General features: G+C 49.3%; 46 protein-coding genes (1 of these 46 only partly in view). 19 read left to right on the top strand and 27 right to left on the bottom strand.

The features are described 5' to 3' along the window. From A5320_RS21580 to ubiK, 8 genes are all read right to left on the bottom strand, one after another. Positions 1–1,708 (bottom strand): hypothetical protein (locus A5320_RS21580; protein WP_197490253.1); only part of this gene is annotated, 1,708 nt, incomplete at its 3' end. A 31-nt stretch (positions 1,709–1,739) separates the two neighbouring features. Continuing rightward, positions 1,740–3,437, bottom strand: a complete 1,698-nt coding sequence (locus tag A5320_RS21575) for a chitobiase/beta-hexosaminidase C-terminal domain-containing protein (RefSeq protein ID WP_068070079.1) — start codon at positions 3,435–3,437, stop codon at positions 1,740–1,742. 72 nt (positions 3,438–3,509) lie between these two features. Next, complete coding sequence (locus tag A5320_RS21570; RefSeq protein WP_068070077.1) at positions 3,510–5,774, bottom strand: tandem-95 repeat protein; 2,265 nt, start codon at positions 5,772–5,774, stop codon at positions 3,510–3,512. A gap of 16 nt (positions 5,775–5,790) precedes the next feature. Beyond that, positions 5,791–6,306, bottom strand: coding sequence for a hypothetical protein (locus tag A5320_RS21565; protein WP_068070075.1), 516 nt, complete (start codon positions 6,304–6,306; stop codon positions 5,791–5,793). A gap of 261 nt (positions 6,307–6,567) precedes the next feature. After that, positions 6,568–7,227: an ankyrin repeat domain-containing protein gene (locus A5320_RS21560; RefSeq protein ID WP_231916810.1), complete on the bottom strand. Its 660-nt coding sequence runs from the start codon at positions 7,225–7,227 to the stop codon at positions 6,568–6,570. A gap of 104 nt (positions 7,228–7,331) precedes the next feature. Next, positions 7,332–8,840 carry a catalase gene (locus A5320_RS21555; protein WP_068070073.1) on the bottom strand — a complete coding sequence of 503 codons (1,509 nt, stop codon included), beginning with the start codon at positions 8,838–8,840 and terminating at the stop codon, positions 7,332–7,334. Positions 8,841–8,992: 152 nt separating this feature from the next. Then, on the bottom strand, positions 8,993–9,145 hold the full coding sequence (locus A5320_RS22190) for a hypothetical protein (RefSeq protein ID WP_197490251.1): 153 nt from the start codon (positions 9,143–9,145) through the stop codon (positions 8,993–8,995). Between the two features lie 63 nt (positions 9,146–9,208). Next, on the bottom strand, positions 9,209–9,469 hold the full coding sequence (gene ubiK, locus A5320_RS21550) for a ubiquinone biosynthesis accessory factor UbiK (protein WP_068070071.1): 261 nt from the start codon (positions 9,467–9,469) through the stop codon (positions 9,209–9,211). A 199-nt stretch (positions 9,470–9,668) separates the two neighbouring features. Here ubiK and rep point away from each other — a divergent pair, with 199 nt between their 5' ends. Continuing rightward, positions 9,669–11,684 carry a DNA helicase Rep gene (gene rep / locus A5320_RS21545; RefSeq protein ID WP_068070069.1) on the top strand — a complete coding sequence of 672 codons (2,016 nt, stop codon included), beginning with the start codon at positions 9,669–9,671 and terminating at the stop codon, positions 11,682–11,684. On the opposite strand, the gene A5320_RS21540 is transcribed toward rep, so the two are convergent. Then, entirely contained in the window at positions 11,658–14,252 is a 2,595-nt protein-coding gene (locus A5320_RS21540) for a diguanylate cyclase domain-containing protein (RefSeq protein WP_068070067.1), read from the bottom strand. The genes rep and A5320_RS21540 overlap by 27 nt on opposite strands. 375 nt (positions 14,253–14,627) lie before the next feature. Next, positions 14,628–15,023: a c-type cytochrome gene (locus tag A5320_RS21535; protein WP_068070065.1), complete on the bottom strand. Its 396-nt coding sequence runs from the start codon at positions 15,021–15,023 to the stop codon at positions 14,628–14,630. A gap of 547 nt (positions 15,024–15,570) precedes the next feature. Here A5320_RS21535 and polA point away from each other — a divergent pair. Further along, on the top strand, positions 15,571–18,390 hold the full coding sequence (polA, locus tag A5320_RS21530; protein ID WP_068070063.1) for a DNA polymerase I: 2,820 nt from the start codon (positions 15,571–15,573) through the stop codon (positions 18,388–18,390). Positions 18,391–19,089: 699 nt separating this feature from the next. Here the strand turns inward: polA and yihA are convergent. Then, the gene (gene yihA / locus A5320_RS21525) at positions 19,090–19,722 is read right to left on the bottom strand and encodes a ribosome biogenesis GTP-binding protein YihA/YsxC (protein ID WP_068070061.1); all 633 of its coding nucleotides are present in this window, start codon (positions 19,720–19,722) and stop codon (positions 19,090–19,092) included. Positions 19,723–19,901: 179 nt separating this feature from the next. Here yihA and A5320_RS21520 point away from each other — a divergent pair, with 179 nt between their 5' ends. Beyond that, complete coding sequence (locus A5320_RS21520) at positions 19,902–20,528, top strand: c-type cytochrome (protein WP_068070060.1); 627 nt, start codon at positions 19,902–19,904, stop codon at positions 20,526–20,528. Between the two features lie 98 nt (positions 20,529–20,626). Here the strand turns inward: A5320_RS21520 and hmpA are convergent, their stop codons facing one another. Genes hmpA through A5320_RS21505 form a run of 3 tightly spaced genes read right to left on the bottom strand, consistent with a single transcriptional unit; the run spans position 20,627 to position 23,364 of the window. Continuing rightward, positions 20,627–21,820, bottom strand: a complete 1,194-nt coding sequence (gene hmpA, locus A5320_RS21515; protein WP_068070058.1) for an NO-inducible flavohemoprotein — start codon at positions 21,818–21,820, stop codon at positions 20,627–20,629. 38 nt (positions 21,821–21,858) lie between these two features. Then, positions 21,859–23,094 (bottom strand): NnrS family protein, encoded by a 1,236-nt coding sequence (locus tag A5320_RS21510; protein WP_068070056.1) that lies wholly within the window; start codon positions 23,092–23,094, stop codon positions 21,859–21,861. Then, positions 23,095–23,364 (bottom strand): hypothetical protein, encoded by a 270-nt coding sequence (locus tag A5320_RS21505; RefSeq protein WP_068070054.1) that lies wholly within the window; start codon positions 23,362–23,364, stop codon positions 23,095–23,097. A 210-nt stretch (positions 23,365–23,574) separates the two neighbouring features. Between A5320_RS21505 and norR the strand changes: the two genes are divergently transcribed. The 4 genes from norR (at position 23,575) to A5320_RS21485 (ending at position 27,273) form a co-directional block, all read left to right on the top strand. Continuing rightward, on the top strand, positions 23,575–25,146 hold the full coding sequence (gene norR / locus A5320_RS21500) for a nitric oxide reductase transcriptional regulator NorR (protein ID WP_068070052.1): 1,572 nt from the start codon (positions 23,575–23,577) through the stop codon (positions 25,144–25,146). A 54-nt stretch (positions 25,147–25,200) separates the two neighbouring features. Next, positions 25,201–25,476 carry a Rho-binding antiterminator gene (locus tag A5320_RS21495; protein ID WP_068070050.1) on the top strand — a complete coding sequence of 92 codons (276 nt, stop codon included), beginning with the start codon at positions 25,201–25,203 and terminating at the stop codon, positions 25,474–25,476. Positions 25,477–26,235: 759 nt separating this feature from the next. Next, positions 26,236–26,793, top strand: coding sequence for a Der GTPase-activating protein YihI (gene yihI, locus A5320_RS21490; protein WP_068070048.1), 558 nt, complete (start codon positions 26,236–26,238; stop codon positions 26,791–26,793). Positions 26,794–26,808: 15 nt separating this feature from the next. Then, on the top strand, positions 26,809–27,273 hold the full coding sequence (locus A5320_RS21485; RefSeq protein WP_197490248.1) for a DUF2489 domain-containing protein: 465 nt from the start codon (positions 26,809–26,811) through the stop codon (positions 27,271–27,273). Positions 27,274–27,349: 76 nt separating this feature from the next. Here A5320_RS21485 and A5320_RS21480 read toward each other — a convergent pair whose 3' ends face one another. Continuing rightward, positions 27,350–28,630, bottom strand: coding sequence for a metal-dependent hydrolase family protein (locus A5320_RS21480; protein ID WP_068070044.1), 1,281 nt, complete (start codon positions 28,628–28,630; stop codon positions 27,350–27,352). A 139-nt stretch (positions 28,631–28,769) separates the two neighbouring features. On the opposite strand from A5320_RS21480, the gene hemN reads away from it, so the two are divergent. Further along, positions 28,770–30,128, top strand: a complete 1,359-nt coding sequence (gene hemN / locus A5320_RS21475; RefSeq protein WP_068070042.1) for an oxygen-independent coproporphyrinogen III oxidase — start codon at positions 28,770–28,772, stop codon at positions 30,126–30,128. 11 nt (positions 30,129–30,139) lie between these two features. Here hemN and A5320_RS21470 read toward each other — a convergent pair whose 3' ends face one another. After that, a complete protein-coding gene (locus A5320_RS21470; RefSeq protein ID WP_068070040.1) occupies positions 30,140–30,694 on the bottom strand; it encodes a DUF1285 domain-containing protein in 555 nt (184 codons plus the stop codon). A gap of 207 nt (positions 30,695–30,901) precedes the next feature. Between A5320_RS21470 and A5320_RS21465 the strand changes: the two genes are divergently transcribed. The 3 genes from A5320_RS21465 (at position 30,902) to A5320_RS21455 (ending at position 36,693) form a co-directional block, all read left to right on the top strand. After that, positions 30,902–31,729 carry a mechanosensitive ion channel domain-containing protein gene (locus A5320_RS21465; protein ID WP_231916809.1) on the top strand — a complete coding sequence of 276 codons (828 nt, stop codon included), beginning with the start codon at positions 30,902–30,904 and terminating at the stop codon, positions 31,727–31,729. Next, positions 31,726–32,469: a DUF481 domain-containing protein gene (locus A5320_RS21460; RefSeq protein ID WP_068070037.1), complete on the top strand. Its 744-nt coding sequence runs from the start codon at positions 31,726–31,728 to the stop codon at positions 32,467–32,469. Before A5320_RS21465 ends, A5320_RS21460 begins: the two co-directional genes overlap by 4 nt. Positions 32,470–32,712: 243 nt before the next feature. Continuing rightward, positions 32,713–36,693, top strand: coding sequence for a PAS domain S-box protein (locus A5320_RS21455; RefSeq protein WP_068070035.1), 3,981 nt, complete (start codon positions 32,713–32,715; stop codon positions 36,691–36,693). Here A5320_RS21455 and A5320_RS21450 read toward each other — a convergent pair. Beyond that, positions 36,690–38,975, bottom strand: a complete 2,286-nt coding sequence (locus tag A5320_RS21450) for a M14 family zinc carboxypeptidase (RefSeq protein WP_068070033.1) — start codon at positions 38,973–38,975, stop codon at positions 36,690–36,692. The genes A5320_RS21455 and A5320_RS21450 overlap by 4 nt on opposite strands. Positions 38,976–39,198: 223 nt before the next feature. Here A5320_RS21450 and A5320_RS21445 point away from each other — a divergent pair, with 223 nt between their 5' ends. Then, on the top strand, positions 39,199–39,813 hold the full coding sequence (locus tag A5320_RS21445; RefSeq protein WP_068070031.1) for an RDD family protein: 615 nt from the start codon (positions 39,199–39,201) through the stop codon (positions 39,811–39,813). 63 nt (positions 39,814–39,876) lie between these two features. On the opposite strand, the gene A5320_RS21440 is transcribed toward A5320_RS21445, so the two are convergent. The 9 genes from A5320_RS21440 to A5320_RS21400 all read right to left on the bottom strand — a co-directional run bounded on the left by A5320_RS21440 (position 39,877) and on the right by A5320_RS21400 (position 50,581). Next, complete coding sequence (locus A5320_RS21440) at positions 39,877–40,314, bottom strand: hypothetical protein (protein ID WP_068070029.1); 438 nt, start codon at positions 40,312–40,314, stop codon at positions 39,877–39,879. Positions 40,315–40,427: 113 nt separating this feature from the next. Further along, complete coding sequence (locus A5320_RS21435) at positions 40,428–40,781, bottom strand: hypothetical protein (RefSeq protein ID WP_068070027.1); 354 nt, start codon at positions 40,779–40,781, stop codon at positions 40,428–40,430. Between the two features lie 106 nt (positions 40,782–40,887). Next, positions 40,888–41,484 (bottom strand): response regulator transcription factor, encoded by a 597-nt coding sequence (locus A5320_RS21430; RefSeq protein WP_068070025.1) that lies wholly within the window; start codon positions 41,482–41,484, stop codon positions 40,888–40,890. After that, entirely contained in the window at positions 41,484–42,551 is a 1,068-nt protein-coding gene (locus A5320_RS21425; protein WP_068070023.1) for a sensor histidine kinase, read from the bottom strand. The genes A5320_RS21430 and A5320_RS21425 overlap by 1 nt, the downstream gene beginning before the upstream one ends. 160 nt (positions 42,552–42,711) lie before the next feature. Then, positions 42,712–46,188 (bottom strand): SbcC/MukB-like Walker B domain-containing protein, encoded by a 3,477-nt coding sequence (locus tag A5320_RS21420; RefSeq protein WP_068070021.1) that lies wholly within the window; start codon positions 46,186–46,188, stop codon positions 42,712–42,714. Further along, positions 46,185–47,492, bottom strand: a complete 1,308-nt coding sequence (sbcD, locus tag A5320_RS21415) for an exonuclease subunit SbcD (protein WP_082971972.1) — start codon at positions 47,490–47,492, stop codon at positions 46,185–46,187. The genes A5320_RS21420 and sbcD overlap by 4 nt, the downstream gene beginning before the upstream one ends. An 84-nt stretch (positions 47,493–47,576) precedes the next feature. Next, positions 47,577–48,893 carry a metallophosphoesterase gene (locus tag A5320_RS21410; protein WP_068070019.1) on the bottom strand — a complete coding sequence of 439 codons (1,317 nt, stop codon included), beginning with the start codon at positions 48,891–48,893 and terminating at the stop codon, positions 47,577–47,579. Positions 48,894–49,001: 108 nt separating this feature from the next. After that, a complete protein-coding gene (locus A5320_RS21405; RefSeq protein ID WP_068070017.1) occupies positions 49,002–49,613 on the bottom strand; it encodes a glutathione S-transferase family protein in 612 nt (203 codons plus the stop codon). A gap of 221 nt (positions 49,614–49,834) precedes the next feature. Continuing rightward, positions 49,835–50,581, bottom strand: coding sequence for an ArsR/SmtB family transcription factor (locus A5320_RS21400; protein WP_197490246.1), 747 nt, complete (start codon positions 50,579–50,581; stop codon positions 49,835–49,837). 110 nt (positions 50,582–50,691) lie between these two features. Between A5320_RS21400 and A5320_RS21395 the strand changes: the two genes are divergently transcribed. Together A5320_RS21395 and A5320_RS21390 are read left to right on the top strand one after the other, a co-directional pair. Next, positions 50,692–51,867, top strand: a complete 1,176-nt coding sequence (locus A5320_RS21395) for a cytochrome P450 (RefSeq protein WP_082971970.1) — start codon at positions 50,692–50,694, stop codon at positions 51,865–51,867. Further along, entirely contained in the window at positions 51,864–52,220 is a 357-nt protein-coding gene (locus A5320_RS21390; RefSeq protein ID WP_068070015.1) for an antibiotic biosynthesis monooxygenase family protein, read from the top strand. Before A5320_RS21395 ends, A5320_RS21390 begins: the two co-directional genes overlap by 4 nt. Positions 52,221–52,274: 54 nt before the next feature. On the opposite strand, the gene A5320_RS21385 is transcribed toward A5320_RS21390, so the two are convergent. Then, positions 52,275–52,667: an MmcQ/YjbR family DNA-binding protein gene (locus A5320_RS21385; protein WP_068070013.1), complete on the bottom strand. Its 393-nt coding sequence runs from the start codon at positions 52,665–52,667 to the stop codon at positions 52,275–52,277. A gap of 370 nt (positions 52,668–53,037) precedes the next feature. Here A5320_RS21385 and A5320_RS22395 point away from each other — a divergent pair, with 370 nt between their 5' ends. The 5 genes in view from A5320_RS22395 to A5320_RS21360 are tightly spaced (at most 7 nt apart) and all read left to right on the top strand, a layout consistent with a single transcriptional unit that may run on beyond the window. Then, on the top strand, positions 53,038–53,403 hold the full coding sequence (locus A5320_RS22395; RefSeq protein WP_269454668.1) for a type IV pilin protein: 366 nt from the start codon (positions 53,038–53,040) through the stop codon (positions 53,401–53,403). Next, entirely contained in the window at positions 53,403–53,864 is a 462-nt protein-coding gene (locus tag A5320_RS22320) for a GspH/FimT family pseudopilin (RefSeq protein WP_068070011.1), read from the top strand. Before A5320_RS22395 ends, A5320_RS22320 begins: the two co-directional genes overlap by 1 nt. Before the next feature lie 7 nt (positions 53,865–53,871). Beyond that, on the top strand, positions 53,872–54,345 hold the full coding sequence (locus A5320_RS21370; RefSeq protein ID WP_068070009.1) for a type IV pilus modification PilV family protein: 474 nt from the start codon (positions 53,872–53,874) through the stop codon (positions 54,343–54,345). Further along, positions 54,345–54,893, top strand: coding sequence for a PilW family protein (locus tag A5320_RS21365; protein WP_068070006.1), 549 nt, complete (start codon positions 54,345–54,347; stop codon positions 54,891–54,893). Before A5320_RS21370 ends, A5320_RS21365 begins: the two co-directional genes overlap by 1 nt. Before the next feature lie 2 nt (positions 54,894–54,895). Then, positions 54,896–55,880, top strand: the 5' portion of a protein-coding gene (locus A5320_RS21360) for a DUF7305 domain-containing protein (protein ID WP_068070004.1). The gene runs 821 nt beyond the window's last position; only the first 985 of its 1,806 coding nucleotides appear in the window; its start codon is at positions 54,896–54,898; its stop codon lies off the right edge, out of view.

Here is a 55,880-nt window from a genome sequence, read left to right as displayed (position 1 = left end):
CACCGGCCGAGCCATAACGCTTGCCTTGAATAAACTTACTTTCTGAACGACGCAGTAAAGTCACACCATCTTTATCGTACTGATCGCTGAATAGTTCTTTACCGTCTTCCCAATTAAATTTCCGGCTGAAATAGTGCTTGGTCACACTGCCATCCGGCGCTTTCACGCTAGAGAATTTTAGATCCCCAGCGTCAATCCCTGAATTTGCCGGAACAGTAATCTGGCCGGGTGCAAATTTGGACTCACCGGCAAAAGCACCAATATTTTCGGAATAGCTGTAATCCCATTGCATGGTAGGTAAACCAGCACCAGAAATTGTTTTTTTCATCAGGCTGATGGCGTTAAAACAAATATCAATTGCAAAGCTATGGTCGTAATTTTTGTCATCGACCGGCCCGAGTTTATGCCGTGGCACTTCGGTTCTGCCATGGGTGGTGGAATGTTTTTCAAAGGTTCCAATGGCGCCATTTGGATGGGTGATGGTCATCGTATGACTCGACGCATCCCAGTTAAGGCATTGGCCATAAGTTGTGGTTGATTTATTGTACGCGTTGTAGAACGGACTGTATTTGAAGTCCCAGAACTTCCCGTCCGGACGGGTGACTTTGCCAAGCTTGGGCGACGCATCTTGATCGATATATGCATAGTTCCAGACCTGCCCATGAGCACTGATCTGGTTGATGTAATCGCTGCCTTTGATGACTTCATAACCAAAGGCGACTTCCCGGCCATCCGATGATTTTATTGTATCCAACCTGTTGCCGACATAATTATAAGTAACCCAATTACCAAACCTGTCTTCAACTTTAGTGGCCAGCATAAACGTATGGTAATGCCGGTAATAGGCTAAATCCGTAGGTTGGTCCTGTCCTGGTGGATCAATAGGCGCTGGATCAATGGAAACGCTGCCGTGGGCTCTGCCTTTACCAATATCAAGACCACGTACCAGTCTTAATTTATCAAACGTATATTTAGTCCCATCCTGGGTGGTAACTCTGAATCCCTCACTACCGGATGGTGTGGTAAAACACTCAATTCGCCAATTTTTATTGGTGGTTCTTGGTGTTGCTGCATCTTTATACAGCAGCGTGGCCGAACCCTGGCCAGGAATATAGATGTTATCGCCACTCCAATAATCTTTCACTTCCAGCGTAGATGCATCGTAACTGAGCTCTGAGCCAGGATTAAGTGGGCCGCTGCAGGCCTTATTGGCCGCCCAACTCCCGGTATAGGTGGCTCCATCGATACTGGCCATCGAAGTGCCGATGTAAGGCAAATCCAGACTCCAGTCGCCGAGCAATCTGTTGGCAGAATATTCAACATCCGCTGAGCCTGAAATTCTGGTGACACCGACCGGAATATTAAAATTGCCGGGCACATTAATGTCGGTCTGCTTAAACGACAAAGAGCCGGTATTTAAATCAATTTGCTCACCCATTAAATCGGTGGTTTCAGCAGTAATCTCAAAACCGACATTAAACTGCTTCAAGATGTTTTTTCTTGAATGTTCCATTTCGGTTTCAACAATGGTCTTGGGAGTTCCAGAACTGAAACTGACAGCCCTTGAAGAAACATTTCTGCCTCGTTCGTGATAATCAACCACACTATTTTGAAGTTCGGTATTGTGGTGTCCGTTATCTGCGGCATAAGTATTCAGACTAGCGCCGATAACCACAGCCAGAGTTCCTATAATTAATTTATTACTCATATCAATCCTTTATAAAATCATGTCTGGCTAATTAGTTATCTTTCACTTCACCAAATGGCTTGTATTCACTGCGTTTAATCACATTGCCATTCGCATCGGTTTCGGCAATGACAGAACCAAGCGCATCGGTATGCAAATAAATCACCTGCACACCACTTTGCTGTATCACAAAATTCGCAGTAGCTTGCACACTGTCCGCCATCCCGGCTTTAAAGCTCTTTGCTTTGACAGTGCTGGTGCTGGCAATGCTGAATGGGGCTATATAAAGCGTTGAGCTTGCCGTCACATCTGTACCATTGGTGGTATAGCGAAGTTGAGCACCTGCAGTACCGCTAGCTAGCGTCACATTCACAGGACCGTTATGGTTGCCGCCATTCGGGCTGATTGAAGGCGCTGCGACTTGAATGACAAAACTGGCACTATTTTGCGCACTGTCGGTCATACCCGATTTAAAGCTTTTTGCTTTAACCGTGGTGTTGGCTGTAACCATAAATGGGGCGGCATAAAGCGGTGAGCTTGCCGTGACATCGCTGCCATCGACGGTGTAACGGGTTTGTGTACCAGAGGTCGCTGTCGCCAGAGTGACCGACACCGGCGCACTATGGCTGCCGCCATTCGGGCTGAAGCTGGGTGCGGCTACTGCTGCTGAAGCTTTAAACGTTGCGGTGACTGTACAGGCGGCGGTGATGGCACCTGTGGTAAAAGGGCTGGTTGTAGTCGTTCTGCCACAGCCGGAGATGCTGTCGATGGTAAAACCGCTATTGGCCGTTACGTTGAAACTTGCGGTACCGCCAGATGCAACATCGACATAACCAGGGCTAATACTGCCACCAGCATTGGCACTGGCACTCACCCGAATTGGCGCAGCCTGAACCGTTACAACATTGCTGCCATCTGAATAGGGCGAGCACAAGGACGTGTTACAGGCTTTTAGTAAAAACTGATAAATTGCACCAGCTTTACCAGTAAAACTATGAGTGCGGCTGCTCCCCATATTTAACTGGCCCGTCGCAGTGCCATTCTCATAAGGCTCCAGTAAGTAATAAGTCGCCCGGGCTTGCGCGGCCCAATTGACAGTGACGGTGGTGCCACTTACTGAGGCTGTCGGTGGCGAGGTCTTATCCGGTGTTAAAGGTGCAGTAACAACATTACTTGCTGCCGAATAAGCCGAGCACAACGAGGTGTTACAGGCTTTTATCAAATACTGATAGGTTTTTCCAGGCGTTATATTCTGCTGATAGGTCGTGGTATTACCAACCTGTACCTGCCCGGTTGGCACGCCACCAACATAAGGCTCTACGATGTAATAAGTCGCTCTTGGCGTAGCCGACCAGGTCAAATCCAGATACATACCTTGCAAAGTCGCTGTTGGAGTCGACGGTTTATCCGGAGTTAAGGGTGGTGTCACCGTTTGGCTATACGCCGAAAATGCCGAACAACCGGAGCCATCACAGGCTTTGAGCCGATAAAGATAACTTCGGCCGGGCGTTATATTTTGCTGATACAAGGTTGTATTGCCAACGTTCACAGTGCCGGTTGCAACACCGGTTTCGGAATATTCAACCTGATAGTTACTGGCACCACTCACGGTGCCCCAGGTGACATCGATATACATGCCAATCAATGTAGCGTTTGGTGATGCAGGCGTTGCCGGCACCGCATTGGCTTTCCAGGCCAGCACGGTGCAGAGCAAACCCAGCGCTAAGCTGGCCATATTTTTGATTAACATAAACAGTTCAATTCCTTTTTCATTGAAGTTTTGTGTTGCACAGCGACCAACTGGCTCACTGCTGATTTGTATTTACTGATCTTTATTCTCCCCAAACGGCTTGTATTCAGTACGTTTAATCACATTGCCGTTTTCATCCGTTTCAGCAATGACAGAGCCCAAAGCATCGGTATGGATATAAATGACTATTGGAGTTGTCGATGAAGGTGAGAAAACAACCTGCACCTGACAATTTGCGGTTACAACGCCGGTTCGGTAAGTATTTTCTGCTAGTGCTCCGCCACAACCAGTAGCACTTTGGATTTTGAAGCCAGCATTCGCAGCTAAAGTGATTGTCGCCTTTTCGCCACTTCTGATTTTTTGGATTGGCGGCGTCACAGTGCCACCGGCATTTGCAGTGGCGCTAACATCAAACTCAACGACGGCTTGTTCAGCGACCTTAAATACCAGTGTTGCTGGCAGCTCGGCCTGTACACCTTGCGAATCCTTCACCCAAAGTAAAACACTGTCTTCACCGCTAAAGCCCGGGTTAGGGGTGTACCGCCAGTGGCCAGTCGCTGTAGTGCCGGTTTGGGCCAGCTTGCCGTGCGTGGTCACACCATTGGTACTATGGGTTTTATTGACAAATTGCACGGTATAACCAGCTAGTGACTCAGCACCTTTTGCTAAATCGGCATCAGAAAACAACGCCGACACCAGAACATTGTCGATACTAGCGCCAGTTAGGCCATTTAAAATGAGCGGTTCTGACACCATCAGGGGTTTGTCGTTCACATTGTTGACAGTGACTTTGGCGTTGAATAAGCCGGATGAAATACCGCCTGAAGTAGCGACAACGCCAACATTTAATACACCGTAAAAGTCTTTCGCGGGGATCAGCTGATTGTTTTCAATTCGGTAATTTTCACCATTAACTGCGCTGATTTCAATGCTGTTGCCAGGTTCAGCTCCGGCAACGGTGAAGTGCTCAGGTAACAATTGAAGAGTTTGATCTTCTTGCAAGGTCAATGTTTGTTGGGCGGTAATTTTCAGTACTGCCGGTCCAGCAACATCATATGTCAACCGGCTAGGATTCGAAATTAATCCGGAACTGTCTTTTATTTTGTAATTGATTGGGTCTAACCCAGTAAATCCTTGGTTTGGGGTATACAAGAACGATGCCCAAGGGTGGTCACCAGTTCTGAAAATTCTGCCATTGGCTGTTGAACAACTGGCGGAGCAATCTAGATTATCCACTAACAGTTTAAATATCGTGGTATTACTTATACCGTCGACGTCATGAAATAAACCTGTGAGCCTGAAATTACTGGATTGATTCTGCTTAAGACCCAGCGTGAGTGGCGATAATGCATTCGGCGCATCATTAACGTTATTCACCTGAACTTTTGCAATAAAAGTTGGCGATTGGTTGCTGCCATCAGACACCCTTATCGGAACCTGAAGTTCGCCATAAAAGTTATTATTGGGAATAATACTGTCCGCAACAACTTTATAATTCTGGCCAGCGAGTGGTGTAACTGTGAAAATCGTACTGTCGTAATCGACAATTTGGAACATGACAGGCAACAACTTCAAGCTTGTGTCTTCTTGCACGCTGATCGCGTTTTGCGATGCCACCACCGGCACCGGGCTTGCTGTCACCCGAATTGTTATTAAACCTTCGGCACTTCGCAGGTCTTTGTTGTCCGTAATCCAGTATTTAATCACATCATCACCAACAAAACCTGGCTTGGGGCGATAAGCAAAGTTACGCTGATCCGGCGCAGGCAAAGGTGAAAATGTTCCGTTGCCAGTATCTAAATTTGCATTGTTTCCTGGCTGATTCACCTGAAAACTAAATGAACTGAAATCGCTGTCGTTATCCACATCGGTAAATAGCTGTGCAAAGGTGACGTGCACGGCATCTGAGTTGGTAACCTGAAATTGCAGATCTCTGCGGGTTACCGGTGCATCATTGACATTGGTAATAGTCATGGTCGCAACAAACGCCGCTGAACTATTTACTCCATCAGATGCCGTTACCGGAACCTGCAACATGCCAAAAAAGTCAGCGTTTGGTGTGATTACATTGTTGATAACACTGTAATTTGCACCTGGCTGAATACTAAGGGTAAAACTTTGACTGTCACTGTCGACGATTGAAAAATCTGCACTGCTCAGACTAAAAGAACTGTCTTCTGAAAAAGTCAGCGGCCGGTGGCCGGTTATCTGGGGTATTGCCGACGCGCTGGGTTGTAGTAGGTAATAATTCACCATGGGCAACCAGCCCGAGTTGGCAGACGTAACAAACGACAATACAAAACAGCCTGTTAAGAATAGCCGGGACAGAAAATTCATGAGCACTGATTCCGAACTAGTTGATTAGGCAAAGATCTTTATACGGTACGCTTAATTCATTACACGTAATGTAGCTATCTCTACCTTGCCCTTGTGATGTCATATAAGGTTTACCATTTGCAGCCTTTAGCGTTTTAATAACGGAACCTCCATTGGAGGAAGTGTTTCCTACGGCAACAATTCGAAAACCCTGTGGTGTCACGGCAGCGATCGGCGCAGGTATAACTTCAACACTTTTAACCTGGTCAAGGCTGGTGCCATTGACACATTTCTGCGCACTTTCCACCAACACTTCCATATTGCTGGCCATCGCAGCGACCAATACCGAATAAGTCGCACGATCGGCATCGGTGGTCAGCGACAGGCCCCATTTGGTAGGATTGGCTGCGGCACAGGCCGGGACGGCAGCTGTTTTTGCGGTGTTTTCAGTAAAAGTAACTATGCTGCCATCCACTTTTAACGAAGTTATTTTGGCAGCGAATACCATCGGCGACGCCAGCACAAAAGACCATAACAATAATTTCAAACGCATTTAATTTTCCCTATTTTCACTTTAAAAGGGTGCGATTGTAATCAGGTTATGAATAATCTCAAGTGAATTATTTGCTCTTTTGGAAACTATGCAGATACAAAATAATAACACCAGCATTGACTGGCACTACCTATTATTTAGAAATTGCTATTGAAATCAGCAACAAAACTACTCCGAATGATAAATAAAACAATAAACAGGATGATACTTTTGCGGTAAAACGGGTATATCACTTGCAACAATGCGCCATTTGTCAAAACGCTATTTTGTAACGACTTCTGCCTCGACGGCCAACCTCTTAAACTTATCACTTTGCCCAAAGACTTCAGCAAACTGTGCTGCGGTCATTTGCGATTTGTCGGTCACCACGTCGGTGGCTTTCGCGGTATTTTCTTGATCACAATCAATATCGTACAGCGTGCGGGCAATATCCCATTCCGCTTTAATCATCGCCCCCATCAGCGCAGTATGGCCTCGTTTGTCACGCAGACAGGCATCGGCGCCAGCTTGTAGCAGGACGTCAACCGCGGTTGGCTGTCCAGCATAAGCTGCAATCATTAATGCGGTATAACTGTGTTCGTTTCGTTCGTTCACTGGATAACCAGCTTTTAAAAACTCACTGAGTACAGCTTGCTCTCCGGTTCTGGCCGCTGCGAAAAAATAGCGCTGCAATTGCCGGATGTCCTGAGCTGGATCGATGGCTGTCCTGAATTCTGTTGCTGTCGCCTTAACTTTTACTGCGGGCTCCGCGGCGCACACAGCCCAGTTGCCAGATCCGATCCCCAGTAAAAAGCTGAGAATGAACGCTTTAGATTGAGCCATTATCTTTCTCCTGATACGAGCCTTGTATTCTCGACAATGTCCGGTTTCAATTCGGTAAAATTCGCATAAATCAGTATTGGGAGTGCCTGTGAAGCTCACCCTGAATTGCAGGACAGAGCATTTGAGCTTCACAGGGCTTTAACCGGAATAACACAGCAGCTGGTCCTGTCCGGCTGCCGTGATAAGTACTTCCTGCCGAACAGTTACAGCCGGGCCGCCAGTTGTTCAACCTGCTTCAAATCACCCTTCACTGCTTTGGTCAGCGTTTTGCCATAATTGGCATCGGCCTTGTAGAAGTGCGACAACATCACATGCTTGGTCAGGCTATCTTTCACCGCGCCTAAATCACCGGCTAAGTTGCGAACCAGGTTTTGCTGCGCTTGTTTACTCAGGCCACGGTAAAACTCGCCAGCCTGGGTAAAGTTGTCGGTTTTAGCGATGATCTTTTGCTGCACAGTGCCGGAAAGTTCGGTGGTTACAGCACGAGCCACCGGCAATGTCGTTTTTGGCTCGATCCGGCTTGGCTCGTAGTTCACATTGGATTTGTTATTGCCAAAATTCATTGCGCCTTGCTGGTTGTGGCTGTCCACATTGACCAAAGGCCGGTTAATTGGCAATTGCTGATGATTGGCGCCTAACCGATATAACTGAGTGTCGCTGTAGGAGAAAATCCGGCCTTGTAGCAAACGGTCTTCCGACGGTTCAATCCCAGGCACCAAATTCGCTGGTGCAAAGGCGGCTTGTTCGGTCGCTTCAAAGAAGTCATCCGGCATCCGGTTCAGCGTCATAGTGCCGACTTTGACTTCAGCAACCTTTGGCCAGATTTTGGTGGCGTCCAGCGGGTTAAAGCTAAAATCATCCAGCTGATCCGGCGTTAAAATCTGAATATGCAAATCCCACTTCGGATGGTTACCGGCATTGATTTCTTTATATAAATCCCGGGTCAGGTGGTTAAAATCCATGCTTTGTACTTTGGCAACCTGCGCTTGATCCAAAGATCTGATGCCCTGCTGACTGCGCCAGTTAAATTTCACGTAACGCACTTCACCCTTGGCGTTAATGAATTTATAAGCGTGCACGCCAAAACCATCCATTTCGCGGTAGCTGGCTGGTGTGCCTAAATCTGAATAAACCTGCGTTAACATATGGGTGGAAGCCGGGTCGTTTGACATAAAATCAAACACCCGGTTAGCATCTTGCAGATTGTCGATCGGCGATGGTTTTAGTGAATGCACCATGTCCGGGAATTTAATCGCATCGCGGATAAAAAATACCGGCAGGTTGTTTCCCACTAAATCCCAGTTGCCTTGATCGGTATAAAACTTGGTGGCAAAACCACGCGGGTCACGTAAGGTTTCCGGGCTATGGTTGCCATGAATAACTGTAGAAAAACGAACAAACACCGGTGTTTTTTTACCGGTCGTGGCAAACAGACTGGCTGCAGTCAGATCAGGAATGGCGTTGGTTACCACAAATTCGCCATGGGCGCCGGTACCACGGGCATGCACCACCCGCTCCGGAATACGCTCGCGGGCAAATCGTTGTAATTTCTGAATTAAATGCACGTCCTGCAGCAACACACTGCCGTTTGGACCTGCGGTGATCGAATTCTGATTGTCGCCAACCGGCGCGCCATTGTCGCGGGTCAGTTGCTCTGCATTGAGGGTAAAAGTAGTGGTCACTGCTAACACGGCGAGTGTAGTTTTTTTCATTTTTTAAAATCCTCTGTCGAAGTCAGCTCTATCCTGCACAGATAGCTTAGGGGCGACAGTGAATTATAAAAAACGATTTATATGGATTGATTCAATCTATAAAAAGGATGAGGATAAATTTACCTATACTCATCCCTGGTCGCTGCGGGGACTTAAATCTTACAGGCGCCACCGGCACAATCGTCTTCATCCGGCAGAGCGGCGGCCGCAGCGGCAGCTTGATCCGCCAGTTCCAGTTGGGCGGCGTTGTTGGCGGCTGCAGTATCAAAATCCAGATGGTCTAAATCAAAATCAAATTCGTTCATGACAGGCCTCTTATATATTCATTGGAATCATGCTCTGGCGGTTTTTTACCAGCCAGTCTGTTGTTAGTTCTGGTCATCAGCAGCTTTCGCCGCCAGTAACTGTTGCACCTGTACTTCCAGCGCTTCGAGTTTTTCGCGGGTGCGCAGCAATACCTGGCGCTGGACATCAAATTCTTCACGCGAGACAAAATCCAGCTGGCTTAATTTAGCCTGCAGTACCGCTTTGACTTTCGCTTCAACATCATCCGCTACTTCACGGAATTTCGGTGGAATTGCAGCGCCAATCTGGCGGGCCATTTCTTCGATTTTTTTCGGATCCAACATGATAATTCCTTGGGTTGTTGCAGCGGCTGAAACTTTATTCTACGAGTGTTGATGGCGGCGCGCGAACACTATTTCAAGCAAATGCGCCAGAATTTATCCGATAGCAACTGTCAGTCAGAACTGTCGCCACCGAACGCTTTCGGCTACACTAACGCCCCCGCTCACGATGGCGGTTTCAGACAAGCGTCACAGGTAATCAATGAAACTCAATCCGCAGCAGAATGAAGCAGTTAAATATATCTCAGGCCCATGTCTGGTGTTGGCGGGTGCCGGCTCCGGCAAAACCCGGGTGATCACCAACAAAATTGCTTATCTGATTGAAGAATGTGGCATGTCTGCCCGGCATATCGCTGCGGTGACCTTTACCAATAAAGCTGCCCGCGAGATGAAAGAGCGGATTTCCCATCAGCTGGATCGCAGTAAATTACGGGGCCTGACGGTTTCTACCTTCCACACCCTTGGCCTCGAAATCATTAAAAAAGAACACAAAGCCATTGGTTATAAAGCCAATTTCACCCTGTTTGATGATCAGGACAGCATGGCATTACTCAAAGAGCTGACCGAAAACGATTTACAAGGCGACAAAGATTTACTGCGGGCACTGCAAAGTAAAATCTCAAACTGGAAAAACGATTTATTGTTGCCGCCTCAGGCAATAGCGCAGGCGATGGACGCGCAAAGTATCAGCTTTGCGAATTTTTACAGCCAATACGCCCAGCAACTGCGGGCTTATAACGCACTGGATTTTGACGATTTAATTATGGTGCCAACGCTGTTATTCACTGCGAACAGCGAGGTGCGGCAGCGCTGGCAACAAAAAATTCAGTATCTGCTGGTCGATGAATATCAGGACACCAATACCAGCCAGTATGAACTGGTGAAAGCTATCGTCGGCGAACGGCAGCGTTTTACTGTGGTTGGTGACGATGATCAGTCGATTTATTCCTGGCGCGGTGCCAAACCACAGAATTTAGTGTTATTGGGGAAAGATTTCCCCAGCTTAAAAGTAATTAAGCTGGAGCAAAACTACCGCTCTTGTGAGCGTATTCTCAAAGCCGCCAATATTCTAATTGCCAACAATCCACACGAATACGACAAAGCGCTGTTCAGCACCCTCGGTTATGGCGTGCCGCTGAAAGTGATGCCAACCAAAAGCGAAGAAGATGAAGCGGAAAAGGTGGTGGCGGAAATTATTTCGCATCGCTTTATTAATCGCAGTAATTACAAAGACTACGCGCTGTTATACCGCGGCAATCATCAGGCACGGGTATTTGAAAAAGCACTGATGACCAACCGCATTCCCTACAAAATTTCCGGTGGCACCTCGTTTTTCTCCAGACCAGAAATTAAAGATGTGATGGCTTACCTGCGGTTGCTGGTCAATCAGGATGATGACAATGCGCTGCTGCGCATCATCAATACCCCTAAGCGCGAGATTGGCGCCGCCACTTTAGAGCGGATTGGCAGCCTGGCGAATTCACTGCATATCAGCCTGTTTGACGCCTGCTGTGCGCCGGAATTATCGGACGAACTATCCGCCAGAAGCCTGGCTTGTGTGCGTGAGTTTTCGCGCTGGATGGTGGAACTCGCCGACAACGCGGTGCGCGCTGAACCGGCCGAAGCAGTGCGGGATCTCATCCGGCAAAGCCGTTACGAAGCTTATTTATTTGAAGTCAGTAATAGCCCAAAAGCGGCGGAAATGGCGCTGAAAAACGTCAACGAACTGTATCGCTGGATCACCGAAATGCTTAAAGGTGATGAAGAGCACGAACCGCTGACGCTGGCCGAAGTGGTCACCAAGCTCACGTTGCGAGATATGATGGAGCGCAACGAAAAAGACGATGATGCTGATCAGGTACAGCTATTAACTTTGCATGCCTCCAAAGGTCTGGAGTTCCCTTATGTATTTATGGTCGGCATGGAAGAAGGCATTTTGCCGCACCAGACCTGTATTGATGAAGACAACGTCGAAGAAGAGCGGCGACTGGCGTATGTTGGCATCACCCGGGCGCAGCGGGAGTTGATTTTCACTTATGCCCGTGAGCGACGCCAATATGGCGAAACCATCAAGCCTGAGCCAAGCCGTTTTTTAATGGAATTACCCAGCGATGATTTGGAATGGGCACAAGCGGCGCCGGTAAAAACCGAGGAGCAGCGCCAGCAAACCGGACTGGCGCATCTGGAACGGTTACGCCAGTTGCTGAAGAAAGACTGATTCCTGCTCTGGTTGCAGCAAGCTTTTTACCAGCCGACCCTGCATATAACAACAGCCTTGCTCAACCAGCAGCTGCCGTAAATCGCCGTCATCCACACCATCGGCAATGACCCGGAACTTATAGCTTTGCGCCAAATTAATTAAAATATCCAACATCTGCCGTTTTTGCTGATGTTTGGTTAAATGGCGGCAAAACGATGGATCAAGCTTAATAAAATCAAATGGATATTGCGTTGCAATGCCCAGTGGCATGGTATCAGCGCCAAAATGTTCAATGGCAAGCCGCACCCCAAGCCGTTTTAACTGATTCAGATAATTCAGGTTCGAACTGTTCAGTTTCACCAAATCATATTCGGCAAACCCCAGTGACAACCGGTGCAGCAAATGCTGATACGGCAACAACACTTTGTGTAAACGGTCAAATTGCACTGGGTTTAACAGGTGCTGATGGCAAATCTGCAGACATAACACCGCCGGTTGTGGGTGCTGCTGCAGTTGTTCAAGTAACTGCTGAATAATTTGTAATTCAATTTGTGGCAGCACACCAGCTTGCGCTGCCTGACGATTAAAATCCTGTTGCAGCCCCAGGTTTGGGTGCACCCATTGCATCATCGCCTCATAGCCCAGCACATGGTGTTTTTCGCTACAGACAATTGGCTCGTATTCCACTGAAAACTGCTTATCGGAAAGTGCCTGGTGCAGAGCCTGCTCCATGCTAAGTTCCTGCAATAATTGCATCCGCATACTGTCGGTAAAAATCACAAAACGGTTACGACCCATGGCTTTGGCCTGATACATCGCAGCATCGGCATCGCGCAGCAATGCATCGGCACTGCCATAGTCCGGTTTATAACTGGCAATACCGATACTGGCCCCTGAATAGACCGGCTGGCCTTGCAGCACCATCGGCTCACGCATAATTTCAATGATTCGATCTGCCACATCTTCGGCATCGCCATCGTCGGTGAGCTGGGTTAACAGCACCACAAACTCATCGCCGCCAAGCCGTGCGACCAAATCATGCTCGCGTACCGTGCGCTGCAACCGCTGGCTGACTTCAATCAGAAAACAATCGCCAACATGGTGGCCCATGGTGTCGTTAATCAGTTTAAATCTGTCTAAATCGATGAATAATAAAGCAAACCTTAGATTGTTTTCTCGCCCGCGTAAGGTGAATTGCTGCTTGAGCTGCAACATAAACATCTGACGATTGGCAAGGCCCGTCAACGTATCGTGATTCGCCTCGTGAAACAGTCGCTCTTCGACTTTTTTACGTTCTTCCACCTGTAACCGCAGGAATAAATTGGTCTGGCGCAACTCGCGGGTACGTTCGAAAATCTTCCGTTCCAGCTCTTCCTGATGCAATTTCTGTTGTTCGGTATTCAGCTTGCGCTGGATGGCCACCGCTATATGCTGCGACACAAAACGTAGAATATTCAGCTCACTTTCGCTGTACAGGTAACTTTCGTCATAGGACTGTACTGCGATCACACCAAGCGCTTGCTGGTCGATCAGCAGCGGCGCACCAAGCCAACTTGTCGCATGGGGGGCGGTTTGCTCAGATTCTGGCACCAGCCGCAGCACTTCACCCTGTTGCACCAGCAAATCTGATAACTCGCGATTAATCAGCCGGGCTTCCCCGACACGCAGCACATATTCGGTAAAACCTTTACGCAGCGGACGCTCCTGCGCCGGCGGCGAATACTGGTCAATATAAAACGGGAAACTAAGTTTTTTACCGCTTTCATCTAACAGTGCAATGTAACAGTTATCGACCTGCATCAACCCGGCGAGGATTTGGTGTACTTCCCGATAAAAACCGGTCATATCGGCATTGGTGGCAGTGAGTTCCGATATTTTATATAGCGCCGCCTGCAACTGCTCGGCATTGGTGCGTTCGCGAATTTCACGCTGTAACGAATGATTGATATTTTGCAACTGCCGGGTGCGTTCACGCACGGTTTGCTCCAGCAGTTCGCGACTTTTTACCCTATCGATCGCCGTCACAGTGTGGCCAGCAATTGCGGTCAGTAAATCAACGTCACGTTGTTGATAGTGATAGGAATTATCGTAAATCTGTACCACCATCACGCCAATCAGCTGCCGGCCACGATTCAGTGGAATGCCCAACCAATGATGGCAAGGTGTGCCTTGAGAGCGAATATCACCTTGTTGCAGCAGTTGCTGGAAACGCTGTTCATCACACAGCAGCATTTTTTTGGTACGGACCACATAACCGGTCAGGCCATTAACAAAATCGGCAGCGCTTAAGTCATTAGTATCAAGCTGATCTTTTTCGTCAGCAAAATATTCGAGACTGAAGACGCCGGTTTCATGGTCGACCAGCACCACATAAAAATTGTCGGCGCGCAAATGCTGTTTCAGGAGTTGGTGGATGGCCGGATAAAACTCCGACATATCAGAAAGTGTGCTGGCGAGTTCCGACAAGTTCAACAAGGCTTTTTGCACCGTATAAGCCAGTCTGTATCGTTCAAGCAGAGATTTTAAGCGGCGATCTGGCGCTTTATTGGCGCTTTGCCTGGCTGCGGATTGCGTTAATTCCTTCAACTGTCGCTCTTTATATTTGTGAGTGATCCTGTGGTCGGATCTTAGTGAGAACAGGTCCTATTATGCACAAAGATTAAGCAGATGAAAGTGTTTATCCGAGTTGTGATGGATTGTTTTTATACGATTTTGTTCTTGGCGCTGCGACTAACCCCATAACCAGGTAAATAGGGCATAACAGGTGCAGGCAATCGCAGCACCTTGCAGGGTTAGATTCACAAATTCGCGAACGGGTGAAGCGTTATATCTTGCCCGAAAAAAGAAAACGGCCCAAAGAAAGGACCGTTCGTATATCGAAAACCAGAAACACCATTCGCTCAAAACATTCTTAAGTGAATGACGTTAGCCAACAGTCGGCTTTGCATTGATACGGTGGGATTAAACGCCTTCAGTCATAAATTTAATCGCATCAACGATTTCTTCATCCGAACAATCAGCACAAGTGCCGCGAGGTGGCATTGAGCGGATCCCTTCGATAGCGTGCTTTTTCAGAACGTCCAGACCTTGTGCAATACGCGGTTTCCAGGCTGCATCACCTTTTTTCGGTGCATCTAACGCACCAGTACCGTGACAGGCAAAACAGGCGCCTTGATACACTTGCTCACCAGTCCGTGGGCCTGTCGGTTTAACGACAACTGGCTCAGCGCCCGCCAAGTACACCTGACCGACCGGTGCAATACGCGCTTTTAATTCATCTTGAGATTTTTCATCAGTACTGGCCTGAGCAACCAGGGCACAACCTAACAAAGCAAGAACGAAGGTAATTTTTTTCATTGATCGGGATCCCCGGAAATTAAGCCGCACAAATTCTAAGGCATTATAGCGCTGCCGGACCAAAGAGTGAAAGCCCCAGTAGAGCGCAAGCCAAGCATTCAACGAAACGCAAACTGCTGATCCAACGTCACTAAATTAATTCAATATCGACCTTAGCTAATATTCATCGAAATGTCTGGTTAAAACATGGTCAATTCAACAAATTTTTTTTCGTTTTTCTGCTTTGCAAAAGAAACCGTTGTGGTAGTCTAGTTACCCATTCGTCAGGCCAGATCGCTTCTTTTGATCATTGCTGACGGTGCGGAAAAAACATTTTCCACAACAGGATGTAAAGAATAATAACAAGGGTCTGTGTTGTCTTCCCCTTCGTTTTTTGTTTTATTCTCAACAACTTAACTCCTTTTTTGATGCTCAGGAATTTTGGGCTCACTTGCTATTGCCTGAATTTTCTACACAAACATACTCACAACTTATCCACAGCTTGCCGCTTCTGGCCGAAGCCCGCAAACTGTGGCATTCTTGCTTAAAAATCTTCGGAGCTTCGCTCATGGTGCAAATCCCTGCTGATCCACTGATCCTGGTGGATGGTTCTTCTTATTTATTCCGTGCTTATCATTCGCCACCACACTTAACCAATTCTAAAGGTGAAGCCACCGGCGCTATTTATGGCGTGGTGAACATGCTGAAAAGTCTGTTGCGCCAATATAACCCCAGCCAGATGGTGGTGATATTTGATGCTAAAGGCCCGACTTTCCGCAATACCATGTATGCCGATTACAAAGCGCACCGACCACCGATGCCGGACGATTTACGCACGCAGATCGAACCCTTGCATCAGATTATTCATGCGCTGGGCTTGCCGTTGTTGTGTATCAGTGGCGTTGAGGCCGACGATGTCATCGGTACTTTGGCAGTTCAGGCCAGTGCTGCTGGCCGCCATGTGCTGATTTCAACCGGCGATAAGGATATGGCGCAGCTGGTTGATCAGCATGTCACGCTGATCAATACCATGACCGATACCATCCTTGACCCTGCAGGTGTGCGCGAAAAATTTGGGGTGGGGCCTGAGCTTATCATCGACTTTTTAGCCTTGATGGGTGACAAAGCTGACAATATCCCGGGTTTACCCGGTGTTGGCGAAAAAACCGCCCAAGCCTTGTTGCAAGGCCTTGGTTCTATTCAGACTTTATACCAACGGCTGGACGATATTGCAGCCCTTGGCTTTCGTGGCAGCAAAACCATCGCTGACAAAATGCGTGAGTTTCAGCCACAGCTGGAACTGTCGTATCAGCTGGCGACCATCAAAACTGATGTTGAACTGCCGATGCAATTTAATGATCTGCACCTGCGAACACCGGACTACAGCAAGCTGGCGGAGCTTTATCAGCTATGCGAATTTAAACGCTGGTTGGCGGAAGTCCAAAGCGCCGAAAAGATTAATGCCGTGAGACCTCTCGAAGCCACTGCAGCACCGGGCGCTGTAACTGGTGCATCTGCCGAAGCTAATAGCACGGTTGCAGCCGCAACAACAGCAGAACCTTCTGCTCAGCTGGATCGCAGCCAATATCAAACTGTGCTGACGCAGGAACAATTAGCGCAACTCATCACACTACTCAATCAAACCGATTTAGTCGCCTTTGACACCGAAACCACCAGCCTTGACTACATGCAGGCTGAACTGGTTGGTATTTCCGTTGCAACAGCGCCGGGATTGGCATGGTATATCCCGGTTGGTCACGATTATATTGGTGCACCCGAGCAACTTGATCGTGATCTGGTGCTGGCCGCCTTCAAGCCCTGGCTCGAAGATGAATCCAAAGCCAAGGTTGGCCAAAACCTGAAATATGATATGAGTATTCTGGCGCGCTACCAGATAGAACTGCGCGGGATAAAATTCGACACTATGCTCGAGTCTTATGTGCTGAACAGTGTTGGCAGCCGCCACGATATGGATAGTCTGGCGCTGAAATATCTGGGTCATCAAACCATTAGTTTTGAAGAGCTGGCGGGGAAAGGCGCGAAGCAGCTGACCTTTAACCAGATTGAACTGGAAAAAGCCGCCGAGTACGCCGCTGAAGACGCCGATGTCACTTTGCAATTACACCTTGCTTTGTGGCCGCAACTGGCTGAAAACCCGGGTCTGGTGAAGGTGTTACAAGACATCGAAATGCCGCTGCTACCGGTTTTATCCCGGATGGAGCGTGGTGGGGTGCTGATTGATGCGGCCCTTCTGCAAAAACAAAGTGAATTTCTGAGCAACCGGATTGGCGAACTGGAACTGCAAGCACATGAATTGGCTGGCAAACCTTTTAATTTGTCCTCGCCAAAACAGCTGCAGGAAATTTTGTTCACTGAGCAGGGTTTACCTGTCCTGAAAAAAACACCCACCGGCATTCCCTCAACCGCCGAAGAAGTACTCACAGAACTGGCGCACGATTATCCGCTGCCTAAAGTGATTATCGAGCATCGTACCCTGGCCAAGCTGAAATCGACTTACACCGACAAACTGCCGCAAAGTATCGATCCTGACACTGGCCGGGTGCACACCTCTTATCATCAGGCGGTTGCTGCAACGGGCAGGTTGAGCTCGACTGAACCCAATCTGCAGAATATCCCGATCCGCACCGAAGAAGGCCGCCGAATCCGGCAGGCGTTTATTGCCCCAGAAGGGAAACGCATTCTGGCGGTGGATTATTCGCAGATAGAGCTACGGATCATGGCGCATTTGTCGCAAGACCAGGCGCTACTGGACGCCTTTGCCAAAGGTCTGGATATTCACCGGGCAACTGCGGCCGAAGTATTTGGTGTCGCACTGACTGAAGTAACGACCGAACAACGGCGCCGGGCCAAAGCGGTCAACTTCGGTTTAATTTATGGCATGTCCGCCTTCGGTCTGGCGCGGCAACTCGATATCAGTCGTGGTGAAGCCCAACATTATGTCGATACCTATTTTGCCCGTTTCCCTGGTGTGCTGGCTTATATGGAGCGCACCCGACAACAAGCGCACGAACAAGGGTATGTGGAAACTTTGTTTGGTCGCCGTTTATACCTGCTTGAAATTCATAGCAAAAATGTCGGTCGCAAAAAAGGCGCCGAACGCGCAGCTATTAACGCACCGATGCAAGGGACCGCAGCAGACATTATTAAAATTGCCATGCTGGCCGTTGACCGCTGGTTGCAGCAACAAGATCCAGCCAAGATAAAGATGATCATGCAGGTTCACGATGAACTGGTGTTTGAAGTCGACGCAACCATGCAGCCTGAATTTCAGCAGCAAATTGTCGGGCTGATGCAGCAAGCAGCGGCATTGGATGTTCCGCTACTGGCCGAAGCTGGTTCTGGCATGAACTGGGATGAAGCGCATTAATTTTAAAAATTATTTGGGATCGCTGGAACTAGTTCGCAAAAGCAACGTCTGATTGACTGTGAACATCCACATTCCTGGTAATTCCCTTTTAGCCTCTGACTTTGCAGAGGCTTTTTCTTTTCTGCCAGTCGCATTTCTGCCGCAACAAATCCGGTAATTTAATTACGATTCTTCGTGAAATTTCATCTGAAAGTAAATTTATGTTGTTTTATTACATAATGCGCTTGCTTTTTGAACGCGTCTGAGTAAAATCAAAATTGTAGGGTACAGAGGTAAGATGTTCTATCTTTCAACAGAAACAAGCTTTACCGCTTGATTTTGAATAGAAAGTAGGCTTATTTAGCCGCCCCACTGCTTGCAGTGGGGCGTTTTTTTTATTCAAAATCTGAAAATTTATTAGATTTTTTAGAGCAAATACTTCAAACGTTCATAAATCTATGTATAATGGCGACGTCTTGCTCGCAAGACACCCTGTTGATTTGAAATTATTGATAGCTTCTCCCCGTTTGCTATGCCGGCTTCTCTCTGAGACGCCGGTTTTTCTTTTTTGGGGGATAGCAAATTGGATTTGGTAGAGTTTGGTAAAACACGGCAGGGTAATTTGCGCTGGCAGAGATCAGAAATGAGCACAAACCAAGTGAGTAACCGGGCAGATTAACCCGGTTACCTCAGGATGTTTAAGCTGGTTTTAAAACGCTGTTACTCCGCTGCAGACGCATCTTCCGCATCACGGCCATACCAATCATCCAATACTTGCTCTAATTCAGTTAAACCTTGTTTACTGAGCGAGCTGAACGTATGCACTGTCACATCGCCCATAAACGCCAGTGAGGCTTCACGCACTTCCAGCAAGGTCTTCTTACGTGGACCAGGACTTAATTTATCGGCTTTGGTTAACAGCAATAATACTGATAACTGACTTTCAACAGCCCAGTGGATCAGCTGCTGATCTAAATCTTTCAGCGGGTGGCGAATGTCCATCAACACGACCAGTCCCTTCAGACTTTGCCGCTTCATCAGGTACTCACCCAATGATTTTTGCCATTTCTCTTTCACCGCTAATGGCACTTTGGCAAAACCATAACCGGGTAAATCGATCAGACGTTTATCATCGGCTAAGCGAAAGGTATTAATGAGCTGTGTCCGGCCCGGTGTTTTACTGGTTCTGGCGAGACCGTTTTGCCGGGTCAGCGTATTCAAAGCACTGGATTTACCCGCATTGGACCGCCCAGCAAACGCCACTTCAATGCCGGTATCTGGTGGCAACGCGGTAATATCCGGGGCACTGGTTAAGAAACTGGTCTGCTGATAATTAAATTTTGCTTTGTACACAACTCACTCCGACGTCAAATTTGGCTATAGTGTAGCGGATCTAGTTGATCTGAAGAAGCATTAGCCGCTTGAATGGGATTTTATCTGGCTAAGTTTCGTGTAAAATAGCCATAATTCTTAGGGTTATTATCTTTTATACCTGCTTTTTGCAGGTTCACGCTGAACAGAGACGGATAAACATGAAAAAATTCGCACTTCCAGTCATGCTTTTTTTAGGGTTAGTTGGCCAGGTCTCCGCTGTTGAAGGCAATGCAGAAGCAGGTAAAGCAAAATCAGCCACTTGTGCTGCATGCCACGGCCCTGATGGCAACAGCCCCACCGATATGTATCCGAAAATCGCTGGCCAACATGCCGGCTACATTTACAAACAACTGAAAGAATTTAAAGCCGGGATGACTTCTGGTGGCAAAGAAGGCCGTAACAACGCGGTGATGGGCGGCATGGTTGCAGCTTTATCTGATCAGGATATGAAAGACTTAGCGGTGTTTTACGCCAGCCAGACGATGAAATCAGGTTCAACGCCGGAAGATGTAGTCGCCCGTGGTCAGCAATTATTCCGCGCTGGTGATATGGATCGTGGCATTGCTGCTTGTATTGCCTGTCACGGTCCACGGGGTGTGGGCCACAGCCTGGCGAACTTCCCCAAAATTTCATTCCAGCACCCGGCTTACATCAAAGCGCAGCTGGAATCTTTCCGTAGCGGCACTCGCGCCAATGACATGAATGGCATGATGCGCGATATTGCGAAAAAGCTGACTGACGAAGATATCGAAGTTTTATCAAAATATCTGGGCGGCCTGCATTAATTATTAATACTTGCAGCTGCAATATGGCCTGACACTCGTCAGGCCCTTTTTTTACCAAGTGCTTTTGCTATACCGTCATATACCTTCAAGCTGTGCTTTTAAAAATCTGCATGCGGACCAAATACTTCATAGTGGATCTGCGCCGATACAACTCCCAATGCTAACAGTTGCTCCTTCACGGCCTTCATAAAACCAGTTGGACCACAGAGGTAAAAGTTGGCACTTTGCAGCGGTAATAATCTGGAAACGGCTGCGACATCCATCAATCCCGTAAACTGATTTGATGCAACATTTTGTAGCACATTGCGATACCAACAAAAATGCTGCAACAACGGATAATCCTGCGCTAACTGCTGTAAACGCTCTGCAAACGAATGTTGTGTTTGGTCCTCACAGGCATGCAGAAAATAAACGGGCGTATGCTGTTTTAAAGCCACAATACTCTCCAACATCGACATCATCGGCGTTAAACCCACGCCTGCCGAAATCAGCACAGTGGGGAGATGAGCCGATTGCAGAAAAAAATCACCGGCTGGCGGTAAAATATCCAGCTCGTCGCCTTCCTGAATATGGTCATGTAAGTAATTTGAAACTAAACCGGCGACCTCACCCGTTTCACGTTTGACGCTGATGCGATAACTATGGCCATTCGCTTTATCGGAAAGTGAATACTGGCGCATTTCGAAATACTCACAATTCGCCGGTTTTACTTTTACCCCCAGATATTGCCCAGGCTGGAAATCCACCACCGCTTCGCCATCCACCGGCACCAACACAAAGCTTGTGACTAAGGCCGACTCAGGGACTTTCTGTTGCACCTTAAACCGGCGCGGGCCATACCAGCCGCCTTGCTGTTGTTCAGTCTGCTGATATAGCTGGCGCTCCCGTCCGGTAAAAATGTTGGCCAGCACGCCATAAGCTTCGGTCCAGGCTTGTTCAACATCCAGGGTAAATGCGTCCGGAGCCAGCTCGCGTAAAGTCTCAATTAAGTGATGGCCAACAATGTCATAGTGCGCTGGCTGAATAAAAAAGCTGGTGTGTTTGTGCGCCACCCGCTCGACCGTTTCAGCCAGCACTGACAGGTTATCGATATTTTTGGCATAAGCGGCAATGGCACTAAACAGCGCAAATTGCTGCCGGCCACTGTGCTGATTGGTCATATTAAAAATATCTTTCAGCTCAGGATTCAATCGGAACATTCTTTGATAAAAGTGATTGGTAATCGCCACCCCGGCATTTTCCAATAACGGAACAGTGCTTTTGACGATAGCGATTGTTTCGGCAGATAACATATTAAAACCTCATTTTAAGAACTAACTTACAACAGCAATTAACCCGGTCTGCCATCAGCGCGGGGCTGAGTCAGGATGGGCCAATACAACCAGAGGAAAATGGCAAAGGAGCTGAGCCATAACAAAGCACTTCCTTGCCAGAACAACAGTGGAAAACCAGATAAAGTCGCAAACATGCGTAGCGGCCCTGCCAGCAACAACAGACCAAAAGCGACACTGAGCATTTTTCCAGCCTGTAACGCACGGCCGGTATGACCTAAGGACACCCGCGCCATCATCGCCAGGATCATGCCTGCCATTGCGCTGATGCTGAGCAAATGCAGTACATCTTTGAAGGGAATAAGCTGGGTTAAATCGCTGACGCCGAGTAGCAGTAAACCTAAGGCCAACGCCAGATAAGCCAGCTGTAACGACCAGAGCAACGGTACTTGCCAGATTTTCCCTGGCGTCCAATAAAGCTGTCGTAGTAGATGCAAAGCCCCAAGCAGCAACATGATCCAGCCGGCTTGCAGTGGTAGTTTTATGAAAAAGCCAAGCAGAAACAACGCGGTACCTAGTATCGACAGCGGCAATAAAACTTTATCCAGCAGCGGGGTTTTCTGTTGTGCCAGATCGAGCGCTCTGGCAGTGAAAAATGGGATCACCCGGCCACCTACAATCGCCATCAGCATGCAAAACAGCAGGATCACGCTGTGGCTCAAATGAGAGGCGATAGCAAACTGCTGGGTGAATGCCGCATAGACAAAACCGGTATTCAGCAGCGCCATTACTGAAAGAAGCGGAATAAACAGATAGTTGTTCCGGCTTTTCGCACGGATGAGCAAACTGGCAAGGCTATAAATCGCGCCACACCACCACAACAACTGCGTCAGCATAAACAGCCATAACAGCGGCGGGAATACCGAAAATAACAGACTAAGCCGGGCGGTTAGCCAAAACACACTCAGCAGTAACAGCGGCTTGCCAGACAGGCTGGGCAGTCCGGTCCAGTTTTGAGCGGCGGTGAGTAAAAAGCCGACGGCGATAACCGCACCAAAACCAAATAACATTTCGTGGGCGTGCCAAAGTGAAGGTGGAAACGCCAGCTGCAATGTCAGCAAGCCACTGAACCACAAAGCCCAGATGGCGATTGCGATCACAGCCCAGCAGGCGCCCGCCAGAAAAAATGGCCGGAATGCCAATGCGAAAAGTGCTGCGGATGACCAGGGTTTGGCACGTCCGTCGGAAGTTTCCGGCCAATGGATATTGTGTAAAGTTGGGTCTTTGCGCGCCATTTAACGCACTTCCTGATGCAATTCATACTGCGCGATACAACGGCAAACGTAAGCGATTTTCAGCAAGGTGGCGCTGAAAATCATCGTGACATGACCAGCCAGTTGCAACTCAAATGAAAACAACGCCGCCAGTGGGTAACACACCAGAATGGTAGCCAGCAGCAGGCAAAAAGATAACGCCAGCAAGGTATTGGCGACCAACAACAAGATTTCGAACTGATCGGTGGCAGACAGCTTTTGATGGCTGAACAATTGGGCAACATGCAGCATAACAAGCTCCTTCGGAGTCCCCTGACTCCACAGTGGATTGCTGGTAGATTGCAGATCTAATGCCACATATTTATTTTTTATATTTCAATTGCTTATAAAATTTCAGCCGTTAAAAGAGTCATAATGACAACGCACAAATAGAGTCAAAATGACAAAATAGAAATGTTATGACACAATTCATCACAATCAACCTAGGGTACCGGAGCTGATATGGCCGAAATAAATTCAACGATGTTGCTGGAAGTGGCGCTGGATTTAGCCAACAGCATTACTACTATTGACCGTTTTGACCGGTTGCTAAGCTCCATCCGCAAAGCAATTAACTGCGACGCCGTGGTATTGCTGGCCTATCAGGGCGAACTGCTGCAACCACTGGCCATTCAGGGGCTGACCGCTGACACCTTAGGCCGGCGCTTCTGGCTTAAAGATCACCCGCGACTCGCGACCATTTGCCAAAGTACCGATCCGGTGCGTTTTCCATCCGACACCGAACTTGCCGACCCCTATGATGGTTTATTGCTGGCGCAGGCCGGCGATTTGCCGGTGCATTCATGTATGGGTTTACCTTTGTATTCCGACGGACAACTGATCGGCGTGGTGACACTGGACAGCCTGAAACCGGACGCCTTCTCTGCGATTGCCGAAAGGACGTTGCAGCTGATTGCCGCAATGTCGGCGGCCACCTTAAAAACTGCGGTGCAGCTGAAAAAGCTCGAGCAAAGTGCCCGTCAGGCGCAGGATCTGGTGGAAGAACTGACCCATGAAGCACTGACCCGTGAAGGCGGTGAATTGATTGGCCAAAGCAGCGCGATGTTGGCATTAAAAAGTGATATTCAACTGGTGGCCGCTTCAGATTACACCGTACTGATCCAGGGCCAGACCGGCGTTGGTAAAGAGCTGGTTGCCCGCACTGTGCATCAATGTTCCAGGCGGGTGAAACAACAGCTGGTGCATTTAAACTGCGCCTCGTTACCGGAAACGTTAGCGGAAAGTGAGTTATTCGGTCATGCCAAAGGCGCTTTTACCGGTGCCGATCGCGAAAGACCGGGCAAATTTCTGCTGGCTGACGGCGGTACTATTTTCCTCGATGAAGTCGGTGAACTGCCGCTTTCTGTGCAAAGTAAATTATTGCGCGTGCTGCAAAGTGGTGAAATTCAGCCAGTTGGCAAGGACGATGTGAAGACGGTCAACGTGCGGGTTATCGCCGCCACCAACCGCGATTTAGCCGCCGAAGTTGCCGCTGGCCGGTTTCGGGCCGATTTGTATCACCGGCTGTCGGTTTATCCTATTCAAGTACCAGCACTGAAAGATAGGCAACAGGATGTACTGCTGCTGGCTGGTTATTTTCTGGAAGTGACTTCACGTAAACTTGGCTTACGCCAATTAAAACTGAGCCCTGACGCGCGGTTGCAACTTTTGCAGTACAACTGGCCTGGCAATGTGCGGGAACTGGAACATGTGATTAGCCGAGCTGCGCTAAAAGCCAGCAAAGATACTGCTGCCGGGGACATTATTGCTTTGCTGCCAGCACATCTGGAGCTCAGTCTCACCATACAATCCAGTACCAACGCCCAGGTATCAAAAGCAGCAATCACCGGCTTGAATCTTAAAGCTGCGACCGACGAATTTCAAAAACAGCAAATTTTGCAAATGCTGCAAAGCACTTCCGGTAACTGGAGTCAGGCAGCAAAACAGCTGGAGTTAGACCGGGCGAATCTGTCCCGCCTCGCTAAACGATTGGGGATCAGTGTCGAAAAAACGGTGTATAGCGGTCGTACTTAAACAGGGTCTACACTGTCATAACCAAGCTGTTCAGCAGAAAAAAAGGAGCCCTAAATGAACCGAGCAACCATTGCCTGCGATGTCCATGATCATATTGAAATTATCTGTATGCGTCGCTACGAGGTCGTACTCCATTTGCTGGATGGTAGCGAGATACCGGGCGTGGCTCGGGATACCCGCAGTACTGCAACGGAAGAATTTTTGTTGCTGGATCAATCCAATGAGATTCTGCAAGTGCCGCTTTTACAGATCCAGCATATCGAGGTGTTGGCTGCAGATGCACCACAGGCACTTATCTGGTTGCACCCAACAAGCAGCTGCGCCGTTTAAAGCGCAGCCGCTTCAAAAATCCGCAACATTTGTCCTGAATCGGTGAAATATTGCGACCAATTTGATCTAAATAACGACCAACGACGGCCATTCTGTAAGATATTTCTCACGCTAAGCGTAAGATTTTCGCCCGAAAAGTTGCTGCCATGAATTACCTTCAACTGATAATTCATGCTAACTAACTGATTTAATTTGACACTCTAAATTGGTTCAATTTTTTTATGGTTTTTTTTTGTGCACAGTCTTGCCATTCTGCGCAATAGGTGTAAATTAAACCCCGTTACAGATTGTAACATGTCAACAAAATGGAATTTTTAAGCACGGAAAGCATGAGTGCTTCGGTACATTCATCAAGACATCGTCACTGATGTCAGCGTTTTTAACGCGAGCAGGGAAGATTAAAAAAGTATTAGGACGATCGCGAATAATGATTTGTATAGGGAAATGACCTAACAATATATGGAAACTTACCAGACAGGGTGTCTCACGTAAGTCAGGATGATCTCAAAAAATTCAGCACCTTTCAGTGCAAACCTTCGAACGGCGGCAAGTTTCACTTCCCGCCGTTTTGTTTTATCTGCGATTTGGTTTTTATCAACATGGCTTGCCGTCAGTAGCCGTTTTATCGCCAGCACACGCTACCCCAGGCTGCAGACTTGTCTAAGCTGTAAATACAGTATTATTCGGATCCACGCGAAATACATAGGCAGCGTGGTGAAAACTGGTTAAAATACGCGCCCTTTTCTACAGGTAGACATTATGACTCGCAAAAAGAAAGCACGTACCTCCGGCCAGCTTGGTATTCGGCATAAACCCACTGCAGAAGCCCGCCAGGAACGTGAACGCCCTGTAGAATCCAAGAAAAAAGGTGCAGGCTTAAAATCCGGTAGCCGCAATGCGGTTCATGCGGATAAACCTACCGACACTGGCAACAAAAACAAAGATCCACGCCATGGCAGCAAAACGCCAATTCCACTGGTTGTAACCGTGGCCGAGAAGAAACTTCTCGCACCACAAACCACGCCAAAAGCCTTACTTGCTAAAGCCAAGCCGGTTGAAATTCCGCCACAGGTTGAATTAGAACAACTGGAGCAGGATGAAAAACTGCAAGAATTGCTGGAGCGGATGGAACAAGGCGAAACGCTGACTGGCAAAGATGCCAAGTACTTTAACGCTAAAACTGCCCGTCATTCTGAATTGCTGACGTTGCTGGGTCTGGATGTTGAAGACGAAGAAGACGAAACGCCAGAAGAAGAATTAGACGAGCTGAGTAAACTGCAGCAGGTTGACTGGCGTAAAGACTTACTGGGCGAATAACGGACGGATGATTTGATGTGGTATGTTTTGTTTGGGCTCGGGGTTTTGGTTGTCGCAGGTTTGGCGTTTTATCTGGGACAAATATTGTTTCAACTGCGTGCGCAACAACAACGGCAGCAACAGTCATTGCTGGACCATCAGCAAAAACAGGCCAAACATCAGCAGTATTTGCTCGATAGCATTCTGCTCATCGGTAAAGCCACGCTGGAACAACAGTGTGAATTATCGGAAGCGGCACTGCGGATTTGGGTATTGCTGGACAACCTGCAACCTGACTTAGCCCAATCCAGCCGCTGGCCAGGATTGTTTGCAATGTACGACTGTGTCAAAGCAATGCCGACCCACGACGCCCGCAAAGAGCTGGATAAAAAGGAATTACGCCGTCAGGATCATCTGCGCCAGCAAACTGAAATTCAGTTAAAAGATGCCATCGAAACGGATATTCGCGGTTTACTGGATTTGTTACAGCAACGGCATTAAGTATCTGCACCACAGTAAGAAAACAAAAAAACCGGGCATAGACCCGGTTTTGCTTTTTTAGAAAGGTCCGTTTTGATTATTGTTTGTAAACCACGCCGGCTTTCATCACAAAATTCACTTTCCCCATCACACTGATATCCGCCAGCGGATCGCCTGGCACCGCAATAATGTCGGCAATTTTACCGGTTTTGATACTACCCAGCGTTTCCGCCATGCCCAATAACTTGGCGCCTTCGATGGTAGCGCTGTGCAGTGCTGCCAATGGCGGCATACCCGCTTCGGTCATAAATACAAATTCTTGCCAGTTATCACCATGCATGCCGACCCCGGCGTCAGTGCCAAAGGCGATTTTAACCCCGGCTTTATAGGCCCGGGCGAAGGTTTGCTGAATTAACGGCCCTATTGCCGCCGCTTTGAGCCGTACCATTTCCGGGAAGAAGCCCGGTACTTTGGCTTTTTCGGCCACGTACTTACCGGCACTAATAGTCGGGACATAATAAGTACCATATTGCTTCATCAGCGCCATGGTTTTATCGTCCATAAAAGTGCCGTGCTCAATCGAGCTAACGCCGGCTTTAATCGCCCGCTCCATGCCCTCTTTACCATGCGCATGCACTGCCACGGTAAAACCATAATCTTTGGCGGTATCGACAATCGATTTTATTTCTTCGTCTTTAAACTGCGCATTCATGCCACTTTTTGCGACACTAAGTACACCGCCGGTGGCAGTAATTTTAATCAAATCAGCGCCTTCTTTGTAACGCTGCCGCACTGCTTTACGTGCATCTTCGACGCTATTCACCACGCCATCGGCCGGCGTCGGGTCACCCATCCGTTCATAAGACACGCCGTTTGTTGGATCGGCATGGCCGCCAGTAGTGGCAATCGAACGACCCGCGGTGAAAATCCGCGGCCCTTCGGTATAACCAGCGGTAATGGCTTTACGCAGCGCAGTGCTGATGTGATGGCTGTCGCCGAGTTCCCGCACTGTAGTAAAACCGGCCATTAATGTCTTTTTCGCATACACAGCGCCCCTTAAGGCAACGTCCGCTTCATTCATGGTGAAGCCTTCGGTATAGGACGTTGGGCTGCTCTGATATGAAAAGTGAGTGTGCATATCCATCAAACCCGGCAGCACTGTGTGTTTACTCAAATCAATCAAGGTATCCCCGCTGCCAGGCTGGCGGTAACCACTTTCAATGGCACTGATTTTGTCACCGTCAATCACCAGCGTTTGCTGCCGTAATACCTGTGAGCCTTCGGCGGTAATCACGGTGCCAGCGTGAATGAGGGTGGCGGCTGGTGCTAACAGCGGTAATAACGCACTGCTGCACAAGAGAGTTTTGATTGGTTTCATGCTGGTTCCTGGATCATGAGGCAACGACATTGGCTGCACTCTGGTTAGTGATGTCGACATCATCGATGTTTGAGTTGGATCAAAGTCTAATAAATCACAGTGCTTATACTGCCACCAGTCAAGAACAGGCGAATGCGATATGAACACCATGATTTGGGACGAAGCACTGGTCCGTAAGTACAACACTAAAGGCCCACGCTATACCTCCTACCCAACAGCGTTGTTATTGCGCAGTGGCTACAACGCAGCAGACCCCTTGCAGGCACTGGTCGATAGCGGCCCGGAATTGAGTTTGTATGTGCATTTGCCATTTTGCCGAGAGCTTTGTTATTACTGCGGATGCAACAAAGTCATTAGCCGCGATCAGAGTAAAGCCGACCGCTACATGCAGGCGCTGGCGCGGGACATACAGTTTTACCAGCAGGTGACTGCCAAAAAGCAGGTCAGCCAGCTGCATCTGGGGGGTGGTACGCCAACTTTTTTAGATCAGCAACAATTAACGCAGTTGATGCAGTTATTAAGGCAGCAGTTCCACATTACCCCAGATGCCGTGCTGAGCATTGAAATTGACCCGCGCAGTTGTGATGTGCCAAAGCTTAAGCTACTGCGCGAATTGGGCTTTAGCCGGGTCAGCTTTGGGGTGCAGGATTTTGACGAAAAAGTGCAGCTGGCCATTCACCGCCAGCAAAGTTTTGTTCTGGTGGAAACCCTGGTCGTTGCCGCCAGAGCGCTCGGTTTTAACTCAGTGAATCTGGATTTAGTCTACGGATTGCCTTATCAACAGCCGGACAGCTTTAGAGCAACTTTGCAGCAAGTAATACAGCTGGACCCGGATCGTATTTCGTTGTTCAGCTACGCGCATTTACCGGAACGTTTTGCGGCACAACGTAAAATTCCAAGCGAAGCCTTGCCCAATGCACAGCAGAAGCTGGAATTATTGGCGTTGTCCGTGCAACAGCTCGGGCAAGCCGGTTATCAGGCGATTGGCATGGATCACTTTGCCAAAGCGCATGACAGCCTGGCGATTGCACAACGCGAAGGTAAATTGCAACGCAACTTTCAGGGTTATACCACCGACAACTGTAAGACGATGCTCGGGCTTGGCGTGTCGGCCATCAGTCAGGTCGGCAACCAAATTTGGCAACATCAGAAAGATTTAAATCAGTATTACCGGCAACAAAATGAGCTGGGGCACAGCATCGATAAAGGCATGGCATTAAGTCTGGATGACCAAATCCGCGCTGATCTGATTGCTGAACTGATGTGTAATTTTCAGCTGGATACCACTATATTTGCCAGAAAATGGCACATCGACTTTGCACAATATTTTGCCAGCAGTCTGGCACAACTAGCCGCGTGTCAGCACGATGGTTTGGTAGAACTCTCGGCGCAGCAACTTAAGGTCACGAAGCTGGGACGGCCCTGGGTACGGGTACTGGCGGCTTGTTTTGATGCCTATTTACTGCCGCAAAGTCAGCAGTATTCACAAGTGATTTAAGCCTGAATCGTTTAGGTGCTTTCGTCCGCTATCCCAAGACTAAATTGATATTCACCACTTTGCAGCACAAAGTGGTTTTGTCCTTGAAACATCTGCACCACCGCCTGCTCTGCCAACTGATAAAACAAGGCGCGACTGAATTTCGCGGTCAAGCCACGCGGCAACTGCAAATAAGGCAACAACAAACCAGAACCCGGCTCGGCTTGTAGCTGGACCGGGTATTCAGCCGAAATTAAGTATTCCGTCCCTAAATTAGTCATCATTTGCAGCACAGAGCCATGTTCGTTGTCGTGCCACTGCCAGTTGGTCAGTAAAAAAGGTGCATCATCGACCTGAATAGCCACCTCTTCCACTGGCGTGGTCAGCACATAACGGTCATTTTTATACTGTAATACCGAGCTGAATAGTTGTACCAATTCAATCCGGCCAATCGGGCTTTGTTGGTAAAACCACTGGCCTTCGCGGTCAATCCGGATTGGGATGTCGCCACAAAATGGCGGATGCCAGGATTCCAGCGGCGCGTTGCGGCCTTGCTTCAGTTGTTGTTGTAATAAAGAGAGATCCATAAGGCAGTTCCAGAAAGTCGGTGTCGGTGTCTTTCACCAACAGCTTTGCATGCAGCATAGGCGCAATTGACGTTTCCAGTACGGTTTTGCGCCAACCAAAACCGTACAACAGAGATGTTTCGCGTTATGATAATAAGGCCGGGACGACAATAACATCAACCTGATGCCGTCGTTCAACCTAGACCACCACCGGAAGGAGCTTGGGTTTTGCTGAGTCAAATTTTAGAATATATCGAAAAAAATCAAGAAATTATAATTACCACCGCGATTAATCTGACTGTCGCCATCATCATCTTTTATATCGGCCGCGCTCTGGCACGTGGCGTGTCCACACTGATTGGCAAAGCCTTGCTGCACCGTAAAGTCGATCGTGCTGTGGTGTCGTTTTTAAGCAGTATTGTTTACGCCGCTATCTTAATTGCCGTTGCGCTGATTGCGCTGTCCCATCTTGGTATTCAAACCGCATCGTTTATCGCCATCTTAGGTGCTGCTGGTCTTGCCGTGGCGCTGGCATTGCAGGGCTCATTGTCGAACTTTGCTTCTGGCGTACTGATCATCGTATTCCGGCCGTTTAAAGCCGGCGATTTGGTCGATGTTGCTGGCATTAGCGGTGTGGTTGAGCGCATCGACATTTTTCAGACCGTTTTTAAAACCGGCGACAATAAAAAGATTTTTGTGCCGAACTCGCAAATTACCGGCGGCGCTATTGTGAATTACTCTGCAGAGGCACAGCGACGGGTCGATCTGACCATCGGCATCAGCTATGACTCCGATCTGCGCAAAGCCAAGCAGTTGCTGGAAAATATCGTGGCAGCAGATACACGTATTTTAAAAGACCCGGCATCGGTGATTGCCGTGAGCGCGTTGGCTGATTCGGCAGTGCAGCTGATCGTGCGCTCTTGGGTGCAATCCGCTGACTATTGGCAGGTTTATTGGGACACGTTGGAACAAGTGAAACTGACATTTGATCAGGAAGGTATTGAAATTCCTTACCCGCAAATGTCCTTGCATCTGAGAAAAGAGGAAAAGGAATGAAACTGAATAAACCATTGCTGTTGTCATCATTATTGCTGTGCAGCGTCGGCAGTCAGGCGGAAGATGCAGTAAAACCATGGTCAACTTCTGCTGAGCTGGGCGCGATTGCCACTTCGGGTAATACCAAAGGTACCTCGATCACCGGCAAAATAGATAGTAAACAAGAGCTGGAAAAATGGAGCAATGAATACGCCTTTGCTGCTTTTTACAAAGAAGATGAACTGACCAACGCCGCCGGTGACAAAGTCACCGAAAAGTCAGCCGAGCGGTTTTTTGTCTCAGGTAAAGGTGGTTACAAACTCGATGCCGACCACGCCAAACTTTACGTATTTGGTTCTTATACCGACGACACCTTTGGCGCATACACCAAATATGCTTTAGTGTCCGTTGGTTACGGCGATCGATTGTATGAAGATGACAGCAAAACGCTGGAAGCGGAAATTGGTCCTGGTTATTACAGCGGTCGCACTTCTGATGACATCACCGAAAACGGCGCTATGGTCCGTGGTGCGGCGACACTGAACTGGAAACTCTCTGACACCGCTGATTTTAAACAAACATTGAGTGTCGAAATGGGTGAAAACAACACCCGAACCGGCGCCGAGTCTTCAGTCAGCGCCAAAATTAACGGCAAAATGCAAATGAAGGCAGCCTTCCTGGTGATGAACGACAGCGACGTACCGGTTGGAAAGAAAAAAACCGACACCCAGACCTCACTGACTTTGGTTTATTCGTTTTAGTTACTTTGGAAAACCGGCCCATTGCGGCCGGTTTTTTGTCATCTCAGCAGCACAGTTCAGCAGAGCCTGCGGGGCACTCAGCGGAAATTTGTGGCCTTTCCAACGACTTGAGCTAAGCTTAATTTAGCAAATTCCAGTGTATCAAACCCTATATCAGAAACGCCGGACACTGGCGATCTTAAGTTGGCATCCGCTGCAACCGGGACGACAACACTGCAGCGACCGACCTCACAAAGGAAGCCAATGGCAATGGCGGAAGAAGGAACAGCAGACTCAATCAAGTCGTCATCTACCGATCTGTATTCAATACTCGCAGCAGTATTGTTTGCAGTGCTGGCTTGTTGCTGGCTGACCGAATTTGATCTGTATCTGACCTCATATTTGATGCCTGCCGAGCAAGCAAAGCAGTTGCACCTCTATAATGGCTGGGTATTACTAGGCGTTTCACTCTGGCTGATGAGTTGGTTCTATTTGCAACGCCGTGACTACCAGCAACAGGCATTGGTGGCCAATCAGCGTTTTGACAGCACCTTTGGCCAGTCAGCGGTCGGCATGGCGCATGTCAGCATCGAAGGGCATTTTTTGCGGGTGAATCAGCGCTTTTCGCATATGTTGCAATACGACGCTGATAGCCTGATTGGCCGTAGTTTTCATGATGTCACCCACCCCGATGATCTGGCAGACGATTTACTAAAAATCGAAGCGCTCACCCAGGGCGACATTGAACATTACGATATGGAGAAACGCTATCGGCGTCGCGATGGCTGCTATTTCTGGGCCAATTTGTCGGTGTCGATGCAGCGGGAAACCACGACCGAAGCGGCGTATTTTATTGCGGTGATTGAAGATATCGACGCCAAAAAACAAGCCACTTTGGCTCAGGAATCCAGCGTGGCGCAGGTTAAATTGCTGCTGGACGCCACGGGCGACGCCATCATCGGCATCGCCGCCAATACCGACATTACGTTTGTCAATCAGGCCGCATTACAGCAGCTTGGATATTCCAGTATTTCGCAGGTGCTGGGGTTGCCCATGCTGACGTTGATCGCCAAACACAAAACAGCATTGGCGGCCTGGCGCGACATCGCGGCACTTATTGAGAAACCAGCCCCTTTGCATGGTGAAACCGATTTGCTGGTTGACCGTCATGGCGATGTGCTGCCTTGTGCTTACCGGGTAATGCCGGTGCCACGTTCAGAAGACGGCACTGTGCTGGTGTTGTGTTTTCAGAATATCCGCGAACGGCGTCAACAGCTGCTGAAACAACATGCGCAAACCCATTTATTGCACCGGCTGCTGGATAATGCCCCGGTTGAAGAACTATTGACCGAGCTGGTGAATTTTGTCGAGCAACAGCTGCCAGCCTTGCGCTGCTCTATTTTATTGGCGGATTTACCCAAACAGCAGCTACGGGTCGCGGCTGGCCCGAGCTTACCCGACGAATACAACCAACAGGTTGATGGCTTGCCGATCCGATATGGCAATGGTTCTTGCGGTACTGCCGCCGCGACCGGTAAACCGGTGATCGTCAGCAATGTCCGCACGGATTTGTTGTGGCAGGATTTTCAAGGCTTGATCCAACCCTTTGACTGGTTACAAGCCTGCTGGTCAACGCCATTCTTTAGCAGCCAGAAGATGTTGTTAGGTACTTTTGCAATTTATTCGGCTCAAGCGAGAGAACCTAATTCTGACGAACAGGATCTTATTCAATTTACCATCAGCCTGGCAGCGTTTCTGGTGGAGCGTAGTGATGCCAAAGCACGTTTTGATTTGTTGTCAAAAGCGGTGGAACAAAGCCCGATTGCGATTATCATTTGCGACGCTGCAGCAAAAATTTCTTATGTAAATCATCAGTTTGATCGACTAACTGGTTTGCAGGCTGACACCATTATTGGGCAGCAGCTCACCAGTATTTACCCAGCCGCATTACAACCTGTGATTGCCGAAGCCATGTTGCAGGTCATCACCGGGATGGAGCTGGCGCAAGGGCAACTGGAAGTCGTACGCACCGACGGTCAGGTGTACTGGCAAAAATATTGCCTGCGCGCCATTGTGACGCAAAAACAGCAAAGCCACTTGCTGCTGGAAATTGAAGATATCACGGTGCAAAAACGCGCCGAACAACAATGGATGGAAAGTGAGTTACGTTTTCGCACCTTGCTGGATAACACCCCGGAAATCTCGGTGCAGGGTTATGAAGCCGACGGCACCACTTTTTATTGGAATAAAGCCAGCGAAAAAGTTTATGGCTACAGCAAAGAGGAAGCGATTGGCAGCAATTTACTGGATTTAATTATTCCGGACTTTATGCGCGAAGGTGTCAGACAAGCCATCACCAGTATGGCTGAAACCGGTATAACTATCCCATCCGAAGAGTTATTACTAAAACGCAAAGACGGCACGCTGGTGCCGGTGTATTCCGGTCACGCCGTGGTGAAACTGAAAGATCGGCCGGCACAAATTTTCTGTATGGATCTGGATTTAACCGAGCGTAAAAAAAAGGATGAAGCGTTACGGTTATCCTCAGCGGTTTTCAACAGCAGCCGGGAAGGTATTATCATCACCGACACTGATCGGCGGATTATTTCCATCAACCCGGCGATGGCGCAACTGTTTGGTTACTCAGAAGCTGAGTTAATTGGGCAAACGCCATCCATCCTGCGCTCTGGCCGGCATAGCCCGGAATTTTATCAGCAAATGTGGAGCATGCTGGAACAGCAACATTACTGGCAAGGTGAGGTGGTCAACCGGCGCAAAGATGGTGAAACCTTGCCGTTACAACTCAGTATCAGCGCGGTATTTGATGAGCAACAACGGGTCAGTCATTATGCCGCGATCTTTACCGACTTATCGCAAATTCGGGCCACCGAAGCAGAGATGGCTTTTTTGTCTGACCACGACGAATTAACCCATCTGCCGAACCGGCATTTATTTCTGCAACTCGTGGAACAAGCAATGAAAATTGCCCGCCGCGACAGTACCGGTTGCGCCGTGCTGGTGCTGGATTTAGATCATTTTAAAGACGTCAACGACAGCTATGGTCATGTACTGGGTGATGAATTACTACTTCAGGTTTCCAGAAAGTTAAAACAGTTGTGCCGCAACGTCGATGTACTGGCCAGACTGGGTGGCGATGAATTCGCTATTTTGGTGACGCCATTACAATCGCCGGAAGACGCCGCCAGGGTCGCGGTTAAAATGATTGCCGAATTCAGCGAACCCTGGTTATTAGCCGATCAATACGAAGTCACCCTGGGCGTTAGCATTGGCATCAGCGTGTACCCGCAACATGCCAATACCACCCTCAATTTGCTGCAAGGCGCCGATGCCGCGTTGTACAAAGCCAAAGCTGCCGGCCGGAATACCTACACCTTTTTCTCCGATGAGTTTACCCAGGGCGCCCGTGAGCGCCTGACCATGGAAGCGAATTTACGCAAAGCACTGCGACTTGGTCAGCTGCGGGTGTTTTATCAGCCGCAAGTGGAAATAAACAGTGGCCGGATCATTGGCGCCGAAGCACTGGTGCGCTGGTTTGATCCGGAGCAGGGCATGATTTCGCCAGCGCGTTTTATACCGGTTGCCGAAGCTTGTGGCCTGATCAATGACATCGGCCACTTTGTGCTGCAGGAAACCTGTCGCCAGGGTCAACAATGGCTGGCACAAGGCCTACCCAAATTAACGCTGGCGGTGAATGTGTCGCCCATTCAATTTAAACGGTTTGACATGCATGCGCTGGTGACTGAAACCCTTGCCGAAACTGGTTTTCCGCCACATTCGCTGGAGCTGGAGCTGACCGAAAGTGCGCTGATGGAAAACGAAGAAGCGGTCATTGCCACGCTGAATCAGCTGCGTAGTCTTGGGATCCGGCTGGCCATTGACGATTTTGGCACTGGCTATTCATCGTTGGCTTATTTAAAACGTTTCCCGCTGGATGTACTGAAAATTGATAAAAAGTTTATCGACGACATTCCGGGCAACAATGACGATATGGAAATCGCCATTGCCATTATTGGTATTGCTCATACTCTGGGTTTTAAAGTGCTGGCAGAAGGCGTGGAAACTGCCACCCAACTGGAATTTCTGCGCCAGCAACACTGCGACCATTACCAGGGTTATTATTGCAGTCCACCGGTACCGGCCGAAAAATTCGAGGTGCTGCTACAACAGCAAATCATGCCACCGGTGGATCTGGTGCCATCGAACCTGGTAGCGGGACGGCTTTAGCGACAACTGCGATGACGCCGTGCCAGGTACAACCACCATAACCCCAGACTGAACACAGCAGGCCAGCTACCGCCTGATGATTTCCCGGCTGCTGCAGGTGGTGGAGGCGGCGGAGCCGTCACCGTCAACGTCTGGCTACTGTTGGCCTGTTGCCCGGCCGCATCCTGGACGGTTAACGTCACCGGGTAACTGCCGGCACCACTGAAGGTAAAACGCAGCGGATTGCCACTGGCGACGACGCTACCCAGCTGCCAGTTGTACTGCACAATAGCGCCATTGCCACTGCTGGCACTGGCGGTGAAGTCACAAACTAAGTTGTTACAACTGCTGCTGAAACTGACCTGTGGTTCGGCAAATACGGTCACGGTTTTAGTCACCACGCGCGGCTGCCCTAAACTGACGGTACTTAAACTGACCGGATAACTTCCGGCAGCGCTAAACACAAATTCCGGCGCTGCCGACTGGCTGCTTTGCCCTGCAGCAAACTGCCAGCTAAATACCAGGTTGCTACCCGTTGCGATCTGACTGAGGTTACGAAAACTGCAACGTAAAAACTGGCACTGCACACTAAAATCCAAAGAAATCAATGGATCTTCCTGCGCGGGCGTCACTTCGACGTAACTTGCGTATACCGGGCCAGCCTGTCCGGACGCATCGGTCCCCCGCAGATAAAGCCGGTGTTTGCCAAGTGGTAAGCTCGTCAAAGTGCCGTTAACCATTTCTACGGCATTGTCAAAAGCACCATCCTGCGCGCTTAACACGACATCAGCGGTAGCAGACTCTGTCGGAAATTGATTGATAAAAAGCTCAGCTTTGCTGATTGGCTGGCTTGGCTCGATGCCATTTTGCAGATTAGTCTGGCGATCGGTCAGCTGAAACTGCAGCGTTAAGCTTTGATCCTGCCGCACTTTGCCATCAACCGTATTCATCGTCAGCCCCTGCACTTCCGGGCCAGAAGGCAATAAATAAGGAGCAGCAGTGACCCGGGCGGCATACCACAAGGCTTTTAAATTGTCGGGTAAAATCTGGTTCTGATAGACCGCACAGGATTGAAAAAACGCAGTGCCAATTTCAAAGGTGTAAGCAGCGACCCCGAGTTCGCCATAACTGACGCCATCGGTGGTGCCGTCGGTTGGATACAAACCGATGGATTGTGTTGGCAGATAATCATTAAACCAGGCGAATTTGCGACCCAGTGTTTGCAGCGCCGCTGCGTTTGGCGCCGGTGAGGCATTTTCGCCCCAGGGCCATAACACCAGCTCGCTGTAACTATGAATATCCAGATGAATGCCCGATGTTGTTGCTGGAGCTGCGTCGGAGCGTAGCGGCCCCCGGTTATCTTTAAACACTGCACGGGCATATTGTTGTAAGGCTTGAGTTTCTGGCTCAGAGCCAGCACTGACACCACGATAGGTTAAGTCACAGCTATCACCACTGCTACCTCCGGGCGCACTGTTCCAACCGAAACTGAAGTTGCGATTTAAATCAACTCCGTAGTTACCAGAACTGCAGCTGGCATCATTGATGTTTTTGCGCCATAACAAACCACCTTCAGCAATCTTCCGCCCTTCAGGGTTAGTTTGCAGCAGCAGGTGAATTTCCTGCTGTTCTAACATCCAATCGGCATCAGCGTTGTTGCCAATACCTTCCAGCACCGATTTGGCAAAGGCCAGCATCAAAGGCGCGGTGGCGTATTCGCGGGCGTGAATGGCGCTGTTGATCAGCAGCACCGGCTTGTTTGCCACCCCATTATTTTTGCTGAGTTTCAACACATGTAAGTCATAACCGGGGCGGCCGTTGCTTTTCGCCCAGGCCGGACCGATGGGCTGCCAGCTTGCATAATTCGGGTAATCCCGCACCAATTGTTCAGCAATGGCATAACTTTCTTCGACAGTTTCATAACAGGGGAAACCGCTAATACCGGCTTGGGCTTGGTTAGCTTGGCTGCTATCACTGCGATTGTTCGATTGACTGAAGGCTGCAGCTTGCGCTGTTTGCCACTGTGTGGCCGGAGTCATCGCGACAGCAAAAGGAGTTAGCTGTAACTTAGCTTTGTTATCAAGCTGTAAAACAAGAACTTTGTCTTTCCAGTGCCCGGCAAGCAACACATCGTGATGACTAATAGCCGCCGCCCGCGCCAGTTCTACAGTCGCAAACCGCACTTCAGTTGCCTGTTGTAGTTGTTGTTGCTGAAAATCCTGCAGACGCGGATCATCCAGCAATGGTGCGGCATACAGCGGATAACTAATAAACAAACTTGTTAGCCAATACATTTTATGCATAGCCGGCTCCTGCGGATGATTTGTTGTAGCCTAAACCTTGTCTGAAGTTCCGGCAATCGCTGTATTGCAAATACATCTTAATAACAAAAACGTAAAAATGGTCGTTTCACCAATTAAAATTAACAGCTCACGGCCATTAAAATTACGTTTTTCATACATCAGCATTGACGGCTTCACTCAACTGCATTCAGACTGCTGACGACATAAACTCAATGGAGTTGTAATGGAATTTTTACCCACCAAAGTAAATGGACACAAAGTATACGCTGGCTTTCGGAAACGATTTTTCGCCGGCTTTGTAGATCTGCTGATATTCGTGCCTTTTATGTTTCTATTTCACTTTATTGACGGCATTTCAATCGAAGCCGCGATGATAGGTGCAGTGTTGTCAGGATTGATGTATTCAGGCTATTCCATTGGTTTTCATTATAAATTTGGCGCCACAGTTGGGAAAATGGCTGCTGGTATCAAAGTGACAAAACCTAATGGCGACGGTATAGGGCTGCAACACGCTGTCTTGCGATCGGCCTTCGATCTGGTTTTTGCCGTCGCCACTATCTACATTCAATTGGTTGCTTTATCTCAAGTGGATCCAGCCATTTACTTAAATGCCGGCTTGGTGGAACAAGGACAACATATGATTCAGTTCTACCCGGCTTGGCATGACATGTTAAATCTCGTCACTTTCGTGTGGGTTCTCAGCGAGTTTGTGGTGTTGCTATTTAACGAACGTAAACGTGCTTTGCACGATTTTATTGCCGGTACTGTCGTGGTACAGCAAACCATGCTGGCACTTGCCAAGTCGCCGAATGATGATGCTTTGGTAGCCGCGAGCTAAAATTTGTTCCAACCAGCGACAACGGGTCGCTTTGTGTTCCAAAGCGACCCGCTACAATGCTACTTAGCCCCGAGAGATTGTAGTCGCGGGCCTAAGCCGGAAGCCCAGCCACACTGCGAGCCATGCCATTGGCAGATAAGCGAGCAACAAATCAAGCGTAATAAACCAGGCTGGTGCCGGGATCATAAAACTGGCCGCCAGTCCGCCGCAGAAGTAAAAAGCGCCGATGCCAAAAGCCAGCTGTTTGTGGTGCGATACTGCCAGCAGATAAGCCACTAAAGCTCCGGAAAACGTGCCTAGTGCATGGGCCAAAAACGGCATGATAAAATGTTGCGGCTGAAATAAATGGATGGATTGCTTTAGACTTTCGGCATTGGTGACATCAACTCCGGCTGGTGGCGGGATCAGTGCTGGACTGAAAGTCACCAGTGCCATATTGACGCAGCTACCGATGATAATACCGATCACGACCGCGATGATCTGACGAAGCAGCTTTGGCATAGTGCAATTCCTCTGAGTGAAAATTGAAAAAAGTATATACCCAAAATCATTGAAGATAGGGGTAGGCGGCCAACAACCCCGCATCGTCAAGGATAACCGGTATAGCTGGTCAATCACTCACCATACAGGATCTGTTGCCGTTCCTGTTCAGTCAGAATGCCAACAAAAGGTGTGCGGCGACGATACTTACAGATGCGAGGATCCATACTCAGCACACCTTCCCGGAACTGTTCCTTCTGATGCACCTCGAGCAGCAAACAGCTCCAGTACAAGTATTCACCATGCCGGACTTGTCCTGCAGCTAATCGTTGTTCCAGGCATTGCTGAATCTGGGCGCACAAGCTTGGATCCTGCTCAATTTTCTCGACAATTTTTTGATGCAAGCGCCAGATTTGTAAATCCTGCACCTGCTGCGACTGGCCTCTGGGTTTGGCGGTTAAACGGTTTTTTGAGGTGGTAAATGCCATAGACTACTTTGATTGCTGTTGAATAATGTTCAGATACGGACAATCTGCATCAACTGACCAACGACATGCTCAACCTATGACATTTGCCAGATCCAAGCGTTGGCTGTCACAGCCAACCTTTTTGCTGGGCAATCCTTGCCGCATCTATCCGATTGGCGGCATTAAGTTTGGCCATCGCTTCGGACAAATAATTGCGTACCGTGCCTTCGGCAATAAATAAAACGCCGGCGATTTCGGCAGTAGTTTTGCCTTCACCGGCCAGACGCAGCGCGCGTCGTTCTTTATCGTTCAGCGGATCGGTTTCGCCCAATGCCAATAACGCCAGTTCGCTGTCGATCACGCGTTTACCGGCCATCACTTTATCCAGCGCTGACAGCAAATCACTGACCGGTGCGTCTTTCAGTAAAAAACCACTGACGCCACAATCGAGTGCGCGTTTGATATACCCGCTGCGGCCAAAAGTGGTGATCACCACCACTTTGGTTGGGCTTTTTTGTTGCTGTAGCCAGGCGGCTAGCTCCAAACCGGTGCGACCCGGCATTTCGATATCCGTCAGCAGTAAATCAAAGCTGTCGGTTTTTAACAGTTTCATTGCGGCATCACCATCAGCGGCTTCCACAATCTGATGTGGACTGCTTAAGGTTATTAACGACGCCAGTGCACCACGCACCATCGCCTGATCTTCAGCCAGTAAAATTCGCATTATGCTTTTCCTTTGGGCAGCCAGATATGTAACTGACAGCCGTGATCCAGCTTATACTCGATTCTTGCCTGCAGCGCATCGAGCCGCTCGCGCACGCCCGTCAGACCGTTACCAAATCCCAGTTGCTGCACCACACCATTGTCATTAACCTGGCAATTCCAGCCCGTAGCATCTTCACTGAAGGTGATGCTACAGCTGTCGCCTTTGCTGTGGCGCAGAATATTGGTGACTAACTCGGTAAGGACCAAAATTAACGCTGATTCTTCACGCGCCGCCAATTTGGGTACTTCACCACACAACTGCACAGCAAAACCATGTTCACGCAATCGTTGCGCCAGCCCCGACACTTCTGCCAGTAAACCTTTGTGTTTGTATCCGGACACCGTCTGGCGCACCTGCGATAAGGAGTCGCGGGCGATTTGCGCCAGTTCGGTGAGATGTTGCTGCGCGTTTTCCGGCTGCTGTGCTTTTAACAGTGCATTGGCTAAATCAGCTTTGAGGATAATCGAGGACAGACTGTGACCCATAATGTCGTGCAAATCGCGGGCAATCCGTTCACGTTCGACCATTTGTGCCAGTTGGGTGATTTCTTCCTGGCTTTGTTGTTTTTGGCGGATATTGACCTGGCGCAGCCGTTCCAGAAAGCCAAATAAGGTAACCCCTAATAGCAATACCGAACCGTAGGCCAAAAAATACGGGCCCTGAAACTGGTTCAGATGTTGTAACATCGCCAGCAGTACCAGCAGTGAACCAACTGCAGTCACCGCAATTGCGGGTCGGTAACTGAAACCGATAAAAAAACCGCAATAAGCAAACATCGCAATCGAGCCGGGATTCCACGGCGTCACCGTAGTGGCAATCACCGCCATCGCCAACACCGGTCGCCACATCTGTCGCGGCGGCGTGTAATAACCCCAATAATAACACCCAATAAACAGTGCCATCGCCAGCAACAGCAGACTGATTTGCACCACGCTGTAATTGACATAAAACAGTGGCAACAGGAAAAATACCAGGTTAATCAGATAGACCCAGGCCCAGCGCCGTTCGAGTTTAATGTGATCCATCGGTTGCTCCTGCGAAAATGATGTCAGTTCGAAGTTTGTTTGCCACAGCTTAACGCCATGAGGGAACGGCAGCCAGCTTAAGCTGTCAGCAAAGTTGCATGACAAATGTCATCTGCAGTCCTTCTGACGGCGCGTGAGCGGCCATCACCACAAACATCGGCTAAAGCTGCGGCAACACCAGTTGGCTCCAGCCAGATCCCGCTTGTTTTTGCACTTTAATCTGCACCGGAATGCGCTCTTTCAGCGCTTCAACATGGCTGATAATGCCGATCATCTTGCCGCTACTTTGCAAAGAATCCAGCGCCGCCAGCGCGGTTTCCAGCGTGTCTGGATCCAATGTGCCAAAACCTTCATCAAGGAACAATGAGTCGATGCGGGTTTTGTGGCTGACTAAATCCGACAGCGCTAACGCTAACGCCAGACTCACCAGAAAACTTTCGCCACCGGACAAAGTTTTGGTATCGCGTACGGCATCGGCTTGCCAGCTGTCGAGCACCCACAGTTCCAGTTCGCTGTCGGCTTTGCGCGCCAGTTGATACCGGCTGTGCAGTTTATCCAGTTGCCGGTTGGCCAATACAATCAGTTGCTGTAGCGTTAGCCCCTGGGCAAAACGGCGGTATTTATCGCCATTGGCTGAGCCAATTAAGGTATTGAGTTTTTGCCAGTCCTGATACAACGCCTGCTGATCCTGCAACTGCTGATAAAGCCCGGCCTGAGTCGTCGCCAATTCTTGTTGTTGTCTTAGCTGCTGGCGGATTTGCCCGAGTTGTTCACTAAGTTGCTGCAATTGTTGCTGAATGTCGGCACGCAACTGTTCCAGCACGGTTTTGGCTGGCAATTCGGTGCCTGTTTCTTCCAACATTGTTTTGCGTTTAACCAGATCTGCTTGTTGCTGCTCAGCCAGTTGCAGTAAGGCCAGCGCGGCGGTATGCGCATCCTGTAATTGCTGTTTTTGATGTTGTAGCTGCTGCAACTGCTGTTCGGTCAGAATGGCGGTGATAAAAGCGACGTCGGTAGCAAAAGGACTGGCGGCCAGCGCTTGTTGCCACTGCTGCTGCAGAAGCTCCAGTTCGGTTGACTGCTGTTGCTGGCGTTGTTGCAGGCTTTGTTGTTCGCCCTGCAAAGTGGCCAGTTGCTGCTGTTGTTGTTGCCAGTCACTGATGTACGTTGCGAGCTGTACCGCCAATATGGCGACATCGTCCGGTAACGCGGCTTGCACTGCAATTGTTGGTGGGGCCATCGCCAGCTGCAATTGCCACTGCCGTAATTCTTGCGCGGCCTGCTGTGCTTGCGGGCTCAATTGTTGCAGCTGCTGCGCGAACATCGTCAGCTGCTGCTCTTGCTGTTGCCACTGCTGTAACTGTTGTTGTCGCTGTTGCAACTGCTGTGTCAGTGCATTGAGGTCAGCGGTTGTAGGATCAGTTGCTAGAGCTGGATCACTAAGCTGTTGCTGCAGCAAACTGCACTGGCGCTGCATATTCTGCTGCAACTCGGTTTGCTGTGTCTGCAGTGTTTGCTGCTCTTTTTGCCACTGCTGATATTGCTGCCGTTCCAGTGCCAATTCTTGCGCCAGTTGTTGCAACTGCGATTGCACTTGCTGCAGCTGTTGCTGCGCGTCCAGTAACGCCTGTTGTTGTTGCTGAAACAGTGTTAGTTGCTGCTGAATAGCACTGAGCTGCTGTTGCAACTGCACCAATAGCTGTTGCAGTTGGCCGTCATTCTGCTGCAAAAATGCCGACGATGCTTCAAAGCGCAGGTCAACTGATAAAGGTGCAGTATCCAATTGAGTCTGCAGTTGTGTTTGTTGTTGTAACAGCTCTGCCAACTGCGACTGGCTGCCGCTCTGCTGAGTTTGCAAACGAGCGATTTGTTGCTGCAACTGCTCGCCTTGCAGGCGTAATGCATCCTGCTGCTGTCTCGCCAACAGCAGCGCCTGTTCGGCCTCGCTGGGGTCCAGTGTTTGATAATGTTCAATCGCCGGATGTTCAGCACTACCGCAAAGCGGACAAGCATCCCCAGGCTGCAAAGTGGCGCGCAGCGCCGTCAGCTCAGTGATTTTTTGTTGCTGCCGCACAATCAACTCTTTGTCTTTTACTTTGTCGTTTTGTTCTTTGTATTGCTGCCGCAGCTGCACTAGTTGTTGCTGGAACTGGAGCTCCTGCTGCTGCAGTTGCTGGCCGTCGTGCTGCAATAGCTGTTGTTTGGCGCTGTGTTGCCAAAGCTGGCGGGCGATGCGAATAAACTCAGTCAGCCCGCTTTGATCTTGCTGCAGCAAAGTCATTTGTTGTTGCAACGCTGGGGCATCGAGTTGCTGCTGACTTTTCTGCAACTGCTGCAGTGTTAGTTCTGCCTGTTGTTGGGCGCTTTGTAGTTGTAGTTCGTGCTGTTTTTTCTGCTGACCGCTGCCGATTTGTTGTTGCAATTGCCGGGTCAGTTCGTTGATCTGAGTGGTTAATTTTTCAGCCTGTAGCTGCTGTTGTTGCAGTTGCTGCAATTGTGGCCGGCAAGCAGCAAGTATTTCTGCCAATTGACTGGCGGCACTGCGACTGGTGACTTGCTGCTGCAATTGCTGATGTTGTTGCTGTAACTGCTGTAGTTGCTGAGTTAATACGGCAAGCCTTTGTTGCTGCAATTGCCAAATCTGCTGGCCGTTTTGCTGCGCTGCATTGCTTAAAGGCTCAAATCTGCTGTGCCACTGCTGTTGCTGCAGGCCTAAATCATCCCGAAGTTGGCGTGCATCCACCAATTGCTGATACAGCGGCTGCAGTTTTTGTACCTGCGGGTAACTATCCAGTTTTGCCAGCCCTACTTTGGCTTGATCCAGCGCTTGCTCAGCTTGTTGTAACTGCTGTGTTGCTTGTTGTTGCTGCGTATTAGCCGCTTCGAATTGCGTCCACCAGTCCAGTTTTGGCTGTAATTGTTGCTGCGCACTTTGCTGAAGTTGTTGCGCCGCCAGCAGTTGTTGTTCGGTGCTGGCGAGTTCGGCTAGTTGTTCAGCGCTTAATAGCTGCAAACCACTTAATTTAGCCTGAGTAATTTGTTGCTGTTGTTCCAGTTCGCGACAATTCTGAAACACCTGCATTGAGATTTGGCTGTAAATTTCGGTACCGGTCAGCTCTTCTAATAGCTCAGCCCGCTCGTTGGCGCTGGCATTTAAAAAGGCGGCAAAATTTCCCTGCGATAACAACATCGAACGGGTAAAACGGGCAAAATCCAGGCCGGTCAGCTGCTCTGTCAGTTTCAGTTTTTCTGAGGTTTTGTCGGTCAGAATGGTGCCATCCAGCGTTGCCAGCTCTACTTTGGCTGCCTGCAGATTGCCATCAATGGCGCCACGCGAACGACGCTGGCTCCAAAACGCGCGGTAACTTTGCTCGCGCACTGAAAATTCCACTTCCGCCAAACATTCGGCGGTGTGCCGACTCATCAATTCATTGCTGCTTTGGCTGAGGTTTTTTAGCCGCGGCGTTTGGTGATACAGCGCCAGACAAATCGCGTCGAGTAAGGTGCTTTTGCCAGCACCAGTCGGGCCGGTGATGGCAAATAAATTACTTTGGGCAAAAGCTTCGTCGCGAAAATCGATTTTCCATTCACCACGTAATGAATTCAGGTTTTGTAGCCGTACCGACAGAATTTTCATGCCCCGGCCTCCGTTTCTGACGGTTCAGATTGCAGTACGGTATCTAAAGCTTGCTGATGCAATTGAGTTAAGCGACTGGTTAATTCGTCGTTTAATATTTCATGCGACAAACGGCTTTGCAGTACATCAGCTGGGGTTAGTTCTAATAACGAAGGCTCGAAGACATTGGTTTCACCGGCGCGCTGCGATAGCCTTTCGCGCCGCAGTTTCAGCAGTTCTACTGGTAAATCAGCTAGTTGTTCCTGCAATTGCAGCTGTAAATCTGATAACAACGCCGTTTCGCCGCTGACCACTAACTCCAGCCACAGTTGTTCACCTGGGTTCAATTTGGCGAGTGCTGGTTGCAACTGTTGCTTCAGACTGACGAGATCAGATTTCAGGCTAAGCAACGGCTGAAAACAAGGGATATCAATGCTGCTAACGGTGGGGACAGTGAGCTCTGAGTTTGCCAGGTCTTGCTGAAAATCGACCAACAGCAGCTGCTTTTGCTGGCTGGCTTCATCAAAGCTCAGTGCAATCGGCGAGCCGCTGTAACGAATAAAATCCGACCCCGCGACTTTTTGCGCCTGATGAATATGGCCAAGCGCAATATAAGAAAATGGCGGTAAACAGCTGGCGGGCAAAGCTTCCAGCGTACCGATATAAATTTCGCGCACGGATTCAGTGGAACTGGCGCCAACTGTGGTGAGATGGCCGGTGGCGATTAAGGGCAGTGGTGCGACGCGTCCTTGTTCGGTCTTTGCGGTTGCAGCTAATTCCATCGCAAGCGCCGCTGCACCTTGATACAGTTCCTGATACACCTGACTGATTTGGCTTTGCAGCTGTGTCGATTTTTCAGACGCCGTTTGGCCGGGCTGACTTTTGCCATCGTCACGTTGCGATAAATCACGCGGCCTTAAAAAAGGCACCGCTGCCAGCACCGCGCCAATGTCGCCGTTTTTGCTGGTGAGCGGGATTAAATGCGCTTTAGGATCAGTCTGATAACCCGGCACCACTGATGTGTGCAGGCATTTGAGTAAGGTCGCACTTTCCTGTAGCACAGCCACTGAGTCGTGATTACCGCCAAGTAACACCAGTTGCACGCCGGTTGGTTGCAGGTCGACAATCAGTTGATGATAAAGCTCGCGGGCATAACTCGGCGGGGTCGCAGTATCAAAAATATCGCCAGCCACCAGTAACACATCAGCGTCCAGCGTGATGATTTGCTGTTTCAGCCAGCTAAAAAATGCCTGATGTTCAGCAGCGCGGCTTTTACCAATAAAGTGCTGGCCGAGGTGCCAGTCGGAAGTGTGCAAGATCCGCATCAAAATCAAAGACCTGGTCGGTGAAAGTCCACCACAGCATAGCATAGCGGTGTATCTGCCCCAAGCGAAGCTCCTCTCGTTGTTTTATAACGTCGTAGAGCGCAACGGCACCAGCCAAACTGCGATAAATGCTCCCCAGTCCTGTGTATCCAGTAACGAGAATCGGCGCGTCTGGTCTGGATAATGATGTTCTGGCTTCAACGTTTGAGTCGTTATAATCTTTGGCTGCCCTGCAACGAACTGCAAACTTTCTGCTTTTGCACCTGTGTTTTCTACCAGATATACAGCGCCGTTATATGTTGCTGTTAACGCTTGCGCCTGAGTGTGTCCAACGACCAGATAATCAACATCAAATACTTGGCGGACCCGGTCGACATGCTGCTGACTTACTAACTGATCATTACCGGGCACAACGGCCATTCCACGGAATTGGGTCGGCGAACTTCGGCTAAACAGCAGATCATAACTAGCCTCGTCTTGTACTTCGCGGCTTAGCAAATCCCGATGTAGCTGATTGATTTGCGAAATGTCCAGCCCGCTTGCCAGCAGCGTTTCACTGATCCCGCCATGCAGATACAAAGTCCGATTTAGTTTCAGTAGCAAGGGCTGTTGGCGCAACCAATGTCCGAGTACGGTATCAGCGGCAAATGCCTGTTTATATTCTTTCGCGAACTGTTCAGTAGCCCACAGATGTTCTGCTTCCACATCTTTGACTACTCCGCGCAGCAGGTATTGTTCATGATTACCAAGTAACAGATGCAGCTCACCACCAGCGGCTCGGGCTTGTTGCTGCAATTGGTATAAAGTCCAAAGAAGATCATGTACCTGGCGTCCACGATCAACACTGTCACCAGCAATGACCAAATGACCATCGCCATATTGCCAATTACCTGCGGCATCCAGCAGTCCGGTTTCTTTACCCCATTGCAGGAAATAGTCCAACCTACCTTCCAGATCACTGCTGATCAGGACTTTCGTTGGCTGCTCCATATTCTGCCAATCCTGCACTGCCGTCTGACTGGCTGGATACCATTGCAGTCTGATGGACTGTTTCAGGCAGTTTAGGTTTAACTCTTTGATCTCAGCAGGTAATTGCTGTTGCTGCTTCTGCTGATCGCAAAACCAGCGAACTGTGGATACATTATTGATGGGTTCTTTGGTTAGAGGTTCCTCTGTGGCTGCCGGCCAAACCACGGGACCTTGCAAGGCCACAGCTTTGGGCATCTTCGCCAAACCACTGGCATGACTGCGTAACCGGATGGCGCCATCCCCAGGCAACGGCAATAAGATACTGTGATAGACACCACTTTGGGTTTGCACTACCGCTGCTTGCGACAACCAAACAATTACAAGCACCAGTAACAGCAACACAAACCCGCAAGTCCATTTCAGCATTTTCATAAACAACCTATACATGCAATCTTTTTACCGGCGTCAAATCATCAGTTAAACCGGTATTCAACAAAATACTCTGTAGCAAACTTTACATCAAACATGCACATATTGTTACTAATTTATCAATGCAGCATCTTTTGCTTTGGCTGAAGCCACCGATGGCCGCTGTGCAAACCGCTCTAAATAAGCCGCAATTTCCGGTGTTTTATCCAATAAACCAAACTGGGTGATCCAGCTTAATGACGCGCCCCACAGTACATCGGCGGCGGTGAAACGTTCGCCTAACCACCAGGGACCTTTGGCCAATTGTGCCCGGACTATCGCTTCAACGGCTTCGATAGTGCCATAAGGGCTCATGCTGGCTGAACCGCTGTCACGCTTCAGCGCTTTGTCGATCATCGCCGGTTCAAAGCTGCTGCCATAAAACGCCAGTGCCCTTAGATAAGAACCGCGCAACGGATCACCGACTGCCGGGCTTAAACCTTTTTCCGGCGCGAGTTCCGCCAGAAACTGAAATATCGCCACTTGTTCAGTGATCACAGCGTCATCGGCAACCAAAGTCGGCACTTTGCCCAACGGATTTACCGCCAACAGTGCCGCAGGCTTATCTTTAAAATCAACCAGTTGAATGTCGCAAGGTAAAGCAAGTTCTTCTAACAGAATCCGCACACCAGCCGAGCGGCTTTGTGCGTTGTGAAATAAAGTGATGTTTGGGCAAGAAGTCATGGCGCTATCCTTTGGCTGGTTGTTTGCTATCAGTTGTTGGCTAATAGTTATTTGCTATTAGTTCGATAATAGTTGGCGAATATTTACAGCAACGCTGGCTGTGGATCTGCCAGATGATTGAAAGTCTACCTTAACGATATTTCAACGGTACTACCAGCGTCAAAACTGCCAGAATTGTAGCTACTGCTGGCAGTTTTCACCTGTTCAGGTAGCGGCTGAATTTACCCTTTGGGTGCCGGCAACTGCAGCGCAAACTGCTTGTTGAGCTGGCGTTTGCCAAGGTCGGTCAGTTGTAGTTCGCGGTTGCCGAGCATACGCCTGAGCCATTGTTTTTCCAGCATAAAAGCCAGCAGTAGAGCACCGAGTTGGCCGCCTAAATGCGCAGTACGTTCGCTCCAGTCGAGACAGCCGCAGGCATATCGCCGTTTGCTCTGTGGTTTGGCCTGATAATCAACGCCAAGCGCGCTAAATCCGGCCTTCCCCAAAGCAGTCAGCTGATAGTCTGGTTGCTGTCCGGATGCGCTCAAAACATCAGATCCCGGCGCAGGGGCTAGCCAACCCAATTTCAGCAACTGTTGTAATAATGCCACGGCCACCGTACCCGCCAGATGATCATAACAACTACGGGCAAAACGTAACGAGGCTGGTGTGGTGCTTTGTATTGATTTTGGTTGCTGCCCGGCCAGTTGCATCATTGATTCCAGCACTTGCGCCACCTCGGCATTGGCCAATCTGAAATAGCGGTGCCGGCCCTGACTGACTTTATGCAATAAGCCCAGATCGGTTAAGCGGCTTAAATGCGCACTGGCGGTGGAAGCTGCAGTATCCGCGACCGTAGCAAGCTCGGTGGCGGTGTAGGCGCGACCATCCATCAGCGCGCACAACATACGGGCGCGGGCAGGTTCGGCAATGGCAGCGGCGATTTGTGCGATTGCCAGGTTAACATCAGCTTGCTCGACATCCATCATTCGGTTTCCAGCGAAGTATCCTTAGTCAGATTGCGGCATCATGCAGCGCAACGTAGTTTTCGGCAAGATCGCAGTTCTACCTCTGTGCGAGCCATTAAACAGGAATTTCCATGAACGATTCGCCTATCAATGCTATTGCTGCTGTGCAGCACGCCAATCCTTACCCTTACTACGCTTTGTTACGCCAAGGCGCCGATTTAACTTTTGATACTCACCTCAATTTATGGCTCGCCGCCAAAGCCGGAGTGGTCCTGGAAGTCTTGGCGCATCCAGCAGCCAAAGTTCGGCCGTACAATGAAACTGTGCCTGCGCATTTGGCAGGAAGCACAGTAGGTCAGGTATTTTCACAGTTGATCCGGATGACTGATGGCCAGACGCAGCAACAGGCGAAAATCTGGCTGGCACCTCGGCTACATGGTTGGTCGGATGCCTTGGTGCGCCAACAAACGCTGTTGGTGATCTCAGCGTTACAACAGGAGTTGGCGACTGCATATCAACGCCCTGCTGTAGCGTTGTTTGATGACATTATGCTGTTAAATGAATTTATCCAGCAACTACCGGTGCGGGTGGTAGCAGCATTGCTGGAATTTAACCCGTCTCAAGCAAAGATGGCCGCAACTGCCATTGCCGATTTTATCCGGACATTGGCGCCGTCGGCAGCCCATGATGCTGCCGTCATGGTGGCCGGAGAGCAGGCCAGTCAGTTGTTGCTGGGCCAATTACAATTGCTGATGCCGCCGGTTGATTTACACTGGCAGCGAGCGAATTTATTGGGGTTATTAATGCAAAGTTATGAAGCGACTGCAGGCTTAATTGGCAACAGTCTGGTCGCGCTGACCGAACAACAGTTATGGCCAACGCTGCGGGCTGATCCACGGCTGTGCCTGCCGTTGGTGGCGGAAGTCGTGCGTTATGATGCGCCGGTGCAAAATACCCGGCGCTTTATTCACGCCGACTGTGAAATTGCCGGTATTGCTCTGCCTGCAGGTAGCACTGTGTTGTTGCTACTGGCTGCCGCTGGTCGTGATGAAAGCGTTTATCCGCAGCCGGAGCAGTTCCGGCTTGATCGGCTACAACAAACCAATCTAACTTTTAGCAGCGGTGCGCATCAATGCCCGGGACAACAACTGGCGTTGCAAATCAGCGCTGTCGCAGTTGAATTTTTGCTGTCGCAAACTTTACCGCCGTTGCAATGGCGTTATCGGCCTTCGTTGAATGGCCGGCTGAGTTGGTTTTTCAGTGATTTGGATACGCAGTCTTCAGACCCTGCAGGAGCAAAACCATGATCGCCGTAATTTTTGAAGTCGAACTACATCCTGCTTGTAAGCAAGACTACCTGGACATCGCCGTCAGCCTGAAACCTTTACTGAATGAGATTGACGGTTTTATCAGCATTGAACGTTTTCAAAGCCTGAGTGACCCAGACAAATTGTTATCACTGAGCTTCTGGCGTGACGAACAGGCCATCCTGCAATGGCGAACCCTGGAAGCGCATCGGCTGGCACAACAGCAAGGTCGGGCGTCTATTTTTAAAGATTACCGGCTGCGCATTGCTGATGTCAGCCGCGATTATGGGTTGCAGGATCGGCGACAAGCACCGGCGGACAGTCAGGTATTTCATCAGCCCACTGACTGTTGAACTTTCGGTCATCCGACCGAACATGCAGCAATGCCTGAATTGCTCAGCCGAATTTTAACTCTGGCTGAGCACCGGTCTTTTCGTTTTCGGCAGGCTTTTCACCACAAGTGCATAAGAGTTTTCAATCATCCGTTTGATTTCATTCTCAGGCACGCTGCCATCCAGCAGCACGGTATTCCAGTGCTGTTTATTCATATGATATCCCGGTGTAATCGCCGGAAAAATCTGCCGGAGCATTAAGGCTTCGGTTGGGTCGCATTTTAAGTTGATGCTGGCGATGCGGTTTGGCTGAACGCCTTGTGTTGCGCTTTGTTCAAAGCGCTGTTCTGACAAAATGGCAAACACTTTACCGACCACCTTATAGACGTAAACGTCAGGTCCAAAAGGAAAATCTTCGATACTTTGCAATTGCATCAAGCAGTGATCACGACAGGCTTGAAAGTCCATATATGTCCTTGAATTGGAAATTGGGAGCGGCAACTAAGCACTGCAGCCGGCATCATCTCAATTTATCCCCTTCCTCCCCGAAGTTCCAGCGATCACCATGAACAGGTATCTGTTGCAGGCAATTCCGTCTACCTGCAGCTGACAAACCGGGAAATCAACAAATAAACTATTTTGCAACTTTTGAAACAAAATATTTGACCTTCGACTATGAAACTGGTTATATTTCCAGCACGAAAGGCCATCTGGCAGTCCATTTGTAGCCGAAACATCTGATTTTACTGAATTACCCTTGGGTAATTTATTTTTTGCTAAAAATGACAACGCTGTCAAATATGCGAAAATTTAAAATAACTGCTGTTGTGAGGTTTTTGTGAAAAATTATGGCTTTACTTTGATTGAGCTGATGGTGGTTGTCGCTATCGTCGCAATTCTGGCCAGTTTGGTTTATCCAAGCTACGACAGTTACCTTAAAGCGGGTCGACGAACTGATGCACAGCGGCTGATGCTGGAGCAAACAAACTTGCTGGAACGCAGTTATAGCCGCAACGGCACTTATCCTGAACAGCACAATATCACCGCCACCGACTACTACAGTTTCAGTTACGAGCGCAGCGCAGTGGACTTGTTCACAATCATCGCCAGCCCGGTTGATGATTCGTTATGTGGCGAACTCAGCATCAATCAGCAAGGTGTGAAAACTGCAGCAACCGGTCACGACAGCTGCTGGGTGCATTAATGAAACACCATATTCCACAACAAGGCTTCACACTGTTCGAACTGCTGATCGTGCTGGGTATAGCAGCCATTCTTGTGTCACTTGCGCTACCGTCGTATCTGCAATTAGTCCAGCAAGAACGCCATACCCAGGCGGTGAATCAAATACAAGCGATGTACAAATTTGCCCGTAGCGAAGCCATTAAACGCAATCAGCAGGTCAATATTGTGGCGGGCGTCAACGGTAAATGGCAGGTGGAATTACCCGATCAGCAAGACCGTAGTATCCGCAGTGTTCAGCTCGAAGATAATACAATTGCAGTCACCGGACTGGAATTAGTGAATGTCAGCCAGGCAGGCTTCGCCACTCCGGCTTCAGTGTCTATCAGCCATACCGAACAAACCGACGCCGCCAAATGGTTGTGTATCTTTCCCAGTGGCCAGCTGACGATCCAAAGTCAGGCTTGTACTCATTTAGGCTGACTCTCTGATGCGAACCCAAGTTTGGCCTGATGGCTTTAGCCTGATTGAAGTTCTGGTAGCAATGTTACTGGCGAGTCTGGGTCTGCTCGGCCTTGCCAGCGCACAGATCAAAGCCTTGCAATACGCCAGCAGCAGTCTGAGCTATACCGTGGCAACTATTCAGGCACATAACGCCGTGGAACGGATCTGGCCGCAACTTTGTACCTTGCAACAAGGCGGCATGATGTTTGATGCAGCCTTTATCAGCACCTTACAACCGCAGGTAAATCTGGATCCGGCTGGTTATCAGATTGATTTTGAAGCCTTTGCCTTTAACGTTTCCCCCTATCAACCAGCGCCGGCCGCCCCCTTGCCTTTGACGATGCTGGAGCTGGCTGTCAGCTGGAATGACCTTAGGCTGGACGATGGCGAAGCCAACACCATGGATATTCAAAGCAGCTTTCCGTGGCTGCGCAATGGCAACCCAACAGGATGTATCTGATGCCACAGATCCAAGCTACACATGGTTTTACCCTGGTTGAACTGATGGTCACCCTGTTGTTATCCAGCCTGATTATGGTCGGGATGGGCGGCGCGATGATCGCCATAAAGCATACCGTGAATGAGGTGAACGCGCTGGAAAATGCGCAGGAAGTGCTCAGAAGCAGCCGGGATATGCTCAATAACAGTGTTCGAAAAGGCACGGTGATCAGCCTGACTGGCAACACACTGCGGATTGAACAACTCAATAGCAGTAGCAGCCAGATGGGTTGTAGTGGCACGACCCAAGCATTGGCCTTTGTCGAAGAATTCCGCTTTGACAGCAGCGAACTGCAATGCCGCATTAACGGCGGCAATTGGATCAGTCTGGTGACCGGACTGATTGCGCTCGACTTTTCCATCAATGGTGATCTGCTGACCACCAGGTTAGCGCCACGCGGTTTACCACTGAATTACCCGCAAGCTGATCTGAACGGCGATGCCAGCAACGAACCTTATGTGCGCCTGCAAATTGCGCTGAAATCGGTCATTCTGGCTCGGGAAACCTGAACATGTGCAACAAACAGGATCTGCATACCAAGTTGAACTTGAGCCACCAGTTAAACATCGGAGCTGCAAAACAACGAGGCATGTCATTGTTGTTTGTATTGATGCTGACCACCATTGCCAGTTTACTGGTATTTACTGCACTTAACAGTTCGGTATCGCAGGAGCGGATGAGCGGTAATTTTCAGAAAAAACTCAACGCCGAACTACTGGCGGATAAAGCGGTATTTGAAAGTTTTCATCAGCTGAATGCCTTTGCCAAAGATCCAGCCAATGCCAATGCCACTGATGCCGAAGTGGCCGTTGCGGCTAAAGTTGTCGCAGGCAGCATATCCGGAGGCCGGAAATATCAGGCCGGAGCTGCTGAAGTTAAGGCTCAGGGTTTTGCTGTCAGCGCCGATGGTGCGCGCTATGGCGATAGTGCCGCCACGCGCAAAGTGATGTTTAAACGCATCAGCGGCAGCGGCGTCAGTCTGTTCCCTTTTGCACATGCCGTCACCGGTTGTAACGCAGTTGACCTTACAGCTAGCGGCGGTATTACCAGTTATGATTCGTCCAACCCGCTAGCCAGTAACACCAATGTGGTGGTGCGCACTGTCACCGATGGTGGCAGTGTAACTTTGGTCGGTGATTCACCGGTGATTGGCGATGTACTCTCAACCGGTAATATCACCTTAACCGGCTCTTCTGTCATCAGTGGAAAACTGCATGCCAATGGCAATATCCTGCTCAACAACGCCAGCGCCGTGATTAAAAAACAAGCGTGGGCGGTCGGAACCATTGATGTCAACAATACCGTGGTGGTCGAAGGGGAAGTCAAAGCCAACAGCCATATCCGGGTGAACAACGTGGCGAAACTACAAGGTGGTTTGCGCACCCAGGGCAATCTGACGCTGACCAATAATGCCAAAATCAACGGCGCTGTTGAAGTCTATGGCGATGTGCAGTTAGCTGGTTACAGCAGTAGTATTTTACAACCAGCATTATTGC

This window comes from Rheinheimera sp. SA_1 (assembly GCF_001669775.1).
GTDB lineage: Bacteria > Pseudomonadota > Gammaproteobacteria > Enterobacterales > Alteromonadaceae > Pararheinheimera.
The sequence above is the reverse complement of the archived record's forward strand: the minus strand, read 5'-3'. Positions and strand labels throughout refer to the sequence as shown.

Bases quoted from the DNA above. Each gene is read 5' to 3' on its own strand.
- A5320_RS21575 (WP_068070079.1), bottom strand. From the start codon at position 3,437: ATGTTAATCAAAAATATGGCCAGCTTAGCGCTGGGTTTGCTCTGCACC.
- A5320_RS21570 (WP_068070077.1), bottom strand. From the start codon at position 5,774: ATGAATTTTCTGTCCCGGCTATTCTTAACAGGCTGTTTTGTATTGTCG.
- A5320_RS21565 (WP_068070075.1), bottom strand. From the start codon at position 6,306: ATGCGTTTGAAATTATTGTTATGGTCTTTTGTGCTGGCGTCGCCGATG.
- A5320_RS21555 (WP_068070073.1), bottom strand. From the start codon at position 8,840: ATGAAAAAAACTACACTCGCCGTGTTAGCAGTGACCACTACTTTTACC.
- A5320_RS22190 (WP_197490251.1), bottom strand. From the start codon at position 9,145: ATGAACGAATTTGATTTTGATTTAGACCATCTGGATTTTGATACTGCA.
- ubiK (WP_068070071.1), bottom strand. From the start codon at position 9,469: ATGTTGGATCCGAAAAAAATCGAAGAAATGGCCCGCCAGATTGGCGCT.
- rep (WP_068070069.1), top strand. From the start codon at position 9,669: ATGAAACTCAATCCGCAGCAGAATGAAGCAGTTAAATATATCTCAGGC.
- A5320_RS21535 (WP_068070065.1), bottom strand. From the start codon at position 15,023: ATGAAAAAAATTACCTTCGTTCTTGCTTTGTTAGGTTGTGCCCTGGTT.
- polA (WP_068070063.1), top strand. From the start codon at position 15,571: ATGGTGCAAATCCCTGCTGATCCACTGATCCTGGTGGATGGTTCTTCT.
- A5320_RS21520 (WP_068070060.1), top strand. From the start codon at position 19,902: ATGAAAAAATTCGCACTTCCAGTCATGCTTTTTTTAGGGTTAGTTGGC.
- hmpA (WP_068070058.1), bottom strand. From the start codon at position 21,820: ATGTTATCTGCCGAAACAATCGCTATCGTCAAAAGCACTGTTCCGTTA.
- A5320_RS21510 (WP_068070056.1), bottom strand. From the start codon at position 23,094: ATGGCGCGCAAAGACCCAACTTTACACAATATCCATTGGCCGGAAACT.
- A5320_RS21505 (WP_068070054.1), bottom strand. From the start codon at position 23,364: ATGCTGCATGTTGCCCAATTGTTCAGCCATCAAAAGCTGTCTGCCACC.
- norR (WP_068070052.1), top strand. From the start codon at position 23,575: ATGGCCGAAATAAATTCAACGATGTTGCTGGAAGTGGCGCTGGATTTA.
- A5320_RS21495 (WP_068070050.1), top strand. From the start codon at position 25,201: ATGAACCGAGCAACCATTGCCTGCGATGTCCATGATCATATTGAAATT.
- yihI (WP_068070048.1), top strand. From the start codon at position 26,236: ATGACTCGCAAAAAGAAAGCACGTACCTCCGGCCAGCTTGGTATTCGG.
- A5320_RS21485 (WP_197490248.1), top strand. From the start codon at position 26,809: ATGTGGTATGTTTTGTTTGGGCTCGGGGTTTTGGTTGTCGCAGGTTTG.
- A5320_RS21480 (WP_068070044.1), bottom strand. From the start codon at position 28,630: ATGAAACCAATCAAAACTCTCTTGTGCAGCAGTGCGTTATTACCGCTG.
- hemN (WP_068070042.1), top strand. From the start codon at position 28,770: ATGAACACCATGATTTGGGACGAAGCACTGGTCCGTAAGTACAACACT.
- A5320_RS21470 (WP_068070040.1), bottom strand. From the start codon at position 30,694: ATGGATCTCTCTTTATTACAACAACAACTGAAGCAAGGCCGCAACGCG.
- A5320_RS21460 (WP_068070037.1), top strand. From the start codon at position 31,726: ATGAAACTGAATAAACCATTGCTGTTGTCATCATTATTGCTGTGCAGC.
- A5320_RS21455 (WP_068070035.1), top strand. From the start codon at position 32,713: ATGGCAATGGCGGAAGAAGGAACAGCAGACTCAATCAAGTCGTCATCT.
- A5320_RS21450 (WP_068070033.1), bottom strand. From the start codon at position 38,975: ATGCATAAAATGTATTGGCTAACAAGTTTGTTTATTAGTTATCCGCTG.
- A5320_RS21445 (WP_068070031.1), top strand. From the start codon at position 39,199: ATGGAATTTTTACCCACCAAAGTAAATGGACACAAAGTATACGCTGGC.
- A5320_RS21440 (WP_068070029.1), bottom strand. From the start codon at position 40,314: ATGCCAAAGCTGCTTCGTCAGATCATCGCGGTCGTGATCGGTATTATC.
- A5320_RS21435 (WP_068070027.1), bottom strand. From the start codon at position 40,781: ATGGCATTTACCACCTCAAAAAACCGTTTAACCGCCAAACCCAGAGGC.
- A5320_RS21430 (WP_068070025.1), bottom strand. From the start codon at position 41,484: ATGCGAATTTTACTGGCTGAAGATCAGGCGATGGTGCGTGGTGCACTG.
- A5320_RS21425 (WP_068070023.1), bottom strand. From the start codon at position 42,551: ATGGATCACATTAAACTCGAACGGCGCTGGGCCTGGGTCTATCTGATT.
- A5320_RS21420 (WP_068070021.1), bottom strand. From the start codon at position 46,188: ATGAAAATTCTGTCGGTACGGCTACAAAACCTGAATTCATTACGTGGT.
- sbcD (WP_082971972.1), bottom strand. From the start codon at position 47,492: ATGCGGATCTTGCACACTTCCGACTGGCACCTCGGCCAGCACTTTATT.
- A5320_RS21410 (WP_068070019.1), bottom strand. From the start codon at position 48,893: ATGAAAATGCTGAAATGGACTTGCGGGTTTGTGTTGCTGTTACTGGTG.
- A5320_RS21405 (WP_068070017.1), bottom strand. From the start codon at position 49,613: ATGACTTCTTGCCCAAACATCACTTTATTTCACAACGCACAAAGCCGC.
- A5320_RS21400 (WP_197490246.1), bottom strand. From the start codon at position 50,581: ATGATGGATGTCGAGCAAGCTGATGTTAACCTGGCAATCGCACAAATC.
- A5320_RS21395 (WP_082971970.1), top strand. From the start codon at position 50,692: ATGAACGATTCGCCTATCAATGCTATTGCTGCTGTGCAGCACGCCAAT.
- A5320_RS21390 (WP_068070015.1), top strand. From the start codon at position 51,864: ATGATCGCCGTAATTTTTGAAGTCGAACTACATCCTGCTTGTAAGCAA.
- A5320_RS21385 (WP_068070013.1), bottom strand. From the start codon at position 52,667: ATGGACTTTCAAGCCTGTCGTGATCACTGCTTGATGCAATTGCAAAGT.
- A5320_RS22320 (WP_068070011.1), top strand. From the start codon at position 53,403: ATGAAACACCATATTCCACAACAAGGCTTCACACTGTTCGAACTGCTG.
- A5320_RS21370 (WP_068070009.1), top strand. From the start codon at position 53,872: ATGCGAACCCAAGTTTGGCCTGATGGCTTTAGCCTGATTGAAGTTCTG.
- A5320_RS21365 (WP_068070006.1), top strand. From the start codon at position 54,345: ATGCCACAGATCCAAGCTACACATGGTTTTACCCTGGTTGAACTGATG.